The following is a 57671-nucleotide window of genomic DNA, read 5'->3' on the forward strand; positions in this document are numbered from 1 at the left end:
AGTTCACTTCCAGTTGCTCTCCACGGACACATTACTGCGCCGCAGTTACTTTCAGTCACAGGCCTGGTGAACATAGGCCTGACAGGGACTCTCACCCTGCTATGTTGGTGCGCTTCACAGTCGCACTAGCGACGTCCGTCCCCGGACGTTCCCCCCCGGATGGGCCGGCGCCCCGACCTCCGGTGCGGGGCAGGCTGGCCCACCCTCCACTGTCGCGTCGTCCATGTTGGACGATCCCCAGCCCCGGGCGCCGCGGGCGTCTCCTTCACCCTTCCCTCTTTCCGCACCCCCTGGGCACCGCCCCCGCCATCTGTCTAAAACAAAAAAGTTGACCGGTCGGTAGGTTGAGCTATTTCTTGCTATACGTAGTTCAATAATCATCGCATGGCACGACATACCGACTCCAAACAACGCCTACTCCAGATCGCCACTGAATTGATTTGGGAGAGCAGTTACGCCCACGCCAGCGTGGATCGGATCTGCGAACGGGCCGAGATCAAGAAGGGAAGCTTTTATCACCACTTTACCTCGAAGGCACAGCTGGCTCTGGAGACGTTGGAAACCCAGTGGGCACAGATGAGACCGGCACTCGATGAGATTTTCTCCCCGTTGGTCCCACCGCTGGAACGCATTCAACGATTCTTTAGACATGGCATTGAATTACAGGTATTTATGCATGATAAAGTAGGATTCGTGTGCGGATGCCCACTGGTGTCTCTCGGATCCGAAATCAGCACGCAGGAACCTGCGCTCCGGTCCAAGGTCGCCGAGATTTTGGACTACAAGTTGCGGTATCTGGAAAGCGCGATTCGCGAAGCCCGGGACCTGGGGTTGATTGAAACTCCCGATTCGCATCAGACCGCCCAAATCATTGCCGACTACGCCGAGGGAGTACTCACACGCGCGCGCATCATGAACGACCTGAACCCGGTGCTCCAACTCGAGACCGGAATTCTCACCATTTTGAAGCCATTGGCCCAACCCGCGGGCACCCCGTCTGGAATTCACGCCTAAAACCTACCTACTGGTCGCCTATGTACTCTGCCAGCCTTGCCTACCTGCCTGCCGTTTCTCCTGCTAGCCGCCGCACGCCCCGCCGCCATTCGGTCGCCCTAGGTCTCGCACTCCTTGCGGTTGGGCTTCTTTCAGGCTGCAAACCCGGAGCAGATTCACCCGCTGCAAGCGGCCCGGGTGGAGCGCCCCCGCCGCCCCCAGAGGTCGTGGTAGCCGCTGCCGAGGGCCGTTCCATCGTGGAGCATGACGTCTTCACCGGGCGCTTGGAAGCCGTGGAATCGGTCGAGGTCCGACCCCGGATCAGCGGCCACATCCAAGAGGTGCGCTTTAAGTCTGGCCAGATGGTCAAGGCGGGGGACGTGCTGTTCGTCATCGATCCGCGCTGGCACCAGGCCGAATTCGAGCGCAGCGCCGCCCAACTCAAAGGTGCAGAGACTCGGCTGGCAAACGCTGAAAAGGAGAATGTCCGCGCCCAGGATCTCCTCGCCCAAAAGGCGATCAGCAGCGAAGAAGCCGAATCCCGCGCTTCACGCTTGCTGGAAGCCCATGCCTCCGTCTCGGCGGCGAAAGCCGCCCATGCCTCGGCGAAGTTGGACCTGGAATTCACCGAGGTAAAAGCCCCCATCTCAGGTCGCGTGAGCCGGGCGCTGATCACCGCCGGAAACTACGTTAGTGGAGTGGCGGGAGCAACGACGGTGCTGACCACCCTGGTGAGCGTCGATCCGCTCTACGTCTATGCCGACATGGACGAACGGGCGTTTCTTAGATTCCAGGGACTTCAAAAGCAGGGACAGCTGCACCTGGATAACGGCCAGGTCCGCATCGAAGTGGGGTTGAGCAACGAGGAGGGCTTCCCTTACCAAGGATGGGTGGAATCGCTGGACAATCGACTGGATCCCTCCAGCGGCAGCATCTTGGTCCGAGGCGTCCTGCCCAATCCGGACGGTCACCTGATTCCCGGTCTCTTCGCGCGCGTCCGAGTCCCGGCCAGTGCGCGGCAAACGGCCGTGCTCATCAGCGACCGCGCCATTTCAACCGACCAGAGTCTTAAGTTTGTGCTGACACTCAGCCCAACCAACACGGCGGAATATCGGGCGGTAAAATTGGGGCCCATCCTGGATGGGAAGCGCATTATCCGCGAAGGCCTCCAACCGGGTGAGCAGGTGATCGTGAACGGCCTCCAACGGGTCCGCCCCGGTATGCCGGTCAAGCCCGTGACGGAGACCGCCTCGACCGCTCCCGCTCCTCAGGAAAAACCCCTCTGAGCCCAGCCCATGAACTTCTCGCACTTTTTCATCAAGCGCCCCATTTTCGCCGGGGTCCTCTCCATCCTGATCCTGGTCGTGGGCGCCATCGCCTTGTGGAAGCTGCCCATTAGCGAGTATCCGGAAGTCGTTCCTCCTTCCGTCGTCGTCCGCGCAGCTTACCCGGGTGCCAACCCCAAAACCATCGCGGAGACGGTTGCTGCGCCGCTGGAGCAGGCCATCAACGGCGTCGAGAACTCGCTCTACCTGTATTCTCAGGCAGCGAGCGACGGCGTCATGACGCTCACTGTCACCTTCAAGCTCGGCACTGACGTCGACAAGGCGCAGGTTCAAGTGCAAAACCGCGTCTCGCAGGCCCTCCCGAAACTTCCCGAGGAGGTTCGCCGCATCGGCGTCACCACCACCAAGCAGTCCCCCGACCTCACCATGGTGGCACATCTCTATTCGCCCGGAGGTCGCTACGACGAAGTTTACCTGCGCAACTACGCCACGCTCCAGGTCAAGGATGTGCTGGCTCGCATCCCAGGGGTGGGCACCGTCGAGATTTTCGGCGCGGGTGAATATGCCATGCGCGTGTGGCTGGATCCCAACCAAGTCGCCGCCCGAGGTCTGACGGCAGGGGACGTGGTCCAGGCGATCCGCGAACAGAACGTGCAAGTGGCCGCGGGAGCGGTCGGACAACAGCCGATCGGACGGTCCGTGGACAGCGAGCTGCAAATCAACACCAAAGGACGGCTGGTCACCGAGGAGGAGTTCGGCGAGATTATCGTCAAGACCGGCGCGAACGGGGAGAAAACGCTGCTTAAGGATTTGGCGAGGGTTGAGCTGGGTTCTTCAGGCTACTCCCTCCGCTCGCTCCTCGATAACCAGACCGCCGTGGCCTTGCCCATCTTTCAGGCGCCGGGTGCCAATGCCATCCAGCTTTCGGACGATGTGCGAAAAACCCTCGCCGAGCTCCGCAAGAATTTCCCCGATGGCATCGACTTCGCCGTGGTTTATGATCCCACGGTTTTCGTCCGGAAGTCCATCCGCGCCGTCATCACCACGCTCGTCGAGGCCATCCTCTTGGTGGTCATCGTGGTGATCCTGTTTCTTCAAACCTGGCGGGCGTCGATCATCCCCCTCGCGGCGGTGCCCGTGTCGCTCGTGGGGACATTTGCGGCCATGCACGCGCTCGGGTTCAGCATCAACGCCCTTTCGCTGTTCGGACTGGTGCTCGCCATCGGCATCGTGGTCGACGATGCCATTGTGGTGGTGGAAAACGTGGAGCGAAACATCGCGCTCGGTTTGAGTCCGGTGGATGCCACCAAAAAAGCGATGAATGAAGTAACCGGACCGATCATAGCCACCGCGCTGGTACTCTGCGCTGTCTTTATTCCCACCGCCTTTATCAGCGGCCTGACCGGACAGTTTTACAAGCAGTTCGCCATTACGATCGCCATCTCCACCCTGATCTCCGCGTTCAATTCGCTCACGCTCTCGCCAGCCCTCAGCGCCATCTTGCTGCGCCGTCATGACGCTCCGCCCGACCGGCCGACGCGGATTCTGAACTTCCTGCTCGGATGGATCTTCCGCCCTTTCAACCGGCTCTTTCACCGCGCTGGCCTGCTGTATGCCACGGGGGTCACCCAGACCATCCGAAAAACCGCGCTGGCCCTGCTCCTTTATGCCGGGCTCGTGGTGCTGACCGGCTGGGCTTTCAACAAGGTGCCCACGGGCTTCGTGCCCATCCAGGACAAACAGTACATCGTGGCCTTCGCACAGTTGCCCGATGCCTCGTCGCTGGACCGCACCGAAGAGGTGATCCGACGCATGTCCGATCTCGCCCTGAAGCAGCCGGGAGTCGAGCACGCGGTCGCGTTTCCCGGGTTGAGCATCAACGGATTCGCGGTCACCCCCAACGCCGGCGCCGTCTTCATCACCCTCAAGCCATTCGAAGAGCGCCGCACGCCCAACCTCAGTGGTATCGCGATCGCCGGCGCTCTCAACGAACAGTTCGGAGCGATCAAGGAAGCCTTCGTCATGTGTGTGCCGCCGCCGCCCGTCAATGGCCTGGGCATGCTCGGCGGATTCAAGATGTTTGTCCAAGACCGGGCGGACGTCGGTTTTGATGCGCTGTTCCAAAACACCCAGGCGCTCATTGGCAAGGGATATCAGACCCCGGGCCTCGCCGGACTCTTCTCCACCTTTACGGTCAATGTGCCGCAGGTGGATGCCGAGGTGGACCGGGTCAAAGCCAAGGCCCAGGGGGTCCCCCTGCAGAATTTGTTCGAAACCATGCAGGTGAACCTCGGTTCGCTTTATGTGAACGACTTCAACCGGTTTGGTCGAACGTTCCAAGTGATCGTGCAGGCGGATGCCCAATTCCGCGAACGCGCTGAAGACATCACCCGCCTCAAAACGCGGAATGCCAAAGGTCAGATGGTCCCGCTGGCAGCCCTGGTCACCGTGAGCGAAGCCTACGGGCCGGATCGGGTGATGCGCTACAACGGATTCCCCGCCGCCGAGATCAATGGCGGCCCCGCACCCGGCTTCAGCTCCGGCCAAGCCGAGGCCCTCATGGCCGGGCTGGCCGAAGCCAACCTGCCCAAAGGCCTCTCCTATGAATGGACCGAGCTGACCTACCAACGCATCCTGGCGGGGAACACCGCGGGCTACATCTACCCCTTGTGCCTCCTGCTGGTGTTTCTGGTGCTCGCCGCGCAATACGAGAGTCTGCGGTTGCCCATCGCCATTATTCTCATTGTTCCCCTCTGCCTGCTCTTCGCCTTGGCGGGTGTCTGGCTATCCAACGGCGACAATAATGTGTTTACTCAAATCGGGCTGATCGTTTTGGTGGGCCTCGCCTGCAAGAACGCCATCCTCATCGTCGAGTTCGCCAAGCATAAACAGGATGAAGGCATGGCTCCGGTGCCGGCCGCGATCGAGGCGGCTCAACTCCGCCTGCGCCCGATTCTCATGACGAGTATCGCGTTTATCGCCGGCGTCTATCCCCTGGTGACCAGCACCGGCGCCGGTGCCGAGATGCGTCAAGCCATGGGTGTCGCCGTGTTCGCCGGGATGATCGGAGTAACCCTGTTTGGCCTCTTTCTGACTCCGGTGTTCTACACCTTCTTGATGCGACTAGGTCGAAAGGCCCACTCACAACCCGCGCCCGATCCAGCCGGTCCCTCCATCGGAAAAACCGGCCTGGCGGCAGGGGGAACCGCCGCGCTGCTGACGGGCTTTCTCGTCCTCGGCTGTGGCCTGGTCGACGCGGGGGCGGGTGTACTGACCGTGGGTCCCAATTATACGCGGCCAACCAACAATGTACCGGCCGGGTTCAGCGACGAGCCTCTGGGGGATTGGAAGGAAGGGCGCCCGGCCGACATGATACCGAGGGGCAATTGGTGGACACTGTTCCAGGACGATGAGCTGAATCGTCTCCAGGAACGTGCCCTCGCCGGCAACCAGGATCTGAAAGCAGCCATCGCGCGCGTCGAACAAGCTCGCGCCTCCAGCCGGCAATCGAAGTCGGCCTTCTTTCCCGATCTGTCGTTCGATCCCAGCTACGCTCGCACCCGCTATTCCCCCAACGCCGGCCTCGCCTTCCCGTTGGATCAGGCAGGCAACATTCGGGTGCCTTTGGACCTCAATTACGAGCTCGACCTGTGGGGACGAGTGCGTCGGGTTTTCGAAGCCTCAAAGCGGAATACCGAGGCCCGAATGGCGGCTTTCGAGACGATACGCCTCTCCCTGCACGCCGAAGTAGCAACCCTCTACTTTACGTTGCGCAGCACCGATGCCGAGCTTTCCACGGTTCAGCAAACGGTGACCCTCAGAAAAGAGGCGCTCGACATCGTCAAGTCCCGGTTCGCCGCCGGGGGGAGCACGGAACTGGAAGTGGCTAGGGCGGAAACGGAACTGGCCTCGGCCGAGAGCGATCTGGCCGTGATAACCCGGCGTCGTCACGAGCTTCGCACCTCCCTGGCCGTGCTCCTGGGCGAGCCCGCGAGCACTCTGCAAATCCCCACCCAGGGCTCCTTCCAGATCCACGTGCCAACCGTGCCGGCGGGATTGCCCTCCGATCTGCTGGAACGTCGGCCCGATATCGCCGAGGCAGAGCGGGATCTCGCCGCCCGCAACGCGCGAATCGGAGTGGCAAAAGCGGCCTTCTTTCCGACAGTGAAAGTCACGGGCTTCGGCGGATTCGAAAGCGCCGACGTCGATACGCTCTTCAACTGGCAAAGCCGCATTTGGTCGATTGGCCCCAGCATCACCCTGCCCATCTTCCAAACCGGCCGAAACCGTGCGGCGCTGCGACAGTCCCAAGCCGCCTGGTCCGAAGGTGTCGCCCTATATCGGCAGCGTGTTTTGATCGCGTTCAAGGAGGTGCAAGACGCCCTGACCGCCTCCCGCCTGCTCAAGGAGCAGGCGGACGCTCAGCACCGGGCGCTCGAGGGCGCGCGACGCGTCGCCGAGCTGTCCCGGAAGCGATACGATGCCGGATTTGTCGGCTACCTAGACGTGGTGGAAAGCGAGCGCACCCTGCTTGGATTCGAGCGCGCGACGCTCCAAACCGCGGGCCAGCGCCTCGTGGTATCGGTGCAGCTGATTAAGGCCCTGGGCGGTGGGTGGACGAATCAGTGATTTCACATGGTTCATTGCACATTGCTCATTTTTCATTGGGTCCATGAACCCGCAGGGTTCACAGACATTGGCCGGGGATCGCAGATCCCCGGTCCCTAAGAGCATTCCGGAGCACCCCGTAGGGCGTGCCACCTCGGTTCCCAATGTGCAATCAGCGTGACCTCACCCGCCACATTCTGCATTGAACCCCGCCCCCCACGTCGGTAGCGTGATTAGGTCATTGGAATAACACGCAGCGAGTCCAGTCATCATGAGCATCCAGTCAATCGTTACGGCGATCGTAGTCCTCGGGTTGGCCCTGATGGCGGGTCCAGTGGAGGCCGAACATCGGGCCACCTTCCTCGGCCACCCGGCGCATCGCTTCGCGCCACCGCTCAAGCGCTCGGAAGATCTGCGGCAACTGCTCCTGAACGACGCGCTGCGCGCCGACATTGAGTCGATCCTGAACCAGGCTGGCTGGAAGGGCGACATCGAGGATCTGATTCGCGCTGCCGCCAGCGCCGATATCGTCGAGTGGCGGATTCCAGTGGGTGGTCGGATGCCGTTCATGTCGTCCCGAAAGAAGGGCAAGCCGATCGCGCTGATCGATGTGCTCTGGGTAGGCAAGGAACCGATCGAGGCGTTCGCCTTCCCTTTCTCCTCCAAAGGCCAAAAATACCGGCTGGTCACACCCAAGCCCTGCAGCAACTTCTTCGTGGAAGATCTTGGACCTGAGACCCCGCCCGTGCCGCCGGCAAAACTAGAGCTGGCCCTCAACGTCGCCGCCAGCGGCAACGTGTGCGAGCCGATCGAGTTGGAGGCCACCGTGCGGAATACCGGCGGCTCCCCTTTGACCCAGGTCCGGCTGACGGAAACGCTACCCGACGGCCTGAGGCTGATTGACGACAAAGCCACCCTCACCATCGACGTCGGAGATCTGCCTCCGCGGTCTGGGCGCATCTACCGGGCCTATCTCAAAGCCAGCGCTCGCGGGACTTACCCGCATTTGGCCAAAGTGACTTCGGCCGAAGGATTGGCCGCCGAGGCGACCGCCCGGACCCTGGTGCTCGCGCCTGATCTCACGCTGACCTGCACCGCCCCCGAAGAGATTCATCCGGGACGCCCCGCCAAGGTTTGCCTCACCCTCACCAACCGGGGCGACGCAGCCGAGCCCGGCGCGGTGGTTTCGCTGCTGGTTCCCAACGGAGCAAGCTTCCAGAGCGCTACCGAAGGTGGCGAGTTGGTCGGAGATCTCGTTGTGTGGAGAAACCTCGCCCTGGCTCCCACCGCCGCCACTTCGTTCTGCGCCACCTTTACGGTCGCCCAACTCGGCGCCGTCAATTTTTCCGCCGCCGCAGTAGGGACTTGCGCCCCGCAGGTGGCCACCCAATGCGATGCCAAAGTCTCAGGACTCGCCGCCATTCTTCTCGAAGTCGCGGACATCGAAGATCCTATTTCCGTCGGGAGCCAGGAAATCTACGAAATCAAGGTGACGAACCAAGGCTCGGCGCCGGGAACCGAGGTTTCGATTGTCTGCGAGTTGGAGGACACACAATCCTTTATCTCCGCCACGGGCACAACGCCGGTCCGGGCCGAAGGAGCAACGCTCACGATGCAGACACTTCCCCGGCTCGAGCCGAAAGCGGCCGCATCGTGGCGGGTGACAGTCAACGCCGCCAAGGCGGGCGATGTGAGGTTTCATGTTCGACTCACCAGCGATCAGCTGACGCAGCCGGTGCGAGAGACCGAAGCCACCCGGCAGTTCTAATACACCTGCGGACCCTTTGCGAGATTCCTCAAACTCGAGCCACGGATCGCCCATGATTCAAAGTCCAACTCACATTCGTCACTTCGCCAGCGACAACTATGCGGGGGTCTGCCCCGAAGCCTGGGAGGCGCTGGCCGAAGCGAATCAAGGTCATGCCCCGAGCTACGGCGAGGATCCCTGGACCGCCAAGGCGGCGGATCTCATTCGGGATCTCTTTGAGACTCGATGCGAGGTCTTTTTCACCTTCAACGGCACGGCCGCCAACTCACTTTCACTGGCCTCCGTCTGTCAGTCCTACCACAGCATTCTTTGTCACGAGACCGCCCACTTGGAAACCGACGAATGTGGGGCGCCAGAGTTCTTCTCGAACGGAACGAAGGTGCTCCTGCTGTCCGGGGACGACGGAAAAATCGAACCCTCGGGTATCGAACGCATGGTCAAGAAGCGTATTGATATCCACTATCCGAAGCCCCGGGCGGTGAGCCTCACGCAATCCACCGAGCTGGGAACTGTTTACTCGGTGGAGGAAATCAAGACCATTTGGGCCATGTGCAAGCGCCACGGGTTGAAGCTGCACATGGACGGCGCGCGCTTCTCCAACGCCGTCGCCGCCTTGGGGGTGACGCCCAAGGAGATCACTTGGCAAGCGGGTGTGGATGTCCTGTGCTTTGGCGGGACCAAGAACGGAATGCCCGTTGGCGAGGCGGTGGTTTTCTTCAACCTAGATCTGGCCAAGGAGTTTGATTATCGTTGCAAGCAGGCAGGGCAACTCGCGTCGAAGATGCGGTTTCTCTCGGCCCCGTGGGTGGGCATGTTGAAGAATGGCGCTTGGCTTAAGCACGCGAGCAACGCCAATGCCATGGCCGCGCTGTTGGAAACCGAGCTCCGCAAGGTTCAAGGAATCAAGATCCTCTTCCCGCGGCAAGCGAACGCCGTGTTTGTCGAGTTGCCGGCAGGCAAGCCGGAGGCGCTGCGGGAACTGGGCTGGCGGTTCTATCAGTTCATCGGTCAAGGCGGCTGCCGCTTCATGTGCGCCTGGGACACCACCGAGCAAGACGTGCGTCAGCTCGTGGCCGACATCCAGAAGGCTTTGGCGAGCAACTAGCATGGGCCCCATTCCGTGTAGGCGACGAGGTCACGAGTCGTTGGGGGCGTTCGGCTCATCGTTTTCCTGATTTGAGCACTTGCACTCATCCTGGGTGCTCGATACTTTCTTCCCTGCTTGGTAGCCGACGTGGCGGAATTGGCAGACGCGCTAGACTCAAAATCTGGTACTCGGAAGAGTGTGTGGGTTCGACCCCCTCCGTCGGCACCAAAAAGGCGCTTCGCGCCTTTTTGCCACGCCCTAGCCTCGGCGAAGGCGGAACGTCAGGAGTCCAGGGCCACCTTCCCCACCCAGCCCAAGCGACCATTTCCGTAGCCTTGCCCGAATGGATGAAACACCCCTATGGACTGCGCGTGGCATGCCACCGCTTTTCCTTCACCTTACTGACCTTCCACGGCGCGCGCCTACTGAACGGGGCAACCAAACCCGCGTAGTGTCATCCCTTACGACACAAAAGACCCCACGACAAACTGGTCGAACGTACGTTCACCGACTTGGTCGTGGGGTCAAACCTGAATCCCCGGGCCACATAATTCATTCGCATCCTTAGCCTAAAAAGGAGAATGGAGAGGTATTGAGATGTGCAATAGCTTGGATGCGCATGGCTTGCGACGAAGTGATGCGTATCGAGAAGGTGATACAGCGAACTTCGACAAAGGTCATGACCGCCGAGATTTTGCATCAGACCGATGCCGGGCCATTCCCTTTTTTAGGCTTAGCCCTCCAGAAAGTCCGCTCCGAGCATCACTTCCCTGTTGGAGAACGCGGTAGAGCGGAGCCAGACGCGAGCGGGTGGTAATGCCGAGCTTCTCGAAGATGTGACGGAGGTGCGTGCGGACGGTGCTGACGCTCACTCCCAGGGCTGTGGCAATGTCCGCATTGTCGTGGCCGTCAGCAGTCAATCGTGCGACTTCCTGTTCGGCGGGCGTGAGCCGGGAGAGACGGGATAGCGCTCGCGCAGCTTCGGCATTCTCCGTCGGGGGAAGATGGAAGTGAATGGCAAACGAAGGCTGCAAGGCTCGGCCGGCCCTGGTTTCGACGACGCGAATCTCGGCGCGGAACTGAGAATCCGACGGGCAAACCAACGAATCATGCCGAGCCGCTTTGCCCACATCACCCGCGAGCACGGCCTGTTCCCAGCTCCTCCTCAAGGCGTGGCAGGCGGACTGGATTTGCGCGGGAAGTTTCCGGAACGGCTTCAGTCCACGAGCTGCGGACGATCCCTTCGCACGCCAGGCAGACATGGCTCCGCGTCCGGCGGCATTGCAGTAGTTCACGGCACCATTCCAGCCCGCGATCACGATGGGCAGAGGTAGTGCATCAATCGCGTGTTCCAATGACAGATGCGCGGCGAATCTGTTCTCCAGCGAGAGCAGGCGCTTGACGACGGCCTCCAGATGAGGCTGCAACTCACTGAGAAAACTCATCTCGGCATCGGAGAAATCACCCTGCTTCCCCGTGCGGATGGCGGCCAACTGGCCGATGAATCCTCCGTCCGAATTCCAAAACAGAAGCGCCGCGCCAAAGCGCCAGCCCATCGGTTTCAGGAACTCCTCGTGGAACGCGCGCCCATTGGGTGAGTCCGGCAAGTAGTGATCACTCATGCGAGCCACGGGGGCGAGGGGCCTGTCGCGAATGGCGTCGTTCAGCGGCGCGAGCTGGGAAAACCGTTCCATGTTGGGAATGGCTAGAGTGCAGCGCATGAACATTGGCGTGATGCCGAGCGAAGGCAGTCCGATCAGAACGTTGTAAACGGGCATGGACGCCCTCATGAGCTTGACGCACGCTTTCCAAACCTCCTCTGCAGTTGCCGCACGTTGCAGTTCGATGAACGCTTCTCCTACTTTCCTCCGACCACGAATCAAATTCTCCATGGCGCACTTTCATACCCAAATGCATAGGAGGTGCAAAGTGAAAATCGTCCTGACGGACGATAGACGCGGCGGAAGACAATCGGCTATTGCTGGTCCTGAAATCGGAAAGGTGAGGAACGAAATAAACCGCGATGCATGCCTGGCGATGTAGGGAAACAGGATTCGGGGGCAGCGGCAGCAAGGATTGTCTGTAACCTTCTCGCCCAAACGCTTTGGAAAGGCAGTGAGAACCAGTCGATCAAAATAACCCACACTCAAACCAAGGAAAAAACATGAACATCAGTTGTATCATCACCGGAAAATTCAAAACCCTCGCCGTGCTCGCCCTGAGTTTCGTCGTGGCCGGCGTTGCGACCACGTCCATGCAAGCCGAGAGCTTCGGACGATTCAGCAATCCTCTCCTGATCAAAGGCTACAACACATACAACAACGTGGGCTTCGTCGATCCAGCCAACCCGACCATCCTACAGGTGAGAACCGACGGCCAAGGCGGCGTCTCCCATCTGGGCAAGATGCGGAGCTGGTCCACCGATCAGCAAAGCGATCTCACTACCGGTCAGATCACGGCGAATTACACCTTTGAGGACGAGAACGGCGATCAACTCGTCATGTTTGGCACCGGGCCGTCTGCCTTACAGCCGGATGGACGGATTACTTTTGACGGGACGTTCACGGTGACGTGCGGAACGGGGAAATTCAGACGAGCCAGTGGCACGCTGAGTTATGAAGGCTGGGCGCGCACCACGGATTTCGTCACCGGCGTGGGCATTGGGTTCCTGACCATCGACGGGATGTTGTATGGAACCAAGATCCATCGAGACACCCCTTTTGCGGTTGCCGATCAGGGGATCGGAACCATCTTCAATGATGGCCAGGATTTCACCTACGCAGGCGCGGGTTTCGCCACAGGAGTTGGGCGGTTCGACAGTGCGGCTTCCAGCACCCCCGGCCCGTTCCGTGCCGCCTTCGTTGGCTTCGTGGACGGGCGCATGGTCCTTTCGTCCTCGTTCGAGACGGTTTGGACCGTTCGAGGCGGCGATCAAATCCGACTCTCGGGAGTGGAGTTCATCTCCTTTGCGGTCGTGACGTTGCCCGACGGAACTCAGGTGCCGGATTTTTCTCAGACCAGCATCCCGGAACTCTATTATACGGTGGAAGGCGGGACGGGACGTTTCCGGAACGCCCAAGGCGTCTACTTTGCTAAGGGAACCTTTGCACCCAAAAGCCCCGATACCGTTGATGCCCGATGGAAGGGATTGGGCTTCTTCTCCCGCAATTGTGGAGAGAGATAGGGTTTACCAAGCACCAAGGGTCAGATCTGGATGGCGCCCAGATAAAGGTTAGGATTGAGGGGGATTGGGCGCCTCAATAGACGCTCGGCACCCACACATCCCTTACTACTCCAAAGACCCCACGACCAATTCGCCGAACGTACGTTCAGCGAATTGGTAGTGGGGTCTGTTTCCATCGAAACCTCTCTCAGAGCAGCCCCGACCCAGATTTAATCCGATTCATGGGAAGCAGTCGCTCAGGTGAGGAAAAGCCGCAGAGATCAACGTCGCGAAGCGGATTCAAGCCAGCGGCGGTCATCCAGTCGGATGAGTCCTTCAACGAGCACAAGCGCCAAACAGAGAGTAGGAATAGCAAACAACAGGCCGTCGCGCCCGGATTCAAGCAACGAGAAAAGAACCAGCAAAGCGAACGCACACATCAAACCAAACAAAGGAACTCCCAACATCCACAGAAGCCAACGGGGGCATCGTGAAATCTGAACGTTTCCCCACCTAACGCTGATCGCACGAAACGTCGTAGCCACAGGTAGCAGCGCCAGCCATTTAAGCCCGCTCATCACAGACTGATCCCATCGGAAAACCGGAAGAATCAGCCTCCCCAGGAGGCACTCGTAAGCCAATAATGGCACGGCCAAAAGAAGGCTCATGCTCAGGCTGTGCTTGAGATGCAAGGCAACGAGATCACGTGAGCGAACTGGGACGCATTCCGCCATCGATGTGAAGGATTGATCCATCCCGAAAACATCGTATCCGCGGTGCCACGACCATGGGATGGCTAGCACCAGACTGAGCACGGGTGGAACTCCCATCAGGAACAGCATCCAGTGCTCGATCCAGGGACGAAATAGCACGAGAAGAAGCGCTCCAAAGGCCAGGACCAGGACGATCAACAGGTAGCTCAGCCTAAGAGCCTCCGCACGCGGTTGGACCAGAGTCCATAGGGAACGCTGGCCCGGCGTGGCTAGGCGCAAGAGCCACCGGTCAAGGAGCGACGAGCCGCTCGGTAGCAAAGGAGGCCGACTCGTATTCTCACTCCATCGAGATGCTTCTTGCGCAACCAGATCCTCCACCCGAGAGCGCAACGTCTCCGAGCCCGCGAACTCAGCGGGGTTAGCTGGGGTCCGAGGCTGTGGCGTGACCTCTTCTGCAGCTTCCCCCATCTCATCCCCCACCAGGGCGAGGGAGTTACGCTCAAATCGGTTGGAATAGTGACGAATGACAGCTAGTCGGAACAGGAGAACAGCCGGAAGTAGTCCTAGCAGAAATAGTCCGAGTCGACCGCTGGACGCGTTGAGAGCGGATGTGGTTTCCGGATACACATGCCACTCCCGCAGGACCCAGCCGAGAGGAATCACGGACGCGAGAGTATCGCTCTGGTTCCGAAGAAACTGAAGCCCGACCTCGTACACCGCTCCGTCTTTCGGAAAGAAAATGCCCACAAACACGGCTCCCGCTACCAGGGTAATGATCCATCGCAGAAAGGGAATCAGAAGAGCGAGTAGAGCAAGCCCTTCGGTTAACAGCCGCAGCACGACGGCACCGATAACGGCATGGAGGGTACTCGCCACTGACGCCTCATGAATTCCTGCCCAGATCAGACAGCCAAGAAAAATGGGTAGAAAAAATCCACCAGGGAAGCCATTACATGCGGCCCAGTTTAGCTGGTGTTCAATCGCGGCCGACGGCGCGACCGGCCAAAGTGCCAAAGTATGAAGACTCGGGTGGTCAGTGCACGCCGTTCGGAGAGGTCCGAGATACCACCGAACACCCAGTATCCACCAGAGGCATGCCATCCCTGGTCTTACACTCTCCTCTACGCGACCGCTCAACAGGATGAATCCAAAGCCGCACACATACAGCACGAGGAGAAATGCTGTCGCCCAATGCTTCCTGGTCCCAGCCTCTAGACGCCTGCCCACCCCGCGCAGCCGGAGAAAGTGTCGATTTTCCCGTGACCGAAGGCTCGTGTGTATCTGCGCCTCCAACGCATGGTTGTTGAAGGACTCAGCCACAAGTCAGACGTTGCAACAGTTGATGAAGTGCCGAATCCCCGGAAGCGGAGCCTTGCCTGAGACTCGAAACAGACTCGACCGCCCTCAACCGGCCCCGGTGAAGGATGGCAATCCGATCAGCGAGCGATTCGGCGATCTCAACGATCTGCGTAGTGAAGATGACACAATGTCCTCGGCTGGCGGCAGCTCGGGCCTCATGACGAAAAACCCGCAGTTCGATCGAACATCCATCCAGGGCGACACACGCTCCGTAGCGTTTGGTGGCTTTTTTTAGCTCCAAGGTCACACCGAGCACCTTCGTACATGTCCGAAATGCTGGCAAGGGGATTTGGAGCCTCCTCGGCGCTCGGCGCCCGCGGTGGAAGTGCACACCACCCCAGGATTTCAGGGGCTTGCCTAGCGAAGAACTCCTAACCAGCATCAGGCCATGTCCACTCAGCGAAGCCACGCCATGGATCACTTGCGGATCGTGCTGACGCTCCTGGTGATTCTTCACCACACGGCCATTGCCTACGGGGGCTCGGGCGGTTGGTATTGGCGGGAGCAACCCAACGGTTCCCAGCCCTTGCTCCTTTTCTTCAATGCGATCAACCAAAGCCATTTCATGGGTTTCTTCTTTCTGTTGGCGGGTTATTTCACCCCGTCCTCCTTGGATCGAAAGGGAGCAAGCCGTTTCATACAGGATCGTTTGCTCCGTCTGGGGGTGCCACTTCTGATCTATTTTTTTATTCTGTCTCCACTAACCATCGCCCTCGCCAGGACCAGCCGGGGAGAACCTTTTTGGAGCGGCTGGTGGGCCAGGTTCACTGGCGGAAGTTTTGGCCCCGGGCCTTTATGGTTCGCGCAATCATTGTTGATTTTCTCCGCCGGCTACCTGGCTTGGCGACGCCTTCGAGCACATCGATCCGACGCCGGCCCGGAACTTCCGCGATTCAGAACTCTCGCCGTAACCGCGGTGACGCTCGGGTTACTTTCCTTCGCAGTGAGGTTGGTTCTGCCCGTCGGCAAAGAGGTGGGTTGGATGCAGTTAGGATACTTCCCTTGTTACGTTTACCTTTTTGCCGCCGGCTGTGCTGCCGAACGATCCAAACTGCTCGAGAGGATCACCTTCGAACAGGCACGACCCTGGTTGTGGGTCACCTTGGCGGCGCTGGTAAGCTTGCCCGCCGTAATACTGACCCGGCAGGGAAAAGGGGCCTTCGAAGGGGGCTGGAGTTGGAACGCGTTCTTTTATGCGCTGTGGGACCCCTTCATGGCTTGGGGGATTATTCTCGGCTCGCTGTGGGCAGCGCAACGCTACTGGTCGGCACCGAGTCGGCTCACGAGCTGGCTGGCTCAGCAGGCCTACCCCGCCTTCATCATTCATCCTCCCGTAATCGTCGGTCTAAGCTTGCTGGCCGCCCGCTGGAATGAACACCCGATGCTCAAGTTCGTGGTGGTCGGCGCGGGCGCTTCGCTTCTGAGCTTTGTAATCGGAGCATCGCTCCGTCGACTCCCTGGTGCTGGGCGGGTTCTGTAAGCCCAGTGAGATGCTTTCAACCGGAAATATCTTGGCGCCCGCGACCGATTATTTCGTACGTACGTACGAATAATCGGTATCGCCAAACTATGCCGCGAGAGAGTTGGCGGCACACCTTCTAGATCCAAGCAGTTCGACACTTCGTGGCTATTCCATTGCCGGTCAGAGGGTTGGAAGTTCCTTGTCGCTCCCAACGAATCGGTTGCTTGGGGCCAGTGGAACGATCTCAACCTCAGATGCCTTGTCGAACGCGACGGATTATTTCGTACGTACGTACGAATAATCGGTAACGGCAGGCTGTGCCGGGGATCACGCAACCGGACGGGGGAGGCCTATGCTCTTCGATCTTCTAACTGGATGGATAAATGCCCCAATCGTTGCAGCCGGAGCTGGTCAAGGTTCGACGACGAATTCCCGACTCGAGGAGGCTTGTGGCCAACGACCTATCAAGCCCGGTTTCAAGCAACGAGAAAAGAACCAGAACCAGCAAAGCGAACGCACTCATCAATCCGAAGAAAGGAATTCCAAACATCCAGAGAAGCCAACGGGGACATCGTGAAATCGGTGGTTAGTCCAGTCTTGGCTTTAGGGTTAGAGGCTCATTGCGGCTCCCTCCAGCAGATCTGTCACAAGGTCGTTGCGACGGCGCTCAGCGTTGGGTCTCCACCGTAATCTTGTAGAATCGGGATTCGGCGTCGATGGGTATTACAATGCGCGTTTGAGCTGTTTCAGCAACCCGGCTGGCTGCTAGCGACCAAGGACTGGAGATACTGGTGGCGCTACGAATTCCGTAAAAGCGCCCAGGAACGCTACCAAAGTAAAGCGCGTGAGTGTCGGACGGTAGGGGGCTACGATCGGACTCCGTCAACCATTCAGGGTTTGAATCCAACACCAGCCGTAGAACGGAGGCCGTATCGGCAGCATTAGTGCCCGCGAGCCACTCCTGTGCATTCGACATACCATCTTGATCGGGGTCCTCAGTCTCGCCAATCGCATCGGGCCGCTGGGCAAGAAGACCGCTCTCCTCGATCCACACAGGATAGGGAATCAGCGGCACCCAAACCGCGGTCCGTACACCCCCAAAGGTTTCAACCCACCCACCCGCTCCGGCACGGTGAAAAGCCCTTGCAAGCTCCGGCAGTCCGATCAACTCAGACGCCGTGGGAGCATCCCCATCGAAATACAAACCCAGCAAGTTACTGCATCCAACGAATGCACCTGGTCCGATCGACGTGACGGAGCGAGGAACCAAAAGGCTAGAGAGGCTTGAGCAACCTTCGAATGCCGCAGGCCGGTACGGTTGCTCCCGGTCAGATGGCATAGATAAACGACCGGTGATGTGGGCCAGCCCGGTTCCGAGATTGAGGTTCGTTAAGCTCGTGCAGTACGAAAAACCACCTAAGTCAATATTGGTCACTGTCGAAGGGATCGTCACAGAGCTTAGTTGATTACAAGCTACAAACGCGTAGGCGCCTACGTACTCGATTCCCTCGCCCAGCTCCAACTGCTTCAAACGTCGGCATGAGCCGAAGGCACCGAAATTGATGGCGGAGACACTCCCAGGGATTACTGCACGCGCCAGTTCCGAACAGGAGTCGAAGGCACCTGCGCCAATGCTGGTCACTCCCGACGGGATCTCAATACTCGTTAATTTGGATCGCGAAAACGCCGAGGAACGAATCGACCAGAGGGTATCCGGAAGACCAACCGAAGTAATGGGTTGGTTGTAAAAGGCCGATTCGCCAATCTCTCGAACTGCCGCGCCAGCCAAAGCAGTTGGAATAGTCACCACCTCGGACGCGCCGTGGTATCCAGTCACCACTGCTCCTCCAGCAACAATTTCAAAGCTATAATCGCCGAGTATTTCGCCAAAAGTCGGACTTTCGATCCCAATGCAGACGGGGATAGCACAAAGGAACACCGATTTATAGAGTGTCATAGGCTGAAGCAATCGTCGGATATGCTTGGCTTTCCACAGGTAGACCATGAATTCGCACATTAGCCCTCTCCCACCGATTTTCGCAACATAGAGGCAGCGAGGAATCCTGTCGATGCAATTTGGAAATCGCCTCCCCCCTGGCAACAGGCCAACGAAGTGGCCATCAGAACAAACGAAGAAAACGGGGGATCAGGACACCCACCGGAGGTCCACGCCGAGACCAACCAGCGTCTGCACTGGGTTGATGTCAAAGGCGCTCTTCAGCAAAGTCAGCCAGCACCATTCAACGCTTGATGACCTCGACGTACACGCCGAGCGCGATAGCTCCGAGGAAAGTGGCAACCGCTCCCATTACGATGCTAATCGGGATCACCGCCAGCGCAGTCAGGAGTGGACCAAGCAGCGTGTGCGCCCGAAACCAGGCGGCGGACTCCGAAAGAGCCAGCGCCAAGTCTAAAAGTGAGTTGAGAAACGCCTCCTCCGTCGTATAGTAACCTGATGTCTCAGCCCAGCTCGTACATGGCTTACACGGTAACAGCTCCACGGCCCAACCAGCATTTCAACCTGGAGCGTTCCACCGTGACGCGGGCGAACAAACCCTTTCAACGATGGGGACGCTTTCATCGGGCGTTCCTTTCGCTGTGCCTGGTGCTCAGCCTACACCGATCTGCTCTGGCAGACGGAGTTTGCGACATCACTCTTTTCGGCAAACTCTACGAGGTGTTTTATGTCCCGCCTTCGGGAGGCATCTTTCCACGATTCAACGCGATCAGCGAAGCGATCGAGTCCGAGACCACCTTCGGCAAGCGCGTTAATGCGGCGGTGGTGGGCACCGTGGGGGGAGGAACAGCGGGGGCCTACAGCAAGTATGGCGGTCAATATGTTGTCGATCCCAAGGCCGACGCCCGTCAAGCCCTCTCCGAAGCGGAGGACATTAGCGCTGACGGAAAGTACATCATCGGCTGGCGTCACGACTATCCCGTCCTCTCCAGGCTGCCGCGCGCGTTTGTCGTCATGCCGGGAAAAGGTTTTCAGTACCTGGACGAACTGTTTCCGGCAGTCAAGGAACTGGCTCAACGCATCTATCCCCCGGGTGTTCGGCAGCCTGGGGCACTTCCAAACCAATACGGCACCCGGGGAAGAAAGGTGAACAACTCGGGCATGATGCTGATCGAGGGCGTGCCGCACCCCGAATCCGGATCGCGGTACTATCTGGTCTCGATCGAAGGCAAGGTGACTCCCATCGACCCGGACAGAGGCCTCGATCTGGACGAGTGGGGGCAGGCTCCCTTGCCTTCGCAATTGGCGATCAACCCAGCCGGGCAAGGGTTGATCACCGACGTGAATACTTTGGGGTATGTCGGATCGCGGCCAGGGTTCATCGATTGGGTAGGCGGCCACATTGACCTGCGGGCGGAGATCCTGTCGCAATGCGACAACGCGGCCCTTAAGGAACAGTTTGTGGATCCAAGCGGAAGCAGGCCGGTCTATATCAACGACGCCATGCACATTTGTTATGGCAACCTGCTACTCATGCCCGCTTGCCCCGAAATCGAGCTGCAGGTGCAAGGCGTTTCGGGATTTGAGTTGGTGGACGGCAAAGTCTCGCTGCGGGTGGGCAAGCGGTTTAAAGTCAGAACGACCATTCGCAACCTGGAGCGAGGTAGCGTGGAGGCGTTGCAGGTAACGCCCACTGGGACAGCTGCATTCTTCAAGCTGGTCACTCCTCCAAATCCGCCCATTCCAGATCGGATCGGCCCCACTCAAACGTTTGTCTCGGTTTCAGAATGGGAAGTGTTAAGGCCGGGAGAGTTTGTGGGAAACTGGACCCTGACAGCCCAAGGATCGTGCGGCCCCGTCAACGACGAGACGCCAGTATTGACCATTCCGGTGCTCCCAGACCTGGAAAAGAAGATTGTGGTGAACTCTGCCGCCGATCGCGGACGCAAGGCCGGTGTCGATTGCTGTGATACCGGAGAAAAACTGTCCAACGGAGATCCGGAATGCACGCTGCGAGCCGCTATCGAGGCGGTCAACTCCGGCTGTGCCAGCCATGTCGAATTTAAGGTGCCCGGCGCCGCGGTTCCTCGAATTGTGCCAGCAACCGCACTCCCCGCCATCACGAAGCCGGCCCTGCTGGACGCAACCACCCAGTCAGGCGGGTTCGTGGAGTTGGATGGGGCGGCCATCGGTGGCCGGGGCCTCGACATCGCCGGAGGCGACACTGCGATCCGCGGCTTTGTCATCCACAGTTTTGGCGGCGACAAGGGAGTGGGCATCCTGCTGAGAGGCCCGGGCGGAAATATCATCACGGGAAATCGGCTTGGCACTGAAGTCAACGGCAATGCCGCGCGAACCAATACCGTCAGCATTGGCATCGATAAAAGCTCCCTCAATCAGATCGGTGGCGACGCCGCGGGCGACGGTAACGTCATCGGAGGAAATGGCATCGCCATCGCCGAAGGCGAGGGAAATCGAATCCTAGGCAACCGAATCGGCCTCGGTGTCAATGGACTGGCCTTGGCAGAAGCTCGCTATGGGGTGCTGCTGGTCGGTGGACGCGGAACCAGCGTGGGAGGCCCGGGAAGCGGCGGGAATCTGATCTCAGGCAATGTAGGAATTCTCCTCAACTCAACTGCCTCCATCGAGGACACGATCATTGAAGGGAATCGCATCGGACTCGAAGCAAGTGGAACTTCGGTGGGGGCGACCGCGCGTGATCCACGCGTCGGCATCGCCGTCTTCAGCGACAACGGGCTCACGGTCCGCAACACCCGGATTCTAAACAATGATATCGCGGGGCATCGGCTCGACGTATTCCTCGCCGGTGAAGCGGTCTCCGATAGCGTGGTGGAGAAGAACCGAATCGGATTGGCCTTCAGCGGCTCGGGAGCCCTGCCCACCGGTTTAGCTCCCAGCAAGCTGCTCTATGGCCTGCGGGTGGATCGCGCCGCTAACGTCCGGGTGACCGACAATGTGATCGCAGGTCATGAATGGGATGTCTTGATCTCGGGAACAGAGCAATTCGAGGTCGATCCCGATGATGGTGAGATTTTTCTGTCCGATCCGGACAACCCCTTGGAGACCAGCCCGGATCTCACGCCGGTAGCCGGCGCCTTGATTGAACGGAACACCATCGGGTTGAATTCCCTCGGCGCTGTTCCCGTGGGCACGGACTCCCATACGGGGATCGCTGTATTCGGCGGAGCACAGGGCACCGTGATACGCGACAATATCGTGGCCGGACATGCGGAGAACGAGGTCTGGCTTTCGGATGGCGCTAACCACGTCATCGCCGGGAACCGACTAGGGACGCCCGATGGCATCGATCGCGGCAGTCAGACCGGTTTGCTGCTCGATGACGCCAAATCCGTAATCGTCGGACCCTCTGGGGTTTCTCCGGGAAACACGATCGGATGGAATGCCGTGGCCGGAATCCATGTGCGTGGCGCGGCGATCGATCCCGTGATTCGGTTAAACCAGATCGGCGTCGATCCTACTGCCCAAGCGGCCTGGCCGAACGGGATAGGCGTCCAAGCCGGAACCGCCGGTGAGGCCGGGGCGGCGACCGGATTACGTCTCGAGAAAAACGTCATCGCCGGCAATACGAAAGCCGGCGTCGGCCTTACCTTGACCAACGAGACCGTCCTCCAAGGAAACCGAATCGGCGTTTCACCGATCGGCTCGGCCCTACCCAACGAAACCGGCGTTGCCGTTGGCGGCACTCCGGTGCAACTCCTGCAGAACACAGTTGCGCACAACAAAACCGTAGGAATTGCGATCGTGGGGAAGGAGCCGACCTTGATCCAAGGCGGTCCGATCTATGCCAACGGAACAGGATTAAGCTTTGAGGGAATTCTTTACGATGCCCCGCCCACTCCCCCGTCGGGACCTCCGGTCATTTTGCGCTCAACGGCGGGAGACAGCGGCAAAGTCACCGTGGTCTACGTCGTGGCCGCGGCGGGAGGTGTGGGTGAGGTGGAGATCGAAATCTACGGCAATCGCGCGCTGGAAAGTCAGGGTCGAACGCCGTTGATTCGCCGGACGACGCCGGCTGCGCAGGCACTGATCGGGAAAATCGAAGTCGAACCAAGCTCCGCGTTTGCGGTGCTCGAGACCTTTAGCGTTACGATCACTCGCGACGGAAGAACAAGTGAGTTCAGCGAAGCCTCGCCAGGCCTGCCTTTCGAATTGAGCAAACCCAAGTTGGTGGCCGTCAGCGACACGGAGTTGACGATGCAGTGGTCCGGTTCACCTCTCATCGTTCCCGAAGCGTCCGATAGCCCCGATGGACCATGGGAGCCGGTCACCGCGCAGCCCGTCCTGGGCGCCGACGGAACCGCGGTGCTGACCTTGCCCACTGACGCTGGAACCAAGTTTTTCCGCCTGCGGCTGAACTTGTAGCTCAGGCGCGGAACTTGAGTCGAGCCGTGGGTAATCCTCTCTTTCGGCAGAGGGTGAACCAGAATCGAACCGGAAACCAAGCCTCAACCCTACCTTGGGATGGGAGCGAGGCTATTGGTGGATCCCTGTGAGAGCATCTGCCAGCCTGTCCCTGGGCCAATGAGGGTCCACACCGGGGTCCGCTCAGGCAGCTTCTTGGCCTCGGCTGGAGTGATCGTCGGAAAGTCCGCCAGCAGGGTTTGATAGTCCGTAGCTTTACGTTTCAATCCCAAGGTCAGGCGTGCTCGAACCTGACGAGCCAAGCCATCCAGAGGAAAGGGGCCAAGCAAGTCCGCGTCCTTTTCGCGCACTGTATCCACGTCGGCAAACTGGGGCGAGGTGATCAACACCAGATTGCTGCACGCCAGCGATGCTGCTCGCATTCCTCCCGTTCGACGAACGTCGAAGCTGAGCGCCTGCCGCAAGGCGAGAACCGAATTCCGCAGCACCAACGCATGGTCCGCCGAGGCGAGCACACGATAGAGCCCCAAGCCCAGGACGGTAGACCGCTCCAGTGTCCAGGTGCACCGCGCACCCTCATTCGCACCCAGCAGAACTCCGTCGCGTCCAACCAGGAGTGAATTGGTAAAAGCGATCGCAGCTGGTTGCGAGGCAGCCAGCGACCGACCGCCCTGAGCCTCGCGACGCCGCCACGAGACCGCCACCCCGCCGAAGTTGAAAAACTCGGAGTGTTCGAACCTGGCCTCCGGACAGTTCTCGAGGGCGACCAGGGTGCTGAACGTGGAAGGAGGGGGCGGGGCCGCGAACCGGCATCCCCGAACGGTTAGTCGGCCACCCTCCATGTACACCAAAACGTCCAGTCGATCGAAGCGTGCCACGGAGGGCTTCACCCGTAGACCGGTGGCGGGAATATCGCCCGGGAGCAGCCGATCCGACCCATTTCCCGGCGCGCGCAGCTCGATGCCTTCCAACACCAGATCCGCCTCCGCGTGAATCATGGCCCTCTCACCGGCGGCCAATGTGAGAATAGGATGCGACCCCGGGGGAGCATGAAACCGAAGCGCTTTCTGACCGAGACGAAGCCCGGAAGTGGTATAGTCGCCGCTAAATGGCAGCACGATGGTGTCGCCTTCCCGAGCGGCCGTGACCGCATCGGCAAGATTGGAAAAGACCATCGGTGGCAAACCTGCTCCGCGTTCGATGTGAAACACGGCGGTGGTTGGCCCCGTACGTTCAGAAGTCTCCCCCGGGCCCGTTTGAGTTTCTGCCGGGCGCGGCCACCCAGCCCAGAGCGCCAGCACCAGAAGCAAGCCAGCTCCGCCGGCCAGAATCGTCCTCGACAACCCCGCCCCCCGCCCTCTCGAAGGAGAGTCCTTCCCCGAACAGGTATCACTTGGAATTCGCCCCTCTTTCACATCCCGCAGACATGATTCGAACAGCTCCGCCACCTCGGTCATCGAGGAAAAACGTTCACCCGCCTGCTTGGCCATCAACCGCTCCACCAGCCCACCGAACCACGATGGATAGCTTTTGGAGTCGAGCTCGTGGAGAGGCTTCGCTTCCGTTTCCAAGATCCGGCGGAGCGTGGCCATTGTGGTGTCGCACCGAAATGGGCTTATCCCCGAAGCGGCTACGTAGAGCACACAGCCCAAGGCGAATTGATCCACTCGCGCCGAGATCGCCTCACCCCTTACCTGCTCGGGAGCCATAAACTCAGGCGTGCCCGCGACCACCCCCAGCTGAGTCAGACTGGTGTCTTCAATCGCGCGGGCCAGACCGAAGTCGACCAGCTTCACTCGCTCCACCGAGTTCTCGAGCAGGATGTTCCCTGGCTTGATGTCGCGATGAATCAACCCTTGGGCATGGGCGGCAGCCAGCCCTCGGGCGGTCTGCGCCCCAATCCGAAGCAGCTCGACCAACGAAAGCTTTGAGGTGGCCATCCGTTTCTCCAGGGATTGCCCCTTGATGAAACTCATCACCAGGAAGGGCAGACCTCGAAACTCCCCCACCGCGTGAATCGCCACGACATGCTCATGAGCAATCGCCGCGGCCGCCCTCGCTTCCCGAACGAAGCGGAGCCGTGACTGCTCGGATCCGGCCATGGACGGCCGCAGGACCTTGACCGCGACCATCCGAGCCAGCTGGGGGTCATAGGCGCGGTACACGATTCCCATCCCCCCCTCCGCCACGCGCTCCAACAAGGTGTAGCCCGCGAACTCGCCGAGCGCCCCTTCCACCGGTGACGCCGACAGCTCCACCGACTCGCCTCGGGGCGGCGGCGATCCCGGTTCGGCAGTTTGGGAACGGAGGGCCGCCAGGAGTTGGGAAAGGGGCCCGAGCGAAGCAGGGCTCAGGGTTGGAGGGAGAGCCTTCGGCAACTCAGCGAGTCCCGCCAAGGAGTCCAGGCGGCTCTGACACCGAGCACACGACGACAGATGCCGTTCTACTTCCGGCGCCAGTGCTGAATCACCACGAGAGAGAAGCGCAGTGAGGTTCTCATCGCTCAAACAATTCGATGCTGGTCCGTCGAGGCACACTTCACCCATAGATTCGGCTCATACTCTGATACCTGGCCAGAACGGCATTTCTTTCAGAGAATATCCTCCTCGTCGGCCGCTTGAATCCGTTTTCGCAGCTGGGCCGCCACCCGACAGCGGGCCACATAGACCGCACCGGTGCTCACACCCAGCCGCGCAGCAACCTCCTCCACCGGAATCTGTTCTAAGGCACTCAGCTGGAAGGCGCTCCAGGTCGTTTCCGAAAACTGTCCTTTCACCTGTTCACAGGCCCATTCCAGCAGGCGCAGCTGATATTCCCGGTCCCAGGTCTCAGATTCCTGTGAGCTGCCAGCCTCCCGATCCACCACCGAAGCCAGTTCCGTGTGACCAAGGGGCACGGCTTGGCGGCCTTGCTTGGCAAAAAAATTGTTGAGCTTGCTCCGGGTTACCGTAAGCAGCCAGCCCCGAAAAGAACCGCGCGCCCGATCATAGTGGAAGGTGCGTAGGGCCTGAACGACGCTCCTCATGACATTTTGTGCGACATCAGCCGCATCGGCCGGTTGAAGCCCTCGGCGCAGGGCATGCCCGTAGATCAGTGGCGTGTAGATGTCTACGAATGTCTGCCAGGCCTCGGCGTTCTTATCATCGCGAAGCTGGATGAGCAAAGATGGACGCGTCGGGGATGCGCCAGAATCCGAGACTGGCACCCCTTCTTGCCCAGTTGCATTGTCGGGTTTCGAGGCTGACACCAATTGTGACATCGTATACAGGTGTTCTACGAAAAGCCAGCGGCGATCCTTACGAGCCATCCAGATGGGCTTTGACTGGAACGGGGTCGACTCCCAAAGTCCGAGTCAGGCACTGACAACGGATGCCGATAGGAGCCTATAAGAATGGAAGGACTGATCATTTTGTTGTTGGTGGGCATCGTGGTGGGCGTGTTCGTCCTGCCCATCGTGGCCATTGTCAAGAGTAGCTCGACGCAGTCACAACTGCGTCGCTTGCAGGAACAGCACGATGAGCTTCTGGTGCAGCTGCATCAGTTGCGGCGATCGTTGGACTCCGCACGCGACTCGAGTTCACCTGCTTCCACTCCCGCACCAAGCGCCCAGCCGGCAGCTCGCCCGGAATCATCCGTCCCAGCTAGCCCACCGCCTACCGCTGCCCCAACCCCGCCCGCACCCGGCCCAAGGCCGCACACCGACCCGATCGTTCCGCCGGCAGGCAGACCTTCAATCCCTGCGACGGCGCGACCCGAGGCCGATGTGTCGGCGCCCCCCCCAGTTCCGCCCCCGCTCCCGAAGCCTCCGGAGCCAAGGCCCATTCCGACTCCGGCTGGATCCCCGCTGATTCGCCCCGCGATCCCCAGCGCTCCCGCGTTTAACTGGGAGCGCTTCGTGGGAACCAAACTCATTGCCTGGCTGGGCGGCCTCGTCTTATTCCTGGCGGCAGCCTATTTCATTAAGTACTCCTTCGACCACGCCTGGATTCCGCGCGAGGTCCAAGCGGCTCTGGGCTTCTTGCTCGGCATCGGCCTGGTCATCGGGGGCTTCGTGCTCAAGAAGAAGGCCTTCGCGACATCCGCCCAGACCTTCTGCGCCACGGGAGTTCTCATCCTCTATGCAGTCACCTTCGGTTGCCGGGCCTACTATGATTTTCCCCTCTTCACCGCCCCGGTCACGTTCGCCCTCATGGCGCTGATCACGGGATCCGGGTTTCTGCTGGCCGTGCGCATGGAGGCGCGGGTGGTAGCGATTCTCGGCATGCTGGGGGGATTTCTAACGCCGGTGATTCTGAGCACCGGGCGCGACCAGGCGTTGGGACTGTTCCTCTACATCGGGCTGCTCGATGTCGGGCTGATCGCCGTGGCGCTGGTAACCCGCTGGTCCTTCCTGCTTCCCATGGCGGCGACGGGCACCCTGCTGATGGAATTGGGTTGGTCCTCAAAATTTCTGGCTCCCGAAAAAATCCTGCCGGCCGTGCTCTCGCAGATCGGGTTCAACCTGCTCTTCCTGGCTGGGGTTGAGTTGGCGCACCGCCGCGCCCGATTGGATTCCAAGTGGGCTGGATCGGCGGCAGCCCTGGCCATAGCTTCCATCTTCTATGCCATCGGCATGGTCTTTCAGCCCGGCTTGGGAACCCCGCTGGCTTGGTGCGGCAGTGTCGCACTGGTTGGAGATCTGGGACTGATCCTGCTCGTGCTGCGAAAACCGGGCTGGGCCAGGCTCCAGCAAGTGGGCGCAGTGCTCGTGCATGCCTTCCTCGGGCTCTGGATGCTCGAGCACCTGACCTCGCAGACGCTGTTCTGGGCGCTGGGCGCGATTCTGGTGGTGGCCGTGCTCCACGCACTCTCTCCGCTCTGGGTGGCTCGGATACGCCCCGAAACCGGCTCGGCTGGCTGGACGCACTGCCTTCCCCCGATAGCGCTGGTGATGATGCTGGTTCCGGTTTTCAAACTCACGGAGGTCTCGATCTTCATTTGGCCGCTGATTTTCCTGATCGACTTGCTGGCCATCGGCCTGGCCCTGTTGACGCGCTCATTGGTCTCCGTGCTGGCCGTGCTGCTGATCACTGGTTTGGTGGGAGCCTCCTGGATCTTTCGCCTGCCCAGCACCGGCAGCGATCTGTCACTTCTGCTGGTCATTGTTGGAGCCATGGCCGTGCTCTTTCTCTTCGCCGGAATGTTTGTCATCCGGCGGATTCTGAGCTCGGCGGGCTCAGCCCCGGGCGATTTGCAGCGGGCATTTGGCGGCTTCACGTTCACCCAGGATAACTCCAACCAAGCTCTCATGGCGCAGCTGCCGGCCCTGTCCGCCATGATGCCATTCCTGCTCCTGGTTCTGATTGTGGTGCACCTGCGCCTGCCGAATCCTTCGCCCGTGTTCGCTTTGGCCATGGCGCTCAGCATCCTGCTCCTGAGCATTGCTCGCGCCTTCCAGAAAGGCGGGCTCGCCCTGGTGGCCCTGGGCTCGGTGGTGCTGCTTCAACTGGCATGGCATGGCCGGGCATTCGACCCGGCCGTCAACGCCCCCATCGCGTTGGCGTGGAACGGTGCCTTTAGCGTCTTGATCTTTGCATTCCCGTTCCTGAGTCGGGACCGCTTTCTCGCGGGCAGTTCGGCGTGGGCGGCCTCCGCCCTCTCCTTTCCCCTGCACTTTTACGGGATCTACCGGACGATTCAAACGGCCTGGCCGAACCCGTACCCGGGAATCCTGCCTGCAGCTCTGGCTCTGCCGGTAATCGGAGCCCTGGTCCTCAGCGCCAAAATCTTCACGCCGCAGAACCCGCAACGGAACGCGGTGCTCGCCTGGTACGGCGGGGTGGCGCTCTTCTTTGTCACGCTGATCTTCCCGATTCAGTTTGACCGCCAGTGGATCACCGTCAGCTGGGCGCTCGAAGGCGCGGCGTTGTGCTGGCTGTTCCGCCGGGTTCCGCATCCGGGACTTCGTTGGACCGGGGCCGGGTTGCTCGTCGTCTCGTTCATTCGGCTGGCGCTCAATCCAGCAGTTCTGAGCTATCACCCCCGCAGCGAAACCGCACTGCTCAACTGGTATCTCTACTCATTTGGCCTCGTCACGGCGGCCTTGTTTGTCGCCGGCCGGCTTTTGGCTCCCCCACGCGACCGGGCCGGCCAGCTTAGCTTTCCGGCGCTCTTTGACTCACTGGGAACGATCCTTCTCTTCCTGCTCGTGAACGTGGAGATAGCCGACTATTTCACGACGCCTGGAAACGCGGTGCTCACCTTTCAGTTCGGAGGCAATTTTGCGCGGGACATGTCCTACACGATTGCTTGGGGCCTGTTCGCCCTTGGCCTGGTCTCCGCCGGCATGTGGTGGGGCCTCAAAGCGGCTCGTTACGCAGGCCTGGCCTTGATCGGTGTGACGCTGCTGAAGCTGTTCTTCCATGACCTGAACCGACTCGGACCTTTGTACCGTATCGGCGCCTTGGCAGGGGTCGCTGTGGTGGCGATACTCGCTTCGGTGCTCTATCAAAAATTCGTCGCCAGCGAAGACAAAAAGACCAGCGCCCCCCAGCCTCCCAACCCATGAGACAACTTCTCACCGGCCTCCTCCTCACCCTCGTGGCGCCTCTGTTGGCGCAAAGCGCCAGCTACGAAGCCTGGGCAAACGAGCAGCTGGTCACGGTGTCGACACCCGGTTTGACCCGGGTGGTCCTCTCGCCGGAAACCTTTGACTCGGCAGCCATGGATCTTTCCGACCTGCGACTTGTCGATCCGCACGGAAAGGAAACACCCTTCGTCATCGAGCGATCGATGGCGCCGCGCAAGGAGTCCCAACGTATTCAGGACCCCGCCACCACCCAGGAGGGGCGGGTCACTCGGGTGACGATTCCCTTTCGGAACGCGGAGCAGGTGCACGGCTTGGGGCTGGAATCTCCAGCGCCCCACTTCGTGAAGGCGGTCACGGTCGAAGCCGTGGACCGGGGAGGAATCACCAGGACGCTCCTCCAGCGCGAGGTCATCTATCGCCAGAACGGGACGGAGCGACTGCGGCTGCCACTGGGAAAGCTAGGCGACACCGTTCAGTTTCTGCGCATCAGCCTCGATGACTCCCGCACGTCACCGATCCCGGTCAGCGGGGTAGTGCTGTTTCGCGAAGAGAATGTCCCGCTCGCCCCCGTCGTTTCCACGGGGCGGATCGTGGATCGCTGGGAAGGAGCCAGCGACACTCGCCTGGTCGTTGAACTCGCGGGTGCGAAGCTCCCCCTCCAGGGTCTTCGTTTCGAGATCGAGGATCCGCTGTTTCTCCGGGGAGTGCGCCTGCTCGCCCGTGAATGGGACGGTGGTGAGCTGCGCGATCGAATTTTGGGGTCGGGCTCGATCCACCGGTTGAATCTGGAAGGTGCGGGGCAGGTTGAATCGCTGACGGTGGACATGGGAATTGTGGCTTCCACACCGACACGCGAGGTCATTCTGGCTTTTGAAAACGGGGACAGCCCGCCGCTGAATGTCCGCTCGGTCGTGGTGTTGTCCGAACCCGTCCAACTCGCCTTCCTTGCGCCGACCGCCGGTGATTTTCGGCTGCTGAGCGGGAATGCTCAGGCGCGCGCTCCGCGCTACGACGTCGCTTCCCTCGCCGCTCCGCTGAGAACCGCTTCGGCCTCATCGGTCGTGCCCGGCCGACGAATCGCACGGGCGGACTACCGTCGCCCAACCGAACTCGTGGACATCCCGTTCCTCGGTGGGACCTTTGACCCCGCAGGATGGCAGTTTACCCGGCCCGTCAATATCGAGGCGGGCGGGGTGCAACGTCTCGAGCTGCCCTTGCATGCCTTGGCGCATACGCGAGCGGATCGGGGAGACATTCGGCTGGTGTCGGAAGGACGCCAGGTGCTTTACCTGCAGGAGCAGACCGGATTCTATCGGGCGCTGAAAGTGTCGCTCAACGCGGTGCCCTCGACGAAACGACCGCAGCTCAGCCGTTGGCAAATCCATCTCGAACAGCCGCGGCTTCCCCTCAAGAGCGTTCGTGTGGAGGTCGCGAACACGCTGTTTGATCGGGAAATTCGGCTGGTGCAGAAGGGGCGCCAGAACCGGGACGCCGAGTGGGAAGAAATCGGGCGAGCCCACTGGGTCAGGACCCCCGACCGCCAGGGAAGCTGGTTTGAGATACCCCTCAACCGAGTGCCAGACTCCAACGAGATCTGGCTGGAGACGGACAACGGGGACAATGCCCCGCTGGAAATTCGGCAAGCGACGGCGCTCGTTCCCCACATCCAGCTCCTGTTTCAGGCGACCGAGAAAGGAGCCGTGTCCCTGTCGTATGGCAACCCTGACGCGCAGGCTCCGCGCTACGACCTGTCATTGGTGGCACCCCGAGTGTTGAGCGCAGCAAAACTGGAGGCGAAAGTCCTGGGCGCGGACCCCATCACCCAGCTCAGCTCCACACCCGTTCCCGCTTCGTGGTTTTTCTATGGAATTCTAATCGTCGTCGTGGTTGGCCTGGGCTTTGTAATCTCGAAACTAATCCCGAAACCAACCCCGGAATAGCACGATCCCATCCCTCCCTCGTGGCCCAACCACCCCAATTGACTGGGTAGTCCACTCCAGTCACAGAAGACGGACACTTGATATTCAAGCGGTTGGGAAATGAACCGTCGGGAAGTCTTAACCCCTCAATAAGATTATATTTTTCCCTGGCGGTTCGAGACCATTTTCCAAGATAGTCTCCACGCTAAATACCCAACCTGCGTCCGGCAGACACGTACATGTTCTGACTTGATGCGCCAACAAGAGTTGGGAGACGCATTCGTGTCCTCAGCCGATTTGTTGAAGTTAGCGGAATGAAGTTCAGACGTGACCCTGCCCTTCGAGTTCCTGCATCCAACCACAGATGCATCTTTGATGCATTCTCAACGACAATTATTCACCGAAACTCCTCTTCTTTTTCTATGTCTCAAGGTGTTGCGGCGTTTCTCTCCATCGTTCCTCGGGTATTTTCCTGGCTTGGCGTTCGTTTCCTCAGCCAACTATGTGGAATTCTGGCAGTTTCACTGTGGACCTGCAGCCTCGCGCAAGGCGCTGAGAGCGTGACACTCGCCTGGAACCCCTCCAGTTCAGCGGGGGTTGTTGGCTACCGTATTTACTACGGGACTGCCAGCGGGTCGTATTCCAGTTCTCAGGACGCGGGAAACGCCACGACCGTCACGGTTTGCTGCCTTGAGCCGAGCCGGGTCTACTATTTCGCAGCCCGCGCCTACTTGTCCAATGGGGAGCTCAGCACTTATTCGGAGGAAGTGTCATTTCGAACTCAGCAAGGGGACAACACTCCACCCTATTTTGATGAGCTGGGCGACACCTCGATCACCACGGACGGAACTCAGCGCAACATCCCGATCACTGGAATCCAATCTGGGGTGAGCGACGAGAATCAACCATTGACAGTCACGGCCTCCTCCAGTCGCCCGGATCTGGTTCCGAACCCGGCAGTTACTTACACCAGCCCGAGTTCCGCGGGCACATTCCTCATCGCGCCCAGGCCCTATGCGGACGGCATCGTCACGATCACGGTCACGGTGAACGATGGCCAAAGCACCAACAACAAGCTGTCGCGCTCCTTCGAGCTGAGCTTAAGATCCCCCAACTCGGCGCCCACGTTGGCACCGATCAGCGATATTTCCATCACCTCGGATGGCACTCAACGCGACCTTTCCGTCACCGGTATTCAAGCCGGTGCTGCCGGCGAAAGCCAGCCGCTCACCCTGACCGCTCGATCAAGCCGGCCCGATTTGGTACCGAATCCCACCGTGAGCTATTCGAGTCCTGCGTCCACCGCCAACCTGCGCATCCTGCCCGTGGTGGGCAGCAGCGGCACCGCCACGATCACCGTCACCGTCGACGACGGACAGGCGGGCAACAACACCTTCTCCCGCACCTTCAATGTGACCGTCGCGAAGCTCGCCAACACGCCGCCCACCTTCAGCCCGATCGGCGATACTTCCATCACCGCGGACGGCACTCAACGCGACGTTTCCGTCACGGGTATTCAAGCCGGTGCTGCCGGCGAAAGCCAACCCCTCACCCTCATCGCTCAGTCCAGCCGGCCCGACTTGGTACCGAATCCCACCGTGAGCTATTCGAGTCCCGCGTCCACCGCCAACCTGCGCATCCTGCCCGTGGTGGGCAGCAGCGGCACAGCCACGATCACCGTCACCGTCAACGACGGACAAGCGAGCAACAACACCTTCTCGCGCACCTTCAATGTCATCGTCGCGAAGCCCGCCAACACGCCGCCCACCTTCAGCCCGATCGGCGATACTTCCATCACCTCGGATGGCACTCAGCGCGACCTTTCCGTCACCGGTATTCAAGCCGGCGCAGCTGGCGAAAGCCAACCCCTCACCCTCACCGCTCAGTCCAGCCGGCCCGACTTGGTACCGAATCCCACCGTAAGCTATTCGAGTCCCGCGTCCACCGCCAACCTGCGCATCCTGCCCGTGGTGGGCAGCAGCGGCACAGCCACGATCACCGTCACCGTCAACGACGGACAAGCGAGCAACAACACCTTCTCGCGCACCTTCAATGTCACCGTCGCGAAGCTCGGCAACACGCCACCCAGCTTCAGCCCGATCGGCGACCTTTCACTCACCTCGGACGGCACCCAGCGCGATGTTCCCGTCACGGGCATTCTAGCTGGCGCAGCTGGCGAAAGCCAATCTCTCACCCTCACCGCTCAGTCCAGCCGGCCCGACTTGGTGCCGAATCCCGCGGTGAGCTATTCAAGTCCTCAGTCCGCCGGCAGCCTACGGGTCACGACGGTGGCCGGGAGCAGCGGCACCGCCACGATCACCGTCACCGTCAACGACGGACAAGCGAGCAGCAACACCTTCTCCCGCACCTTCAATGTGACCGTCGCCAAGCCCGCCAACACGCCACCCACCTTTAGTCCAATCGGCGATATTTCCATGACGGCCGACGGCACGCACAGGAATGTTCCCGTCACCGGTATCCTGGCGGGCGCAGCCGGCGAAAGCCAACCCCTCACCCTCATCGCTCGATCAAGCCGGACCGACTTAGTGCCAAATCCCACCGTGAGCTATGCGAGTCCTGAGTCCTCCGCCAACCTGCGCATCCTGCCAGCACCCGGTGCCAATGGCGTGGCCACCATCACGGTCACTGTCGACGATGGTCAGGCGGCCAATTCTACTTTTTCGCGCACCTTCAGCGTCACCGTTGGGCAGGAGCCCAACACGCCACCCACGTTCAGTCCGATGGGCGACATTTCCATGAAATCCGACGGCACCCAGCGCGATGTTCCCGTCACCGGTATTCTGGCCGGCGCAGCGGGGGAAAGCCAGCCCCTCACTGTCACCGCCCGATCCAGCCGCCCAGACTTGGTGCCTAACCCGACCGTCTTTTACACCAGCCCGGAATCCACGGCCGTCCTGCGCATCACGCCAGTACCAGGCACCAATGGCGTGGCCACCATCACGCTGACCGTCTCCGATGGAGGAACGGAGAACAATAGCTTCACCCGCACCTTTAATGTCAACGTTACGAAGCCAGCCAACACCCCCCCGATCTTCAGCCCCATCGGGGACATCTCCATGATGACCGATGGCACGGCACGAGATGTCCCGATCACCGGTATCCTGCCGGGAGCTGGAGGCGAGATCCAAACGCTGACCCTCAAAGCTACATCCAACCGACCCGATCTGCTGCCGAACCCCACCGTGCTCTACACCAGCCCGGAATCCACGGCCATCGTGCGTCTGCTGCCCGTAGACAATGTCAGTGGGGTGGCGACCATCCTCATCACTGCCGATGACGGCCAGGCAACCAACAGCACCTTCTCCCGCAGCTTTAGAGTCACTCTGAGCGTCGCCAATCTCCCCCCACGCCTGGATGCGATCGCGGACCTGACGCTCCCAGAGGACAGCAGCCCTCGAATCGTGACACTTACTGGAATCAATGCCGGCTCCGCGCAAGAGAACCAACCGCTGACGGTCCGAGCCACCTCCAGCCTGCCCTCAGTACTGCCCGACCCGGTAGTGAGCTATCGCTCACCCGATTCGACAGCCACCATCACCTTGATGCCGGTGGCCAATCGCAGCGGGGTGGCGACCATCACGGTCACAGTCGGCGACGGCCAGGCGCTAAACAACCAGTTTTCGCAGACCTTCAAAGCTACCGTCTATCCGTTAAACGATCCGCCACAGATCGACCCGGTGGCGGACGTGACGCTCTACGCCAGCTCCGAACCGATCACGATTCCCCTCACCGGTATCCATTCGGGGGCTACCAACGAGATTCAAAGACTTACCATCACAGCCACCTCCAGCTCGCCGTCGCTGCTTCCGGATCCCCAGGTCACGTACGCGAGCCCCAACTCGCAGGGCCTGCTCACTCTCTCATCGGTCCCGACGCAGACCGGTTCGGCGACCGTCACCGTCAAGATCAATGATGGTCAGAGTTTAAACAGCGAGACGACGCGAACGTTTAACGTGGTGGTCGAGCCGGCCGGCCCCAGCTCGCACTATTTCGAGGCGGAATCCGCGGAAAGGGTTGCTCCCATGGAAACCGCAGCCATCAACTCGGCATCACGTGGCTTGGCCGCGTTCTCGCGCATTCCTGAACGAGGCGCTCTGACGTTCAACGTCACGATCCGGGAAACCGGCGCCTACTATTTGTGGGGGCGCGTGCTCTCCATCGATTCGAGCAGCGATTCGTTTTATCTCGACGTGGATCAAACTCCGGAAATCGTCTTTCACACCACCTTGCGGCAATGGTCCGACGATTGGCAGTGGGCTCAGCTCGAGGACTGGATCCAGACTCCCGGCGGGCTGCAGGGCACCCCACGGGTTCTGGCGCTGACGAAAGGGACTCACCAGATCACCGTCCGCGCACGCGAATCCTTCTCATTCTTGGACGCCCTCTTCTTATCCACCGACCCAGCGGCCGTTCCTCCGGCTGCGCAGGCACCTTCGATCTTGGTCAGCAATGTGCCGCACCCGATGCAGGTGAACACCGTGGGCACCATCGAGGACGGCTGCGAAGTGAGTCTGGACAGCGGTGAATATACCATAAAGGGCGTGGGTGCCCTGGGGGGCGACCTGGCGACGGAGGATTCATTTGTCTTCGTCAACCAAACGCTCCATGGGGATGGCGGCATCACCGTCCGGGTAGCTTCGACCCCCACTCTTGGCACCAACAGCTTCGTGGGCCTCATGATCCGGGAGGATGTGGGTAGCCGGGCGAAATACGCAGCCGTGGGGATCACCCAGGGGGAACAACTCAGCTGGCGCACGCGCTCGCAATCCGCGGCGGCACCGTCCCGGCCCGAACTTCAAAACGAGGGGAGCATCCAATGGCTGCACCTCCGGCGCAGCGGAGATATCATCACGGCCTATGGGTCGGCAGATTGGTTTAGCTGGACGGTGATCCAATCCGTAGAAATCACCTTGGGCACCCCAGTGCAAATAGGGATTGTGGTTGCCTCGGGGGATGCGCGGTCGCTCCACACAGCCAAGTTCTACGACCTGAACATCTCCTACGGTTTCTAGACCGCTTTCCTCAGATCCTCCCAATCTGACTAAAAACTTCAGCCGGCCGGATTTTCTCCTGGTCCAAACAGAGGTCGTACGCTAGAAGCCTTTCACTGCGGCACTTAATGCGCATCTCGCACCAGGTTTGGACGCGGTTGGCGCCGGCGACGACACAGCTGCGGTAGTCAGCTCCCGTCACGTGAGACGAGTCACAACGGCGTAGCGAGGTGGAGTGGAACGGAAACAAGCGGAGCTGCCGTCGCTCCGCGCTCAACAAAGCTCGAGGCTAAACCCTGGGGTGGAGCTTGAACCGGTCCTGGCGCGTTCGTGCTGGAAGACTCATGATACCTACAACTGTCGCGGCGATGGAAGCTGTCCAATGGCATGTTGCTCACACCAAACCCCGGTGTGAGAAGAAGCTCGCTCGTTTTGCCGCGGACATGAACGTTTCGGTGACCCTGCCGCTGCACAAAGTTTCCCACCAGTATCTGCGAAAAAAAGTCACCTTCGAAAAGCCCCTGTTTCCCGGTTATGTCTTCCTGCGAATGCCCGCGACGGAACGTCAAAAACTTTACCAAAGCGGGCTGGTGGCGAATCTTTTGGAGGTGATCGACCAAGTGCTCTTTCAGGAACAGCTCGAGGTGATTCTCAAGGCTCTGGAAAGCGGCTTGGACATGCAGCTGGCGCCGGAAATCACGCCAGGGAAACGTGTGCGCATTCTTTCGGGGCCGCTGCAGGGCGTGGAGGGAACCGTTGAGGAACGTCACGGGGTGACGCGAATTCTCCTGCGGGTCGATTTTATCAGCCAGGCAGCGGCGGTGCGCTTCGAGGCCGATCAGTTGGAACTCCTCTAGCCGAAGCCGGAGGCCAGACCTCACCCCGAAGAGCCGGGGCAGAAGGCGGCATCCAGGCTCCGCGCCGCTCCGGACTGCGGAGGAGCGTCCGGTTAGGATCTTGGCTTTGGTCTGAAAAGAAAAAGCCCGGCCTCGAGCTCAATACAGCTCGAGGCCGGGCTTTTCTCGCGGGTGATTCTAGGCTAGATCCGTGGGCTAAGCGGAGGCTTTGGATTTGGGCTGCTGAGCGGTTCCGCCTCGCGTGAGAGCGCCCGCCCAGCGGCTTGGCCCCTTCTTCCCGATGACGAAATCCAGGAAGCCCAAAAGAAATCCAAGACCATAACTGAAGTGGTAGCAAAAGAACACGACCGGCAGCGGCGGAAGCAGCCGCCAACCGCTGCGAGCTGCGGTGAGGAACGAGCCGGCCAAGGCCGCCAGAAAATAAACAGACAGCAACAAGCCAAGTGCGGCCGACACCCCGGCAAAACCCAAAAACAACAGCTCCGTTCCCTTTCCCGCCGCCATGTTGGCTAGCCGAAGCAGCAGGTACCCCAATCCCAAGGACAACGACAGCGCGCCAAGTCCGAGCAACGCCAAGACAAAGGTGCCCGGAACCAAATGACGAATAGAAGCGGGGATACGATGCTTTTGGATCACCCTCACCTTCCAGTAGCCATACTGCATATACTGCCTGAAGAGAGCGGAAAGTGAGCTGCGCGGACTATACCAGCTCTGAATCTTCGGCGATTGGTAGATCTTTCCGCCGCCGCGAGTGATCCGGAGGTTATGCTCGTCGTCCTGATTGCGCACCAATTCCTCATCGAACAGCCCGAACTTGTCGAAGTGCGCTCGATGCCAGCAGCCATACGTGACGGTGTCGAGGTAGCCTTCAAAGGTCGGGTCGTGAAACCGAGCTCCGCCGACCGCGAAGGGCGAATGGTAGGCGGCGGCGATGGCGCTCGCCATGTAGCCCTTGGCGCGGGTTCGGGCGGGACCGCCCACGTTGTCAGCGCCGGTCGCGCGGAGCACTTCCACGCAGTTGCGAACATAGTCGGGGGCGTATTCCGTATGGGCGTCCATCCGCACGATGATGCTACCCGCAGCCGCGCGGATCGCAGCGTTCAGTCCCGACGAGACGATCTGCCGCGGGTTGTCGATCAGCCGGACACGAGGATCCTGGCGCGCAAAGCCCTCCACCAGCTCCCGGGTTTTGTCCGTGGACGCGCCATCGGCGATGATCACTTCAAACCCCCCTGGCGGCGGCTCCTGCTGGAGCACCGATCGCAGACACTGCGTGATATGCTTTTCCTCATTCCGCGTGGGAATGACAATGGTTACTTCCGGAGACATACCTGGTGAGTTGGAATCAACCGTCGCGGCAGACATGAGTTCGCTGAATGGATCCGGCTAGGACTGGCCAGCCTGAGAGTGATCGTCCTGCGGCATGGCAGCCTTGTCAGACAACAAGCTGGGTCGGGAGCGCTCGGCCTGTTGCGTCTTCTCCAGACAGCCGTTGAGGATCTGCACGAGCTTGCCTACCCGAGGTTCCCGGATGATGGCACCATGATGGCCAGGGATCACGTGGATCTCGAGATCCTTAACCAGCTCGCCCCAACCATTGGTGCGGTCCTCGTAGATCGCGGGTCGCTGGTACAAGGCGCGGAACAAAACCACTTTGCCCCCGTAGGTCTGGAATTTGTAAAGATCGCAGGCCTGTATCGCGGCATTCTGAACTTCCTGGAAGGCTTTGGGCACCGCAATCCCTCGCATCATTCGCGGATCTTCCCCCGTCATGATCGCCTGTTCACGCAGAGGTTTCGGCAACATGAGCAAGTGGAACTTGCGCTGGGTGCTGTTCAGGAGCCGCTTAAACATCTTCCCCACTCGTCGTCTGGCCGTCTTCGCCTTCTCTTTGACGTACGGCATCATTTCCCCCTTGGAGAGCAGCCGCAGGTTGCTGAGGTGAAGGTGCCAACGATACTGCTCGTATTTCAGCGCGTGATAGAAGGCCAGGCGGGCGGGAAGCAACTTCGGATAGTCCTTGCCGTAGCTATCGAACAAGAAGAGCAGTGCGACGCGCTCACCTTTGCGAAGGAGCTGCTGCGCCATCTCGTAGCCGACCAAGCCACCGAAGGAGGAGCCAGCGATGTAATAGGGACCGACCGGCTGGAACACACGAATTTCCTCGATGTAGGTGGAGGCGATTTCCTCGATCCGGGATTGGATGGGTTTCTTCCCGTCCAGTCCCTGAGCCTGAATCCCATACATGGGCTGGTCGGGGTGCAGGTGCTTGGCGATGTGGGTGTACTCCAGGATGTTTCCACCCATGCCATGAATCACAAACAGGGGGGGACGGGATCCGCCCGGCTTCATGGGCACAATGCACGAGGAAGCTTTCGGGGGTACAACAGGCGCGGCCGTGTCCAGCTTGACTGGCGCCCCATTCTCCGCGGCAGCGTCCTCGACATCCATGGCGGGCAGCCCGAGCCGCTCGCGAATCATGGCGGCGCATTTTTCGATCGTTGGCGCCTCAAAAAGCACCGCCAAGCCAAACTCCAGCTTGTAGTGCTTCTTGATGCGGTTGAAGAGCCTTACCGCGATAAGGGATTGGCCGCCGAGCTCGAAAAAGTCGTCGTGTATTCCGACCTTTTCTACCCCCAACAATTCCTGCCACACCTGGGCAAGGAACTTCTCTTCCTTGTTTCTGGGAGCTGAGAATTCCTTTTGCATGTTTGTCTTCGGAAGCTTGAGTCCGCCCACGGGATCTCCCGCCTTGGGCTCTTCTTCCGGTCTAGATAGCCTGTCGACTTGTTCCTGCCAAAGATGCAGATCCACCGAGGAGGTGACAATCTGGGACAAACTGGGCTGACTCAAAATGCGGTCGAACGCCTCCATGCCCTCGCTGGGAAGGATCCCCTCGCGCAACACCGCATTTAACAGCTGGGTCGGAGCCGAGGCCGGAGCTGGCCCCGGGTCGCCGGCCGGCTGCGCTGTCAACGGCCGGTCCTTCTTGAAACGAGCCATCATGAAATCAGCGACGCTCGCAATCTCATTACCGCTCTCATCCAGCAACGTGACATCAAAAATGGCCACGTCGTGGCCGCCCCCGCTGTGGTAACGCACGTGGCTGAGCAGTTTTGCCGGCAACGAGCGATACATGCGGAATCGGCCATAGGAAAATGGAATGTAAAAGTCCTTCTCCTTGTCGAACCCGGGAATCAGCGACTGGGCGCCTCCGGTTGCCATGTCGAGAAGGGCCGGATGACACCGGAAGACGTCCAGCTCGGACGCAAATGATTCCGGGATCTCCAAGCTGACCAATGCTTCAGACTCCCCGTAATCGATCCGTCGCAAGTTCGCCCAGCGAGGACCGAAATCCATAAAGGTTTGGTTCAGGAAGCCATCCAGAACTTCGGTTCGCCGGCGACAACGCCCCCGGAGGATCGAGATGGCATGGGTGGGCAAGGGCTCGGCGGGCAGGCTGCGCACCTTCCCTGTGCTGTGCAACTCCATCGAGGGAACCGATTCAAGTTTGAAGTCGGCACCCGATTCCTTGCGGTGAAACGTAAGCCGCAGCTCGCGTGGGGTTGCTGATTTAACGGGAAAAGGAGCCAGGAACAAGACGTCGGAAAGCTCCACCCCGTCGGACTTGGAAACCTGAGCCCACGCCGCCCGAACCAGCTCGATGAAGCCGGTTCCGGGGATCAAGGCATCCCCGCCCTTCACGACGTGCTCCGACAGAAGCCAGTGCTTCTCCCGGGAAAACATCGTCTTGAAAACCACATCGCGATGCGGGGTTTCGTGGAAGCTATCCCAGAACGGGTACTGGCTCTTTTGGAAGGCGATGGGATCCGGCTCCCGGGCCAGGGCCTGTGGGTGACCCGCGATGGCGCTGGCCATGCCGACCTGCTGCCAGGCGCTCCAATTGATGGAGATAGTCCGCAAACCGTCCTGCCAGGTCCGCTTTCGCGCAAAGGCGTCGAGGAAGGCATTGGCAGCCGTGTAGTCGACCTGTCCGGGAAGCCCGAGGAACGAGCTCACCGACGAGCAGAGCGCGAGAAAATCCAGCTTCGTCCCCTGCAAGGCCGCCTGGAGCACCAGTGCTCCCTTCACCTTGGGCAAGATCACCCGATCCGCCTCCGCACGAGTCTTCAACTGGATCAGTGAATCCTGCAGAATACCAGCCGCATGAACCACGCCCTGCAGGGAGCCAAAGCGCTTGAGGGTCAGCGCCACCGCGCGCTTCATCTGATCCACATCCGTGACATCGGCGGTGAGGGGCAAAACCTCGCCACCCAGAGACTCCAGCAGCTGGATCTTGCGAATGGCTTTCGAGGTGGCGTCCTGATCGTTGTGCTCGGACAGCCACCCCGCGTAGGCCTCTCTGGCGGGCAGAGCGCTGCGACCGAGCAAGGCGACCTTGGCACGGCAAGACTGAACCAGATGTTTGGCCAACTCGAAACCGATGCCACCCAGTCCGCCCGTGATGAGATACACTCCCCCGTCACGGAGCCGCGCCTCGATCGGGGCCGCCGTATCAATTCGAACAGGATCGGTGGACTGCACCCACCGGTCGGGACCACGCCACGCGACCAGCGACTCGTGGGTCGTGCTGAAGCACTCCGAAAGGATTTGTCGAGCAACCGTCTCCGACTGGCCGGCGGAAGCCGGGGTCCAACCCACATCCACCACTCTCGCCGAGATGTGCGGAAACTCATGGGGGATGACCCGCACCGGTCCCAGGACCAGGCTCTTCTCAGGCGCCAATGAACTCTCGCCCGCGATCTGCTGCCCCCCATTGGACACCACCGTCAATCGCAGCGGATCCTCCTCGGCCGCCAAAGCCTGCGCCAGATAGAACAGGCTGTAAAAATTGAGATTCAGGGCGGAATCGAGCTTGGCGAGAGGATCTGCCTGCCGATCCATCGCAGTCACGCTCCAGAAATGAACCACCTGCTCCGGCAAGCCGCCGTTGGACTGAAGCTCCGCGAGCAGGCTGTCGTAGTCAGCGCGCTCCACCGGGTTGATATAAAACCGGCCCTCGTCCTTCTTGGCAAACCGTTTGCCGATCGAGACGGTCACGACCCTGGCACCCTTCAGCCGCTCCACGAAGCGCTGCCCGAGCCCGGTCTCATCCAAAAAAACCAGCCAGGAGGCGGAGGCCGCCATGCCCTCGGAAACACTCGCGTTGATCGCCGGCTTCCAGGAAGGCAGATAAAACCAGTCCGCGATGGCAGGCCGCTTGCGCAGATGCTTTTTCTGCTGGCTCGAGATCGACTGGCCAGGCTCCACCCAGAATCGCTCGTGCTCGAAAGGATAGGTGGGCAAGGAGACCCGGCGGCGAGTCTGTTCGCCATAGAAGCGGGACCAATCGAGCTTCAGCCCGCTCATCCACAGCCGTCCATACGTCGTCAACAGGAAGGCCACATCCGAGCCCTCCTCCTTCGGGTGCCGCAGGGTCGAGAGCGAAGCGGAAACCAGCTTGCCAAACTGTTGCTTGGACAGGCTGCTCAACGTGCGGCCGGGACCGATCTCCAAGAGCAGACGCCCTGGCTCCTTCAAAAGCTCGGCCATGCCGTCGGCAAATCGGACGGTGTGTCGCAAATGCTTAACCCAATAGGCCGGATCGGTCGCCTGGGCGGCAGTGATCCAAGTTCCCGTCAAATTGGAAATGTAAGGCTGGACGGGAGGCTTGAACCGGATGGAAGAGCAGAAACGCTCAAACTCGCCCAGGATCGGCTCAAGCATGCTGGAATGCGCCGCCACGTTGATGTGGATCCGCGTGCATTCAATTTCTCGCTCCACCAACGCCCGCTCCACCGCGGCGATCGCTCCGACCGGTCCGGACACCACGCTGAGCGAGGGCCCGTTGATGGCCGCGAACGAAAGCTCCGGCCCCATGAATTTGCGCGCCTCCGCCTCGGGCAGCGGAACGCTGAGCATCCCACCCTCGGGCAGCTTCTCAAAGAGACGTCCCCGCAAGGTCACTAGCGCCATGCCATCCTGATAGGAGAAGACTCCGGCGAGGCAGGCCACGACATACTCGCCCATGCTGTGGCCGATCATGGCCGCAGGACTCACCCCCCAGGACATGAGCAACTTGGCCAGCGCATACTCGGTCGCAAACAGCGTCGGAAGGGCCAGGGAAGGCTTTTCCAGCTCCTTGGTGGCGGCCTCCGCCTGCCCCGGCGGAGGGAACATCAGCGTTCTAAGGTCGATGCCCAGCTGCGGCTTGATGTAGTTCAGGCATTCATCGATGGCCTGCGAATAGACCGGCTCGGTCTCGTAAAGATCGCGGCCCATGGTGGCGTACTGGGCTCCGCCCCCAGGGAACATGAACACCACCGAGGCATTCCCCTTCGGCAGGGCCTGGGTCACCATCCGCTTGGAGTCGGCCCCGCCCAGCGTTGCCAGAGCATCCTCACGACCACTGCAAACCACCACCCGCCGCTGCTCAAAGCCCTTCCGTCCCACCGCCAGGGTGTAGGCAACATCGGCCAGATTGTCGGCAGGATGCTCGCGCAGATGGTTGGCCAGGTTGAGGGTGGCGGCATCCAGCGCCGCCGAGCTTCGCGCCGACAGGAGCAGCAGCTGCCAGGTGCGACCGGGGCTGCTGGCCGCGGGCTCAGGGGCCTGCTCCAGAATCACATGCGCGTTGGTTCCTCCGGCGCCGAGAGCGGTGACGCCCGCGCGCCGGGGTCGCCCGCTCCGAACCCAGGGAGTCAGCTTCGTGTTAACAAAGAAGGGACTATTGGCAAAATCGATCTGCGGGTTCGGCGCTGAGTAGTTCAGGCTGGCCGGGATCAACCCGTTCTTGAGGGACAGCACCGTCTTGATGAAACCGGCTACACCTGAGGTTTCACCCAAATGCCCGATGTTTGATTTGAGCGAACCGATCGCACAGAACCCGGTCTTGTCGGTGAAGTTGCGATAGGCCTGGGTGATCGCGCTGATCTCGATCGGATCCCCGACCATCGTCCCCGTCCCATGACACTCGACGTAGTCAATGGTGGCCGGGTCCACACCGGAAAGCGTGATCGCCTCCGTGATGGCTTTGGCCTGCCCCTCGACGCTGGGGGCCAGATAGCCAACCTTCATCGCGCCGTCGTTGTTGATGGCAGTCCCCTTGATCACCGCGAGCACGTTGTCCCCATCGGCCAGGGCATCGTCGAGCCGTTTCAAGACAACGATGCCCACCCCGCTGCCGAAGATGGTCCCCTTGGATTCCGCATCGAACGCGCGGCAATGCCCATCGGGAGACATGATCTCACCCTCGCTGAAGACATACCCTCGGATCTGCGGAAGCAGAATCGTGACGCCGCCGGCCATCGCCATGTCGCACTCCCCGGTAAGGAGGCTCTGGACCGCCAGATGGATCGCGACCAGCGAGGACGAGCAAGCCGTCTGCACGTTGATGCTCGGCCCGTTCAGATTCATCTCATACGAGACGCGGGTCGCCAGAAAGTCCTTGTCGTTGCCCGCGTGTCGCACCATGAAATCGCCGAGCGACTTCATCAGGTCGGGATTGGAGATGAGATTGTACATCATGTACAAATTCATCCCGGAGGCACCGAACACACCGACCCCGTTTCCGTGAGTCTCCACGTTGTAGCCCGCGTCCTCCATGGCAGCCCAGGCGACCTCCAGGAAGAACCGGTGCTGCGGATCCATGACCGCGGCGTCGCGGGGGCTAAATCCGAAAAAGCCGGCATCGAACTGATCGACCCCGTCCAAAGTCGGGCAGGCCTTCACATAGGCGGGGTCGAGCAGCAAATCGGGAGATTCTCCCGCGGCCAACAGTTCTTCTTCGGTGAAGAAGCGGACCGATTCGACGCCGTCGCGAAGGTTTTTCCAAAGTTGGGCGACATCCCGGGCGCCGGGCAACCGTGATGCCATGCCGATCACGGCGATCTCGTTCCCCGAAGCTGCTCTGGATGCTGATTCGTGAGCCATACGTGCTAAACGGTTCGACTCGCCTGGCGTTGCTGGCGGCGACGAGACAGGGCGTCCTTACGCGCTTCCCCTCGATCCTGGCTCTGCTGGAGTTTCTGAGCCTCGCCCTGCCCGGCCTCGTCGATATGCGCCGCCAAGGCGCTGACGGTCGGGAATCGGAACATGTCCACCAAAGGCACGTTCTTGCCTAACGCTTGCCGAAGTAAATGATTTGCCTGAACCATCATCAGGGAGTTGGCTCCCAGGTCAAAAAAGTTGTCCGAGGCTCCTACCTGCTCGAGCTTAAGCAGATCTTGCCAAACCTTCGAGATGATTTTCTCCGAGTCGCTGGACGGGGCCAGATAGGCGGTGGCCGACTCGGGTCGGGAATGTTCCGGCTCGGGCAACGCCGCCCGGTTGATCTTGCCGTTCGGGGTCAGGGGCAGTCGCTCGAGCACGACAAAGGCGCTGGGCACCATGTAGGCGGGCAGCTTGCCGCGCAGATAGCTGGCCAGCTCGGAAGGCAGGCTCTTGGCCGGCGTGGCGCTCGCGCCCACCCGGTTGACATAGTCGGTCCACGGCCTTTCCGGCCCCGGATCCAACGCGGCGCGACCGGGCGAAGCCTTCTTCCGATGCCGAAAGGCCGCGTCGTAAGCATCGAGCCGCCCCTCGGCGTTCCAGCTCAACTCCACCTCGTAGTCGTCGGCAAGCTTCCACAGCTGCTCGGGGTCGATTCCGCTCACGGGCTGGGAATCCAGCAGAGCCCTCAGCTCGCCCACCGTGGCCGGTGCCGATCCCTTTTCCAGTAACTCGACCGCTTTCACTTCCCGACTCAGTCGCGGATTGGGCAGCCCCCGAAGGGTCAGAACCGGAGGCTCAGCCGCCAGCAGGTCGCGAACGCCGGCCAGAGCCAGCTGCTCAGCTCGGATGACATTGGCTTCCGCGCCGCCCGAGGCGGGGGCTGATCCGATCTCGAGCACCACATCATAACGGAAGCGCGTGACTTCGTTGAGGGACTCCCCTCGCTTGAGCTGCTGCACCACCCGGGTGATCTGAGGAATTCGACGGCTCAAGGCGCGGAACAAATCCGCATGGATCAACATCTCGCTCTCGCGCTCACGGCGTTTGGCAATGCGCTGCTTGAGCTCCGCCGTGCTTAGATGATCGGGCGCCTGATACAGCTCGATGTCGGTGAGGAAGGCAGTCAGCAAAGGAAGGCTGCGCAGATCCCCGAGGAAAATGCGTCCCCCGGGAGCCACCAGCGTTGCCACCTGCTCGAGCACCCGGCAGAGATACTCCACGCCAGGAAAATACTGCACCACCGAGTTGATGACGACGGTGTCGAACGACCCGGCGCCGAACTCCGGCAGCTGATCCGCCTTGCCCTGATGCAGCTCCACCTGAGCCAACGGGCGAACTTGCAATGCGCGCCGGATGTTCTCGATCGCGGTCGCCGCGAAATCCACGCCCACGTAACGTTCGCACTGGGGGGCAATCCGGAAGAGGAGCAGGCCGCTTCCGCAGCCAATCTCCAGAACACGTTTCGGCTTCAGGGACAGAATCCGTTCGACTCCCCGGTCCACCCACTCGCGCATTTCGGTCGGCGGAATGGGGGCGCCTGTGTAGCTGCTGTCCCATCCCACCAGGTCGAAGGTAGGATCGAGGGGCAGGGCCTCATTGTCCCCGGTCCGATGATAGGTCTCTGTCCAAAGATGCTGCCAGTGTTCTGCGCCGGCGACAGTGGCGGCGCCGCCGCCGGACCCGGCTGCCTCAGGAACGGTGTAGGCAACCAATCGCTGATCCCCGGGCGTGTCCTCGCGGGCGATCACCACGCACTCCCGCACCAGGGGATGATGATTCAGCACCGTCTCGATCTCGCCCAACTCGATCCGATGGCCTCGGATTTTGACTTGATGATCCAAGCGGCCGAGGTACTCGACCTGGCCATCCTCGCGATAGCGGGCCAGATCGCCGGTCCGATACAGCCTCTCTCCGGCAACCGCGGCGAATGGATTGGGAACAAATCTCTGGTCCGTCAGCTCCGGGCGGTTCAGATAACCGCGAACGACCCCGGCTCCACCGATCAGCAGCTCCCCCGGGACACCCACCGGCACGAGCTGGAGGTTTCGATCCACGATGAAAACCTGCGTGTTGACCAGCGGCCGTCCGATCGTGATGGCGTCGGACCGCGTCACGCGAACCGAAGTCGACCATACGGTGGTCTCGGTCGGGCCGTACATGTTGATCAGCTCCCCTTCCATGACCCGCAACAGCTGTTCCGCCAAGGTGGGAGGAAGGGCCTCTCCGCCCAGCAGCAGTTTCTTGATGGGGCGGAGGGCTTCCAGCGAGCCAGGGTTGATCGCCAGGATCGATGCCAAGGAGGGCGTGCACTGGAAATGGGTGACGCCATGCCGGCTGATCAGCGCCGGGATGCTGTAGTCTCCTTCCAGCCCTTCTTCGATCTCCGCGAGGCTGGGGTTGCTCAGCTCCCGCAGCCGGTTGAGATGAGTCAGGGCCGAAAGCGCATCGGCCGAAGGCACACCGAAGTCAATCAGGCAGGCCAGTTCGTCCGCCCCCATCGCCTTCAACCGATCCACAATCGCGAGCGCACTCTCCGGGGTTCCGAACAGACCTGCAGTCTCAAAATAGCGATCGAAGGCATGGTCGAGCAGGGCGTCCATGTCCTCGGGGGTGAAGTTGTCGAGATCCAGCTTCATGTCGCCGCCGACAGCTTTCTTCGAAGGCTGACGGAAAGCGGGAAAAGCCCAGGGCGCGATCTTGGTCAGGTCAAAGGCGCTCTTGAGGTAATTGCAAAGGGGCTGCTTGACCTTGACCCGCACCGCCTCGAGGTCGTCCCCAATGTGCGTGTGCAGCATCACCGAGACCAAACCCTGGCCCGGGTGTCCGTGAGCGCGCCAGGCCTCGCGATAGGCGGCGATCTTGTCCGCCAACTCCTCGATCTTTTGCCCCAGTAGGTTCGTGAGCAGGTTGAAGCCCATCTCACCGGCCATCCGGAAAGTCTCGATATTGCCGGCCGCGGTGATCCACATCGGCGGCCGGCTGCGCACGGGCGCAGGGAAGATCTTCACCGAGATCTCCTGCCCATCCCCGTTACGGACTTGCACAGCCTCGCCCCGCCACAGCTTCGAGACAGTCTCGATGCCACGGAACATCAGGTTCTTGCGATCGGCGTAGTTCTCCGGAGCGAAAGCGAAGTCGTTGGCATGCCAGCCGGAGGCAAAGGACAGTCCCACCCGGCCATTCGATAGATTGTCAACCATCGACCATTCTTCGGCCATGCGAATGGGATTGTGCAACGGAAGCACCACGCTGCCCGCCCGGATCTGGACGTTCTTGGTCACGGCGGCAATGGCGGCGCTGGTGACCGAGGGATTGGGATAGAGCCCGCCGAAGGCGTGAAAGTGTCGCTCGGGAGTCCAGATGGCGGTGAAGCCATGGGCATCCGCATACTTGGACCCTTCCAACATCAGCCAGTACCGGTTCTTGCCGGTGTTCTCCGCAGCGTCGCTGGAGAAATAGAACAAGGTGAAATCCAGCTTCCGCCTGGACGTCGACCGCTTCGGAGCCGGGCGATTCTGCTGGAACGCCTGCTCTTCGTGAACCACCACCTTGAAGCCGCGAGCCAACGTCCACGACAGCTCGAGCACATGGATATCGAAGGAGACGCTGGTCACGGCCAGCCACACTCCCGGGCTCTGCCCCTCCTGACCGAGCACCCGGTCCATTCCAGCGAAGAAGTTGAGCACGTTGCGATGCTCGATCATGACACCCTTCGGCTTGCCCGTGGAGCCGGAGGTGTAAATCACATACGCCAAATGATGCGGCTTGGCTCCGCTCAGGAAATCTCCCTCGGCCTGCTGCGAGATCGTCGGCCAATCGGTATCGAGCTTGATCACCTTGGCGCGGTGGCGAGGCAACTCGGCAGCCAATCGCTCCTGGGAAACGATCACCGACGCCTGCGAATCCTCGAGCATGTGGGCGATTCGCTCCTGGGGGTAGGCCGGATCAATGGGAAGGTACGCGCCTCCCGCCTTTTGAATTCCCAGCAGCCCCACCAACATCTCCACCGAGCGCGACACACACAGACCGACCATGGCATCGGGCCCAACCCCCAGCTCGCGCAGGTATCGGGCGAGCTGGTTCGCTCGCGCGTTCAGCTCGCGATAGGTCAAACTCTTTTCGCGAAACACCACCGCCACGGCATCCGGCGTGCGGGCAGCCTGGGCCTCGATGGCCTGATGGACACACAGGTTGGATTCATAGGCCGCGCCCGTGTTGTTCCACTCCGAAAGGATCTGACCCTGATCGGCCTGGCTCACCAATGAAAGCCGGGAAACAGGCTGATCTGGACGCGCGATGATGCTTTCCAGCAAGGTGCCAAACTGCGAGGAGATCCGGCGAACGCTGGCGTCGGAAAGAGCCAGCCGAGAATAGCTCCATCGGCAACGACGCCCATCGGCCAGAACTTGCAGGCGCAGCTTGGGTCCGGGAAGCGCGCCAGAGCTCTGATCGAGCGAATCCACCACCTCGACCTGAATGGGCAGGGCCTTTTCCAGCCCCTGCTCCCGCACCCCGGACAAGCTGGCGTGCCGGGTCAGCAGATCGCGCAGCGCAGTGCCCTTGCTGCGGACCAATTCCAACTCCCGCTGATTGGCTCGAACCAAGGAAAGGAAATCAGGATCGCCCTCGGACGCGAAGCGGAATGGCACCGCGTCCCAGAACAGGTTCTCCAGCGAGCTCACGTCCCGCTTGAGTTCAGGTAGCTGAAGCGCGAGATCGAAGACCTGTTCGCTGCCCACCCGGGACAAGTAGAGTCCGAACGCGCTCAGGATCAGCTCGGAGCCCGAAATCCCGGCCCGGCCGGCGAATTCCGCAACCTGGGAAGGAAGGTCAAGATCGAGAACACCCGTTTCCGCCGCCGCCGACCCTTCACGGCCCGCCGGCTCGAAGTAGGGAAAGGACACCGGGTGGAGCTTCTGCATCCGGCTCACCCAAAATGATTCCGATTTGCACAGCCGCGCATTGAGTGCGGTGATTCGGGACGCCAGGACGGGCTCCGGTTCCGGAAGCTTGACCCCCTGCTTGAGCTGATGCACCCGGGCAATCTCCTCGAGACAAGCCGGACGCCCACACAGGTGGAGCAACTGCCGGATCACCACGGCCCCGCCGCGGGCGGCGACGTGGATGCCGTCGGCGTCGCAGCCCAGCACGGTCCCCGGCTCTTGGGGAGACGACCGACCAGGGTCGGCCAACTCAAGGGCGGAGCAGATGTAAAACTCGGATCCGATTTGGATCTTCGCCCGTCCAAACGCATTGGCTGCCGAGCCAAAATCCATCGCTCGAACGAAGGCCTCAAGGGACTGCGGAGCTTGATCCCAGGACAAGATGGCCGCCCGATCGGGGCGCTTCCACATCGGGTTGTAGCTGCGCTGACTGTGATCCTGCTCCGTCGCAGTCCAGTTTCCCGCGATCAGCTTACCAATCAGCTCCTGAAAAGACTGCACCCCGGCCTCGAAGCATTTGGTCATCAGCGAGTGCGCCGTCTCATGCTCCGAAATATCGACCGAGCGTTGCACCAGGACCGGCCCGCCGTCGACTTTGTCGTTGATGAAGTGCCAGGTTACCCCGTGCGACGACTCGCGGTTCATCAACGCCCAGGACGCCGGATGCAGCCCGCCGTAGCGGGGCAAGAGGCTGTCATGAAAATTGATCGATCCCCGAGCGGCGGCGGCAACCGCCTCCTTCGGCATCACCCGCAGGTTGATGATACTAAACAGAAAGTCAAAAGGCTGCTTCAGCAGAACGGGGAGGTAATCCTCCTCCGGGCTGTAGACCGGGGTCCGGGCCGCGCGCGCCCACTCCACTACCTCGGAACTCAGGGCAATGATCCCCAACAACTCGAAGCCGGAAGCCATGAGGATCTCGGCGCACCGGATGGTCAGCGCCCCGTCTCCTACCAAAAAGCACTTCAGGTTCCTGCCCATGATCTCTTCTGATTGCGGTCCTTGATTCACAAAATGACGTCCCTAGACCGAAGTTTTACTACGAAGATGCTCCACAATCAATGCTGTTAAGTTAATCACAAGGAAACAAACAACATCCTTACGGGTAACAACTTACACGATAATACGAACGATGCAATCTCGGCTGAATCTTGCTCTCCTCACTACAGTTTCTAATAACCCTGAATCGTGTCAGGCCGCCTGAAAGGGACTTTAGGCATCCCCTCTCTTCCTTCGGCATAGGTACGCCTGGACACAAGAAGCCCAGACCTGTTCCACGGGGGAAGCGGACTGGTGATGAGGTTTTGGCGGCCCGTTAGCGGTGCCGCCAAAACCCGTGGAGAACTCTGAAAACTGCCTTCGGGTCGGTCCGGCCGGGGAAGAGGCTTTCCTTCCTCCCGGCGAGGGGATCAACCGCGACCAGCGGCGATGCTGATGGTCTCAGGCGAAACAGCTCCGTTGGCGGATCCGTTCAACACCGTGACGCGGGCACCCTTTTCGAAGTGCGGAGTATACTCAGGCACGGCGCGTTTCAGGAGCATCTTGCAGTGATCGCCATCGATCTCGTAGAGGAGGCCGGCGAACTCGTTCAGAATTCGACGCATTTCCTCGAGCGGAGCGGGTTGGGCGCAGAATCGCATGATCTTCGGATGAGTCGTCGGGATCAGGCTTTCTTGCTCGTGGCTCAGCTCCTCGAAGAGCTTCTCGCCCGGGCGGAGACCCACGAACTCGATCTTGATGTCCTTGTCGGGTTCGAGACCAGACAGGATGATAATCTGCCGCGCCAGGTCCACGATCTTCACCGGCTTGCCCATGTCGAGCAGGAAGACTTCCCCGCCCTGCCCTTGTGCGGCGCTCTGCAGCACGAGACCGACCGCCTCGGGAATGGTCATGAAGTAGCGAGTCATCTCCGGATCGGTAACCGTCACGGGACCGCCGCGAGCGATCTGCTCCTTAAAGATGGGGATCACGCTGCCAGAAGAACCCAGGACGTTGCCGAATCGGACCGCCATCATGCGGGTGCCACCAGGATTGGCCGCATGCAACGACTGCAGGAACATCTCAGCGAGCCGCTTGCTGGCGCCCATCACGCTGGTGGGGTTGATGGCCTTGTCGGTGGAGATCAGGACAAACCGCTCGACCTTATGAGCCACCGCCAGTTCGGCGAATTGGGCAGTGCCCAGGCTGTTGTTACGAACTGCTTCCGTCGGCTGGCTCTCCATCAGAGGCACATGCTTGTGAGCGGCCGCATGGAAGATCACCTTCGGCTTGTATTGCTCCAGGATCATGCCCATCCGGTTCAGGTCCATCAGGTCCGCGACGAGGGGGACGATCTTCTTGCCATGACCAGCGCGAGCCAGCTCCTGCTCGATGGCGAACATTTGCACCTCGGAGCGCTCCACCAGGAGCAGCAGACGCGGTCCAAACTCAGCAATCTGGCGGCACAGCTCGCTGCCGATGCTACCGCCGGCACCCGTGACCATCACGACCTGACCGGCCAGCAGAGCCTGAATGTTCTCGGTTTCCAGCTTGATGGGAGGGCGTCCCAGCAGGTCTTGGATCTCCACCGAGCGCAACTGGCTGACGTGCACCTTGCCCAAGGCCAGCTCCGACAGCGAAGGGACAGTCCGGCACGGGTATTTCGCCTGGCGCATGACGTCCAGGATCTCGCGCTTCCGCGTAGCGGAGGCGGAGGGAACGCTGATGATGATCTCGTCCAACCGAAGCCCCAGGGACTCGTCGTTCAGGAGCAATTCGGGCTTGCCGACAATTGGCAGGCCACAGACCGTCCGACCCCACTTCGACTTGTCGTCATCAAAAAACGCGACCGGCTCCAACCCGAGACCGCGCTTGTTGCGCAGTTCAGCAGCCAGCATGGCGCCGGCCTCACCAGCCCCAATGATGCCCACGCGGCGAGTTGCGGTGGGGGACTTGGAGTAGTAGGCGCGGAGGCGCTGACGGCGCAACCGCAGGGTCATGCGAATCAAGACCAGGGCCGCCAAGGAGAACAGGAAGTCCACCAGGATCATGCCCGCAGGCAGGGCGAAGGGCTCCTTGAGCTTCCAAGTTCCCAGGCCAATCACGGCTGCTGCCGTGCCCAGGGCATACGCCAAACGAAAAATATCCGGGACGCTGAAGCTGCTGGGCAGCACCCGTTGCTGCCGAAAAAGGAAAAGCAACACGAGCTTCAGGCCCACAACCCAGGCGAGAACGAGAGGAAAATGATGCAACTGCTCCGGCGGAACGCGGAAGTCAAACCGCACGAGATAGGCCATCATCAGACTGACCGAGAGTCCGATGGCGTAGGCCGTTGACAGTCCCAGCGTGCGAAACAGGCGGCCTTTCTCACCTGTAAACATAGAAGACATACTCGTCGCTTTCAAAGGGTTCAAACTTTTGATGGGCATTCCTGATTCCTGATTAACACAAGGGTCGGAACTGTTCCTTCCGCTCCTCAACTAATGTCGTCTCAGCACTCGTCTGAAGCTCCATTCCTAACCGGCAACGGAACCTCCATTGTTTCGGCCCGAGCTTCAGACAGACAGTCGATCCCTTGGGCGCTACCCCACCGGACAGACAGGCTGGGACTTAGTGGGAACTTTACCACACATCCGCCGATATGCAGCATCAAAATTATGCCGTAAAATTACGTAAAAATTAATCAGTGAAGCCACCGCCCGATCAACTCATCAATCGAGGGAACAATCCGGCAGCGCATATTGGCACTAATCAGCAGGGAGCGGATCTGTTCCACGCGTTCCGGGGTCGCGGTGGGCATGGCAATAATAATTTCATCCAGCTTACTTGTCCAGGAACCGTCCAGAATGCACTCAGGCATGCCCACAACCTGGACACCCTTCAACACCTTACGCCATTTATCAGGGTTGTCATCGAATAGGGCCTCAACGCGCCTTCCACCGAGATTTCGGACATTGAACTGTCGGACCAGCCAGAGCCCCATTTCATCCGCGCCGACCACCCCGACTTTAAGCACGGAACCTGGTTCGGCCTGCCGCGGCCGGACCGATTTTCGTTCCCGCATCATGCGGAGCGCCAGCCGAGCTCCACCGATGGTGGTCAGGGCGAGCATCACGTTGAGTATAATGATGCTCCGAGCAGGCATGAGGGAGCCGCCCGAGGCCATCCAGACACCCAGTTGAATCAGTCCGCCGACACCCAGGCCGATCACCAGTTGCTTGACCTCCTGCAGTTCGAAATAGCTCAGCAAGCCCACGAACTGCTTTCGCCAGCACAAGAGCAGAAGTTCGCACGGAACGACCACCAGGCCGAGCCGCCAGATCGAGTCGATCTCATGGGCCGGAACGGCAAAGTCATAGCGAAGCTGATAGGCCATCCACCAACTGAACGACAGCGCGAGCAGGTATCCTCCCATCACGGTCACCCAATAGGGGAAGATGGTCTCCGCAATAATGAACACATCCTCCAACAAGTTGGCCCGCTTGGCGTACTGCATGTTCAGGTGGAACTTGCGGGGGATGCAGTGCTGAATGTAGAAGGCTTCCACGTCGGAGGCTCCCTTCAGCAGCGCCTCTTCGTTCCGAAACACGAGGGTCGCCAGATCGGTGATGCCCGGCTTGTAGTTGAGCAGTTGACGCTGCTCGGGAGTGTAGTGGGCGACATAGCGCGGAACCTCCGGACGAGGCCCCACAAAGCTCATCGAGCCGCACAGCACATTCCACAGCTGCGGCAGCTCGTCGAGCTTGGTCTTGCGCAGCAGACGCCCCAGCAGAGTGATGCGCGGATCGCGGTCCTGAGTCACGGACGGACCGAGCTTGTCCGCTCCCACCACCATGGTGCGAAATTTGAGGATCTCGAACTCTTGTCCAAACTGACCGACCCGGCGCTGTCGATAGAAGATCGGGCCCGGATCGCTGATCTTCATGATCAGGGCGATCACCAATCCCGCCGGGAGCAACACGAGCAACCCCAAAAAGGAGCAGGTCACATCGAAGGCTCGCTTGAGTATTCGGGAAATCGGACTGGGGGGCGCCACCACGGAAACCGTGCTCGGCGGCAGCGCCGGATTACTGGTGCTTTCTGAATCAGACATACTTCTTTGTAGGCACTTACCAGCGGTGGATCTTAACACTTGAAAGGCTCGTGTCTATGATTCGTTGACGGTCCCAAGAGAGGTCCGGTGGCAGGAAGGGCCGCCCGGGGAGGAGCGGAACACCCCCTAGGCCCGTGCCCAAACCCGCATTCGCTCTCGTAAACCGTCCTCAGCTCTTTTTCAGGTGCTTGGCCACCAAGGTCTTAACCGTCTCGCAAATCCATTCAACCTCGTCATCCGTCAAACCGGGGAAGAGCGGCAGGGTGAAAATCTCCCGGTACACCCGCTCCATGCACGGAAGGTCCGAATGCTGATATCCATAGGTTTCCCGATAGTAGGGATGCATGTGCAGCGGGGTGTAGTGAACGCTGGTTCCCAAGCCCAGCTTCGTCAGCTCGGCGAGAAAGTCGGTGCGATTCACGTTCAGGCGGTCCAGATCCAGCCGGACCACATAGAGATGCCACGAGTGAACCCGGGAGGGCTGGACGGTCGGCAGGGTCAACTCGGCCACCGAGCCGAGACGCTGGCGGTACATGCCCGCGATCTGGGATCGGCGCGTGTGAAAGGCATCCGACTTCCGCAGCTGGTGAACCCCAATCGCCGAGGCCACATCGGTCAGGTTGTACTTGTACCCGGGCGCGATGATCTCATAATACCAGTTGCCCTCCGCCATGAAGCGCTTCCAAGCATCCCGGGAGATGCCATGCAGCGACATGATCCTCATGCGATCCGCCCATTCCGCGTTACCCGTGCAGGCCATGCCACCCTCGCCGGTGGTGATGCACTTGTTGGCGTAGAACGAAAAACAGGAGATGTCCGCCGACGTCCCCACCGGCTTCCATCCGTCGGCAATCAACCGCGCCGAGTCGGTGGGCACCTCCGGGTTCCAGTCCTGGGCCGTGCTCGTGCTATCGCGGTAGAAGGCGGGACAGCAGTGCGCGGCGTCCTCGATCACCTTGAGATCATACTGCTGCGCCAGACGTCGGATGCCGTCCACATCGCCGACCTGACCGGCGTAATGCACCGGCATAATGGCCCGGACTTTCTGCCCGCGATCCAGAGCGGCCTTCAGACGGCGCTCCGCATCGGCCACGTCCAGGTTAAAGTCGGACTCGCGGCAATCGACCAAAATGGGGTTGGCGCCCAAGTAGCGCACCACCTCCGCCGTCGCGGCGAAGGTCATGGTGGGCACCAGCACGCCGTCGCCCTCCTTGATATGGAGGGCCTCGAGGGCCAGGTGCAGCGCGGCCGTGCAGGAGTTGAGGGCGACCGAATGCTGCTGCTGCACGTAGATGCCGAAATCCTTCTCGAACTGTTTGGTCTTCATGCCGGTCGTCAGCCATCCCCCTTTCAGGGTGGCAACAACCTCGTCGATTTCCAAATGGTCCAGGCTGGGTTTATAGAATGGAACTTTGATCATAATCGGATGGGTGATACTTCGGTAAAAGCTGCAAATGCGGACGGCTCCGGTTAGCGCCGGGAGGCAACCTCCTCGTAGACGCCCTTGACGCGTTGGGCGATGGCTTCCAGGCTGAGATCCATCACATGCTCTCGGCCGTTGCTGCGGGTGGACTGCTGCAGAACCTCGCAGATGGCATCGGCCATCGCTTCGGCCCGCCGCGGCACGATCCGCGAGGGGGTGACGCCCTTCAGTCGCTCTTCCACATCCCCGACCGCCACGGAGACCACGGGCAGGTTGCAGGCGAGCGACTCCTTGACAATGTTGGGAGACCCCTCGCTGGAGCTGGCGCACAGCAATACATCCGAGGCCGAAAGATAGGTGGGCATGTCCGCGGGAGCGATGTTCTTCACCAGCTCGAGACGCGCCTTGGGATAGTGCCGCTTGACCAGCTCGATGGCGTTCTGGCCGAAGGAAAGGCCTTTCAGGATCGGGGCGCGCAGCGCATCCATGATGACCACCTGCTCATCCATCGCCCAGCCCAGCTTGGTGCGGGCCTGCTCACGGGGGATCGGAACAAATTTATCCAGCTCGACGCCATCGGGGAAGACCAGCGCCTGATCGCCTTTCCACCACAGCCGCTTCCGCAGCCCCTCGCTGACACAGATGATACGCGAGGCTCGCAGACAGGCCAGATGGGAGAAGAGATGGCTGATGTGCGCGCGCATTTTCGAAACCTCGGTGCTCACCAACAGATCGCTGCCGGCGAACGTGATGACCGAGGGCCGGCCGCTGTGGACCGTGAGAAAGGCCACCAGGGTCCCGTAGCGGGCATGCACGACATCAGGGTTGACCTCCTTGACCATCTTCCTCAGCTCCCGCCAGCTGCGGAACAGGTGCAGCGGGGAGTGGCTGGTGCCGATGTCGAAGGTGCTGATGCGGATGCCCAGAGCGCGCAAGGCGTTGATCTGGCGATCCGCCCAGATGCTGGCGTGGTTGGCGTGGCTGCCTTTGTTCCAGTGATTGCTCACCACGAGAACATGCAGTGGAGAAGTCTTGTTAGGTTCCATGACAATAAAATCGGGCCGCTAAGCGGAGACCGCCAGGCTG

General features: G+C 60.6%; 27 protein-coding genes and 1 tRNA gene (1 of these 28 running past the window's edge). 14 read left to right on the forward strand and 14 right to left on the reverse strand.

Translation table 11 applies throughout. From position 1 onward, the window contains the following. Positions 1 to 384: 384 nt before the first annotated feature. From JNN07_10165 to JNN07_10190, 6 genes are all read left to right on the forward strand, one after another. The gene (locus JNN07_10165; GenBank protein ID MBL9168094.1) at positions 385 to 1014 is read left to right on the forward strand and encodes a TetR/AcrR family transcriptional regulator; all 630 of its coding nucleotides are present in this window, start codon (positions 385 to 387) and stop codon (positions 1012 to 1014) included. 20 nt (positions 1015 to 1034) lie between these two features. Then, complete coding sequence (locus tag JNN07_10170) at positions 1035 to 2279, forward strand: efflux RND transporter periplasmic adaptor subunit (GenBank protein ID MBL9168095.1); 1245 nt, start codon at positions 1035 to 1037, stop codon at positions 2277 to 2279. A 9-nt stretch (positions 2280 to 2288) separates the two neighbouring features. Beyond that, positions 2289 to 6908 (forward strand): multidrug efflux RND transporter permease subunit, encoded by a 4620-nt coding sequence (locus tag JNN07_10175; GenBank protein ID MBL9168096.1) that lies wholly within the window; start codon positions 2289 to 2291, stop codon positions 6906 to 6908. A gap of 250 nt (positions 6909 to 7158) precedes the next feature. Further along, positions 7159 to 8655: a hypothetical protein gene (locus tag JNN07_10180; protein ID MBL9168097.1), complete on the forward strand. Its 1497-nt coding sequence runs from the start codon at positions 7159 to 7161 to the stop codon at positions 8653 to 8655. A 52-nt stretch (positions 8656 to 8707) separates the two neighbouring features. Then, positions 8708 to 9760, forward strand: coding sequence for a low specificity L-threonine aldolase (locus tag JNN07_10185; GenBank protein ID MBL9168098.1), 1053 nt, complete (start codon positions 8708 to 8710; stop codon positions 9758 to 9760). A gap of 123 nt (positions 9761 to 9883) precedes the next feature. Further along, a tRNA-Leu gene (locus JNN07_10190) sits at positions 9884 to 9970 on the forward strand. A 449-nt stretch (positions 9971 to 10419) separates the two neighbouring features. On the opposite strand, the gene JNN07_10195 is transcribed toward JNN07_10190, so the two are convergent. Then, positions 10420 to 11520, reverse strand: coding sequence for a hypothetical protein (locus tag JNN07_10195; GenBank protein MBL9168099.1), 1101 nt, complete (start codon positions 11518 to 11520; stop codon positions 10420 to 10422). A gap of 386 nt (positions 11521 to 11906) precedes the next feature. Between JNN07_10195 and JNN07_10200 the strand changes: the two genes are divergently transcribed. Beyond that, positions 11907 to 12926, forward strand: coding sequence for a hypothetical protein (locus tag JNN07_10200; protein MBL9168100.1), 1020 nt, complete (start codon positions 11907 to 11909; stop codon positions 12924 to 12926). Between the two features lie 260 nt (positions 12927 to 13186). Here JNN07_10200 and JNN07_10205 read toward each other — a convergent pair whose 3' ends face one another. Beyond that, positions 13187 to 14494: a hypothetical protein gene (locus JNN07_10205; GenBank protein MBL9168101.1), complete on the reverse strand. Its 1308-nt coding sequence runs from the start codon at positions 14492 to 14494 to the stop codon at positions 13187 to 13189. Between the two features lie 466 nt (positions 14495 to 14960). Here JNN07_10205 and JNN07_10210 point away from each other — a divergent pair, with 466 nt between their 5' ends. Then, positions 14961 to 15212, forward strand: coding sequence for a hypothetical protein (locus JNN07_10210; GenBank protein MBL9168102.1), 252 nt, complete (start codon positions 14961 to 14963; stop codon positions 15210 to 15212). A gap of 153 nt (positions 15213 to 15365) precedes the next feature. Then, positions 15366 to 16457 carry an acyltransferase gene (locus JNN07_10215; GenBank protein ID MBL9168103.1) on the forward strand — a complete coding sequence of 364 codons (1092 nt, stop codon included), beginning with the start codon at positions 15366 to 15368 and terminating at the stop codon, positions 16455 to 16457. Positions 16458 to 17106: 649 nt separating this feature from the next. On the opposite strand, the gene JNN07_10220 is transcribed toward JNN07_10215, so the two are convergent. Both JNN07_10220 and JNN07_10225 read right to left on the reverse strand, forming a co-directional pair. Then, positions 17107 to 18444: a leucine-rich repeat domain-containing protein gene (locus tag JNN07_10220; protein MBL9168104.1), complete on the reverse strand. Its 1338-nt coding sequence runs from the start codon at positions 18442 to 18444 to the stop codon at positions 17107 to 17109. 235 nt (positions 18445 to 18679) lie between these two features. Beyond that, positions 18680 to 18847, reverse strand: coding sequence for a hypothetical protein (locus JNN07_10225; protein MBL9168105.1), 168 nt, complete (start codon positions 18845 to 18847; stop codon positions 18680 to 18682). A gap of 47 nt (positions 18848 to 18894) precedes the next feature. Between JNN07_10225 and JNN07_10230 the strand changes: the two genes are divergently transcribed. Beyond that, positions 18895 to 22800 (forward strand): hypothetical protein, encoded by a 3906-nt coding sequence (locus tag JNN07_10230; GenBank protein MBL9168106.1) that lies wholly within the window; start codon positions 18895 to 18897, stop codon positions 22798 to 22800. An 89-nt stretch (positions 22801 to 22889) separates the two neighbouring features. Here JNN07_10230 and JNN07_10235 read toward each other — a convergent pair whose 3' ends face one another. After that, positions 22890 to 25307, reverse strand: coding sequence for a serine/threonine protein kinase (locus tag JNN07_10235; protein ID MBL9168107.1), 2418 nt, complete (start codon positions 25305 to 25307; stop codon positions 22890 to 22892). Positions 25308 to 25390: 83 nt separating this feature from the next. Further along, on the reverse strand, positions 25391 to 26059 hold the full coding sequence (locus JNN07_10240; protein ID MBL9168108.1) for a sigma-70 family RNA polymerase sigma factor: 669 nt from the start codon (positions 26057 to 26059) through the stop codon (positions 25391 to 25393). Between the two features lie 132 nt (positions 26060 to 26191). Between JNN07_10240 and JNN07_10245 the strand changes: the two genes are divergently transcribed. The 4 genes from JNN07_10245 (at position 26192) to JNN07_10260 (ending at position 37156) form a co-directional block, all read left to right on the forward strand. Further along, complete coding sequence (locus JNN07_10245; protein ID MBL9168109.1) at positions 26192 to 29347, forward strand: DUF2339 domain-containing protein; 3156 nt, start codon at positions 26192 to 26194, stop codon at positions 29345 to 29347. Next, positions 29344 to 31308: a hypothetical protein gene (locus tag JNN07_10250; protein ID MBL9168110.1), complete on the forward strand. Its 1965-nt coding sequence runs from the start codon at positions 29344 to 29346 to the stop codon at positions 31306 to 31308. The genes JNN07_10245 and JNN07_10250 overlap by 4 nt, the downstream gene beginning before the upstream one ends. Before the next feature lie 401 nt (positions 31309 to 31709). Continuing rightward, positions 31710 to 36320, forward strand: a complete 4611-nt coding sequence (locus JNN07_10255; GenBank protein ID MBL9168111.1) for a hypothetical protein — start codon at positions 31710 to 31712, stop codon at positions 36318 to 36320. Between the two features lie 323 nt (positions 36321 to 36643). Then, the gene (locus JNN07_10260; protein MBL9168112.1) at positions 36644 to 37156 is read left to right on the forward strand and encodes a UpxY family transcription antiterminator; all 513 of its coding nucleotides are present in this window, start codon (positions 36644 to 36646) and stop codon (positions 37154 to 37156) included. A 195-nt stretch (positions 37157 to 37351) separates the two neighbouring features. Here JNN07_10260 and JNN07_10265 read toward each other — a convergent pair whose 3' ends face one another. The 8 genes from JNN07_10265 to JNN07_10300 all read right to left on the reverse strand — a co-directional run. Next, entirely contained in the window at positions 37352 to 38485 is a 1134-nt protein-coding gene (locus JNN07_10265) for a glycosyltransferase family 2 protein (GenBank protein ID MBL9168113.1), read from the reverse strand. Positions 38486 to 38542: 57 nt separating this feature from the next. Further along, positions 38543 to 45088, reverse strand: coding sequence for an SDR family NAD(P)-dependent oxidoreductase (locus tag JNN07_10270; protein MBL9168114.1), 6546 nt, complete (start codon positions 45086 to 45088; stop codon positions 38543 to 38545). Between the two features lie 5 nt (positions 45089 to 45093). Next, positions 45094 to 51102: an LLM class flavin-dependent oxidoreductase gene (locus JNN07_10275; protein ID MBL9168115.1), complete on the reverse strand. Its 6009-nt coding sequence runs from the start codon at positions 51100 to 51102 to the stop codon at positions 45094 to 45096. Positions 51103 to 51500: 398 nt separating this feature from the next. After that, positions 51501 to 53459, reverse strand: coding sequence for a polysaccharide biosynthesis protein (locus JNN07_10280; GenBank protein MBL9168116.1), 1959 nt, complete (start codon positions 53457 to 53459; stop codon positions 51501 to 51503). A gap of 293 nt (positions 53460 to 53752) precedes the next feature. Next, positions 53753 to 55162: a sugar transferase gene (locus JNN07_10285; GenBank protein MBL9168117.1), complete on the reverse strand. Its 1410-nt coding sequence runs from the start codon at positions 55160 to 55162 to the stop codon at positions 53753 to 53755. A 169-nt stretch (positions 55163 to 55331) separates the two neighbouring features. Next, on the reverse strand, positions 55332 to 56582 hold the full coding sequence (locus tag JNN07_10290) for a DegT/DnrJ/EryC1/StrS family aminotransferase (GenBank protein ID MBL9168118.1): 1251 nt from the start codon (positions 56580 to 56582) through the stop codon (positions 55332 to 55334). 50 nt (positions 56583 to 56632) lie between these two features. Next, complete coding sequence (locus JNN07_10295) at positions 56633 to 57631, reverse strand: glycosyltransferase (protein MBL9168119.1); 999 nt, start codon at positions 57629 to 57631, stop codon at positions 56633 to 56635. Positions 57632 to 57649: 18 nt separating this feature from the next. Further along, a protein-coding gene (locus tag JNN07_10300) for a glycosyltransferase (GenBank protein ID MBL9168120.1) crosses the window boundary here: on the reverse strand, positions 57650 to 57671 show its final stretch. It continues 1070 nt past the right edge of the window; only the last 22 of its 1092 coding nucleotides appear in the window; its start codon lies off the right edge, out of view; its stop codon occupies positions 57650 to 57652.

The organism is Verrucomicrobiales bacterium (assembly GCA_016793885.1).
Classification (GTDB): Bacteria; Verrucomicrobiota; Verrucomicrobiia; order Limisphaerales; family UBA11320; genus UBA11320.

Bases quoted from the DNA above. Each gene is read 5' to 3' on its own strand.
- JNN07_10175 (MBL9168096.1), top strand. From the start codon at position 2,289: ATGAACTTCTCGCACTTTTTCATCAAGCGCCCCATTTTCGCCGGGGTC.
- JNN07_10250 (MBL9168110.1), top strand. From the start codon at position 29,344: ATGAGACAACTTCTCACCGGCCTCCTCCTCACCCTCGTGGCGCCTCTG.
- JNN07_10165 (MBL9168094.1), top strand. From the start codon at position 385: ATGGCACGACATACCGACTCCAAACAACGCCTACTCCAGATCGCCACT.
- JNN07_10215 (MBL9168103.1), top strand. From the start codon at position 15,366: ATGTCCACTCAGCGAAGCCACGCCATGGATCACTTGCGGATCGTGCTG.
- JNN07_10195 (MBL9168099.1), bottom strand. From the start codon at position 11,520: ATGCCCGTTTACAACGTTCTGATCGGACTGCCTTCGCTCGGCATCACG.
- JNN07_10280 (MBL9168116.1), bottom strand. From the start codon at position 53,459: ATGTCTTCTATGTTTACAGGTGAGAAAGGCCGCCTGTTTCGCACGCTG.
- JNN07_10185 (MBL9168098.1), top strand. From the start codon at position 8,708: ATGATTCAAAGTCCAACTCACATTCGTCACTTCGCCAGCGACAACTAT.
- JNN07_10295 (MBL9168119.1), bottom strand. From the start codon at position 57,631: ATGGAACCTAACAAGACTTCTCCACTGCATGTTCTCGTGGTGAGCAAT.
- JNN07_10290 (MBL9168118.1), bottom strand. From the start codon at position 56,582: ATGATCAAAGTTCCATTCTATAAACCCAGCCTGGACCATTTGGAAATC.
- JNN07_10170 (MBL9168095.1), top strand. From the start codon at position 1,035: ATGTACTCTGCCAGCCTTGCCTACCTGCCTGCCGTTTCTCCTGCTAGC.
- JNN07_10220 (MBL9168104.1), bottom strand. From the start codon at position 18,444: ATGGTCTACCTGTGGAAAGCCAAGCATATCCGACGATTGCTTCAGCCT.
- JNN07_10245 (MBL9168109.1), top strand. From the start codon at position 26,192: ATGGAAGGACTGATCATTTTGTTGTTGGTGGGCATCGTGGTGGGCGTG.
- JNN07_10270 (MBL9168114.1), bottom strand. From the start codon at position 45,088: ATGGCTCACGAATCAGCATCCAGAGCAGCTTCGGGGAACGAGATCGCC.
- JNN07_10265 (MBL9168113.1), bottom strand. From the start codon at position 38,485: ATGTCTCCGGAAGTAACCATTGTCATTCCCACGCGGAATGAGGAAAAG.
- JNN07_10285 (MBL9168117.1), bottom strand. From the start codon at position 55,162: ATGTCTGATTCAGAAAGCACCAGTAATCCGGCGCTGCCGCCGAGCACG.
- JNN07_10200 (MBL9168100.1), top strand. From the start codon at position 11,907: ATGAACATCAGTTGTATCATCACCGGAAAATTCAAAACCCTCGCCGTG.
- JNN07_10230 (MBL9168106.1), top strand. From the start codon at position 18,895: ATGTCTCAGCCCAGCTCGTACATGGCTTACACGGTAACAGCTCCACGG.
- JNN07_10210 (MBL9168102.1), top strand. From the start codon at position 14,961: ATGAAGTGCCGAATCCCCGGAAGCGGAGCCTTGCCTGAGACTCGAAAC.
- JNN07_10240 (MBL9168108.1), bottom strand. From the start codon at position 26,059: ATGTCACAATTGGTGTCAGCCTCGAAACCCGACAATGCAACTGGGCAA.
- JNN07_10180 (MBL9168097.1), top strand. From the start codon at position 7,159: ATGAGCATCCAGTCAATCGTTACGGCGATCGTAGTCCTCGGGTTGGCC.
- JNN07_10255 (MBL9168111.1), top strand. From the start codon at position 31,710: ATGTCTCAAGGTGTTGCGGCGTTTCTCTCCATCGTTCCTCGGGTATTT.
- JNN07_10260 (MBL9168112.1), top strand. From the start codon at position 36,644: ATGATACCTACAACTGTCGCGGCGATGGAAGCTGTCCAATGGCATGTT.